The organism is Asticcacaulis sp. AC402 (assembly GCF_000495835.1).
GTDB lineage: Bacteria > Pseudomonadota > Alphaproteobacteria > Caulobacterales > Caulobacteraceae > Asticcacaulis.
Genome location: NZ_AWGC01000023.1, coordinates 1 through 57671, shown reverse-complemented (window position 1 = coordinate 57671; position 57671 = coordinate 1). Strand labels below are relative to the sequence as shown.

The 57671-nt window shown below is 60.0% G+C and carries 33 protein-coding genes, 1 tRNA gene and 1 pseudogene (1 of these 35 running past the window's edge); 13 read left to right on the top strand and 22 right to left on the bottom strand.

Annotation, left to right across the window (positions count from 1 at the left end):
• The 4 genes from ABAC402_RS39335 to ABAC402_RS33755 all read left to right on the top strand — a co-directional run.
• Positions 1-105, top strand: the 3' portion of a protein-coding gene (locus ABAC402_RS39335; protein ID WP_023450269.1) for a hypothetical protein. Its footprint begins 357 nt before the window's first position; the window shows 105 of its 462 coding nt (coding positions 358-462); its start codon lies beyond the left edge, outside the window; the stop codon is at positions 103-105.
• A gap of 35 nt (positions 106-140) precedes the next feature.
• A complete protein-coding gene (locus ABAC402_RS33765) occupies positions 141-2999 on the top strand; it encodes a pitrilysin family protein (protein ID WP_082179986.1) in 2859 nt (952 codons plus the stop codon).
• Positions 2996-3412: a hypothetical protein gene (locus tag ABAC402_RS33760; RefSeq protein ID WP_023450267.1), complete on the top strand. Its 417-nt coding sequence runs from the start codon at positions 2996-2998 to the stop codon at positions 3410-3412. The genes ABAC402_RS33765 and ABAC402_RS33760 overlap by 4 nt, the downstream gene beginning before the upstream one ends.
• A gap of 71 nt (positions 3413-3483) precedes the next feature.
• On the top strand, positions 3484-4377 hold the full coding sequence (locus ABAC402_RS33755) for a DMT family transporter (RefSeq protein WP_023450266.1): 894 nt from the start codon (positions 3484-3486) through the stop codon (positions 4375-4377).
• A gap of 597 nt (positions 4378-4974) precedes the next feature.
• Here ABAC402_RS33755 and ABAC402_RS33750 read toward each other — a convergent pair.
• From ABAC402_RS33750 to ABAC402_RS33740, 3 genes are all read right to left on the bottom strand, one after another.
• On the bottom strand, positions 4975-5325 hold the full coding sequence (locus ABAC402_RS33750; RefSeq protein ID WP_023450265.1) for a hypothetical protein: 351 nt from the start codon (positions 5323-5325) through the stop codon (positions 4975-4977).
• Between the two features lie 483 nt (positions 5326-5808).
• Positions 5809-7020 carry an ROK family transcriptional regulator gene (locus ABAC402_RS33745; RefSeq protein WP_023450264.1) on the bottom strand — a complete coding sequence of 404 codons (1212 nt, stop codon included), beginning with the start codon at positions 7018-7020 and terminating at the stop codon, positions 5809-5811.
• A gap of 103 nt (positions 7021-7123) precedes the next feature.
• Positions 7124-7483 carry a cupin domain-containing protein gene (locus tag ABAC402_RS33740; RefSeq protein WP_023450263.1) on the bottom strand — a complete coding sequence of 120 codons (360 nt, stop codon included), beginning with the start codon at positions 7481-7483 and terminating at the stop codon, positions 7124-7126.
• A 142-nt stretch (positions 7484-7625) separates the two neighbouring features.
• On the opposite strand from ABAC402_RS33740, the gene ABAC402_RS33735 reads away from it, so the two are divergent.
• On the top strand, positions 7626-10106 hold the full coding sequence (locus tag ABAC402_RS33735; RefSeq protein WP_023450262.1) for a glycoside hydrolase family 9 protein: 2481 nt from the start codon (positions 7626-7628) through the stop codon (positions 10104-10106).
• 34 nt (positions 10107-10140) lie between these two features.
• On the top strand, positions 10141-11226 hold the full coding sequence (locus ABAC402_RS33730) for a calcium:proton antiporter (protein ID WP_023450261.1): 1086 nt from the start codon (positions 10141-10143) through the stop codon (positions 11224-11226).
• A 3-nt stretch (positions 11227-11229) separates the two neighbouring features.
• On the opposite strand, the gene ABAC402_RS33725 is transcribed toward ABAC402_RS33730, so the two are convergent.
• The 4 genes from ABAC402_RS33725 to ABAC402_RS33710 all read right to left on the bottom strand — a co-directional run bounded on the left by ABAC402_RS33725 (position 11230) and on the right by ABAC402_RS33710 (position 15348).
• Positions 11230-11571 (bottom strand): hypothetical protein, encoded by a 342-nt coding sequence (locus ABAC402_RS33725; RefSeq protein WP_023450260.1) that lies wholly within the window; start codon positions 11569-11571, stop codon positions 11230-11232.
• Positions 11572-11805: 234 nt separating this feature from the next.
• On the bottom strand, positions 11806-12099 hold the full coding sequence (locus tag ABAC402_RS33720) for a type II toxin-antitoxin system RelE/ParE family toxin (protein WP_023450259.1): 294 nt from the start codon (positions 12097-12099) through the stop codon (positions 11806-11808).
• Complete coding sequence (locus tag ABAC402_RS33715) at positions 12096-12353, bottom strand: type II toxin-antitoxin system ParD family antitoxin (RefSeq protein ID WP_023450258.1); 258 nt, start codon at positions 12351-12353, stop codon at positions 12096-12098. Before ABAC402_RS33715 ends, ABAC402_RS33720 begins: the two co-directional genes overlap by 4 nt.
• Before the next feature lie 52 nt (positions 12354-12405).
• Positions 12406-15348 carry a helicase-related protein gene (locus tag ABAC402_RS33710; protein ID WP_023450257.1) on the bottom strand — a complete coding sequence of 981 codons (2943 nt, stop codon included), beginning with the start codon at positions 15346-15348 and terminating at the stop codon, positions 12406-12408.
• A gap of 497 nt (positions 15349-15845) precedes the next feature.
• Between ABAC402_RS33710 and ABAC402_RS33705 the strand changes: the two genes are divergently transcribed.
• Positions 15846-15922, top strand: a tRNA-Arg gene (locus ABAC402_RS33705).
• Positions 15923-16044: 122 nt separating this feature from the next.
• Here the strand turns inward: ABAC402_RS33705 and ABAC402_RS33700 are convergent.
• From ABAC402_RS33700 to ABAC402_RS40720, 15 genes and pseudogenes are all read right to left on the bottom strand, one after another.
• On the bottom strand, positions 16045-22152 hold the full coding sequence (locus tag ABAC402_RS33700) for a DEAD/DEAH box helicase (RefSeq protein ID WP_023450256.1): 6108 nt from the start codon (positions 22150-22152) through the stop codon (positions 16045-16047).
• A gap of 3 nt (positions 22153-22155) precedes the next feature.
• Positions 22156-25599, bottom strand: coding sequence for an STY4851/ECs_5259 family protein (locus tag ABAC402_RS33695; protein ID WP_023450255.1), 3444 nt, complete (start codon positions 25597-25599; stop codon positions 22156-22158).
• Positions 25600-25793: 194 nt separating this feature from the next.
• The gene (locus ABAC402_RS33690; protein WP_023450254.1) at positions 25794-29552 is read right to left on the bottom strand and encodes an SNF2-related protein; all 3759 of its coding nucleotides are present in this window, start codon (positions 29550-29552) and stop codon (positions 25794-25796) included.
• The gene (locus ABAC402_RS33685; RefSeq protein ID WP_023450253.1) at positions 29552-30946 is read right to left on the bottom strand and encodes an EH signature domain-containing protein; all 1395 of its coding nucleotides are present in this window, start codon (positions 30944-30946) and stop codon (positions 29552-29554) included. Before ABAC402_RS33685 ends, ABAC402_RS33690 begins: the two co-directional genes overlap by 1 nt.
• Positions 30943-31746: an OmpA family protein gene (locus ABAC402_RS33680; RefSeq protein ID WP_023450252.1), complete on the bottom strand. Its 804-nt coding sequence runs from the start codon at positions 31744-31746 to the stop codon at positions 30943-30945. The genes ABAC402_RS33685 and ABAC402_RS33680 overlap by 4 nt, the downstream gene beginning before the upstream one ends.
• A complete protein-coding gene (gene zorA / locus ABAC402_RS33675; RefSeq protein ID WP_023450251.1) occupies positions 31743-33731 on the bottom strand; it encodes an anti-phage ZorAB system protein ZorA in 1989 nt (662 codons plus the stop codon). The genes ABAC402_RS33680 and zorA overlap by 4 nt, the downstream gene beginning before the upstream one ends.
• 140 nt (positions 33732-33871) lie before the next feature.
• Positions 33872-35953, bottom strand: a complete 2082-nt coding sequence (locus ABAC402_RS33670; RefSeq protein ID WP_023450250.1) for a 3'-5' exonuclease — start codon at positions 35951-35953, stop codon at positions 33872-33874.
• 14 nt (positions 35954-35967) lie between these two features.
• Entirely contained in the window at positions 35968-36972 is a 1005-nt protein-coding gene (locus ABAC402_RS39330) for a phospholipase D family protein (RefSeq protein ID WP_155847416.1), read from the bottom strand.
• A gap of 67 nt (positions 36973-37039) precedes the next feature.
• On the bottom strand, positions 37040-37693 hold the full coding sequence (locus tag ABAC402_RS33660; protein WP_023450248.1) for a hypothetical protein: 654 nt from the start codon (positions 37691-37693) through the stop codon (positions 37040-37042).
• A gap of 11 nt (positions 37694-37704) precedes the next feature.
• Positions 37705-40494: a site-specific DNA-methyltransferase gene (locus ABAC402_RS33655; RefSeq protein ID WP_023450247.1), complete on the bottom strand. Its 2790-nt coding sequence runs from the start codon at positions 40492-40494 to the stop codon at positions 37705-37707.
• A gap of 3 nt (positions 40495-40497) precedes the next feature.
• Positions 40498-41409: an ORF6N domain-containing protein gene (locus ABAC402_RS39325; RefSeq protein WP_023450246.1), complete on the bottom strand. Its 912-nt coding sequence runs from the start codon at positions 41407-41409 to the stop codon at positions 40498-40500.
• A gap of 41 nt (positions 41410-41450) precedes the next feature.
• A complete protein-coding gene (locus ABAC402_RS33645) occupies positions 41451-41678 on the bottom strand; it encodes a hypothetical protein (RefSeq protein ID WP_155847415.1) in 228 nt (75 codons plus the stop codon).
• Positions 41675-43600, bottom strand: coding sequence for a DUF262 domain-containing protein (locus tag ABAC402_RS33640; RefSeq protein WP_023450244.1), 1926 nt, complete (start codon positions 43598-43600; stop codon positions 41675-41677). Before ABAC402_RS33640 ends, ABAC402_RS33645 begins: the two co-directional genes overlap by 4 nt.
• 6 nt (positions 43601-43606) lie before the next feature.
• Positions 43607-46195 (bottom strand): annotated as a pseudogene (locus ABAC402_RS33635) (BPTD_3080 family restriction endonuclease); the annotation flags it as partial.
• An 18-nt stretch (positions 46196-46213) separates the two neighbouring features.
• Positions 46214-46663 (bottom strand): hypothetical protein, encoded by a 450-nt coding sequence (locus tag ABAC402_RS40720; protein ID WP_023450242.1) that lies wholly within the window; start codon positions 46661-46663, stop codon positions 46214-46216.
• Between the two features lie 610 nt (positions 46664-47273).
• On the opposite strand from ABAC402_RS40720, the gene ABAC402_RS39320 reads away from it, so the two are divergent.
• The 6 genes from ABAC402_RS39320 (at position 47274) to ABAC402_RS33610 (ending at position 57518) form a co-directional block, all read left to right on the top strand.
• Positions 47274-48890, top strand: coding sequence for a methyl-accepting chemotaxis protein (locus ABAC402_RS39320; RefSeq protein ID WP_023450241.1), 1617 nt, complete (start codon positions 47274-47276; stop codon positions 48888-48890).
• A gap of 326 nt (positions 48891-49216) precedes the next feature.
• Positions 49217-50794 (top strand): alpha-L-fucosidase, encoded by a 1578-nt coding sequence (locus ABAC402_RS33630; protein WP_023450240.1) that lies wholly within the window; start codon positions 49217-49219, stop codon positions 50792-50794.
• A 5-nt stretch (positions 50795-50799) separates the two neighbouring features.
• Positions 50800-52857: a beta-galactosidase gene (locus tag ABAC402_RS33625; RefSeq protein ID WP_023450239.1), complete on the top strand. Its 2058-nt coding sequence runs from the start codon at positions 50800-50802 to the stop codon at positions 52855-52857.
• Between the two features lie 26 nt (positions 52858-52883).
• Positions 52884-54449 (top strand): beta-xylosidase, encoded by a 1566-nt coding sequence (locus ABAC402_RS33620; RefSeq protein ID WP_023450238.1) that lies wholly within the window; start codon positions 52884-52886, stop codon positions 54447-54449.
• Positions 54446-55879, top strand: coding sequence for a DUF1593 domain-containing protein (locus tag ABAC402_RS33615; protein WP_082179985.1), 1434 nt, complete (start codon positions 54446-54448; stop codon positions 55877-55879). The genes ABAC402_RS33620 and ABAC402_RS33615 overlap by 4 nt, the downstream gene beginning before the upstream one ends.
• A gap of 10 nt (positions 55880-55889) precedes the next feature.
• On the top strand, positions 55890-57518 hold the full coding sequence (locus ABAC402_RS33610) for a family 43 glycosylhydrolase (protein WP_023450236.1): 1629 nt from the start codon (positions 55890-55892) through the stop codon (positions 57516-57518).
• Positions 57519-57671: the final 153 nt, after the last annotated feature.

Genomic DNA, 57671 nt, shown 5'->3' with positions numbered 1-57671 from the left:
GTGATTAGTCCGGACCAAAAGGTGGTCAGTTCGGGCTTCGAGGGGCAGGACTGCGTTGCCGAAGAGGTAAAGCCGCGGTCTTCGAATCGGGATGACCCCCGGTAGTCTGACGAATAAGGAACGAATTCAGCGTGCGTAATATGTTCGGGCGCGTCTTGAGAGGGCTCGCCGCCCTCGGTCTCTGCGTGGCGATGGCTGCGGCGCCTGCCCAGGCCGCGGATTCGCTGGCGAAAGCCATGGCCGGTCCCGACTGGCCGCACAGCCGTGCCGATTTCAAGCCGGACGAAGACGCGCGCTTTGGCCGACTGGCCAATGGCATGCGCTATGTCATTTACCGCAATACGGCCAAGGGACGCAGCGCCTCGATGCGTTTCCAGATCGCCGCCGGGTCGCTGCAGGAACGCGACGACCAGCGCGGCATGGCCCATTTCGTCGAGCATATGGCCTTCCGCGGCTCGGCCAAACTGACCGACGGTGAGCTGGCACGGATCCTCAAGAAGGAGGGTTTCGGCTTCGGTTCGGATGTCAATGCCTTTACGGATTACGAAACCACCAAATACGTCCTCGACTTGCCCAGCAACGAACTGCAGCCGATCGAAAGCGCCCTGTTCATCCTGCGCGAGATCGCCGGCAACCTGACGTTTGACGCCGACGCCATCGAGCATGAACGCGGTGTCATCTTGGGTGAGGAGCGGATGCGCGCCTCACCGGCGTCGCGCGGCCAGCAGGTCATGCTGGAAGCTGCCTACCCCGACGCCCTGTACCCCCAGCGCAATCCCATCGGCACGCTGGACAGCATCCGCACCGCCCCGCGCCAGGCCCTGGTCGACTATTACCAGGACTGGTACCGGCCGGAACTGGCTGTGCTGGTCGTTGTCGGTGATTTCGACGTCGCCGGGATGGAAAAACGGGTCCGCGCCGTGTTCGGCGACTGGAAACCGGCGCGGCCCGGGCCCATCAGGCTGTTCAGCTATACGCCGACGCCGGTCGAAGGTGTGCGTGCCGTCGTCTACAGCGAAAAGAACCTGTATGACGGTCTCGGCGCCGCCTGGTTCCGGCCCTATATCGATAATCCGGATTCGATCACCTCGCGGACGACCGGCTACCTGAAGAATGTCGGCGTGACCGTGATCAACGAGCGCTTCAGCCGCGCCGCCGAAGATCCGGCGGCGCCCTTTCTCAGCGCCAATGTCGGCTACGATAACAGCCGTCTGGGCGGCAACGTCACCAGCCTGTGGGTGGTGCCCAAGCCGGGACGTCACAAGGAGGCCTACCTCCAGGCGCTGCGCATGGTCAACCGGCTGAAGGCCGAGGGCATCACGGCGGCGGAGCTGACCGACTACATCGCCACCTCGGACGCCCAGATGGAGAACTTCGTCCGCACCTACCAGACAAGGTTCAGCAACGACATCGCCGAGGAGATCCTGTCGGGTCTGGTCTATGACAATGTCTTTGAAACCGCACCTCAGTTGCGCAGCGACTGGGCAAGGGTCAAGCCTGCCCTCACGATCGCGGCCGTGAACGACAAGATCCAGATCATTTTCAACAGTGATGCCGTGCTGTTGAGCCGCCAGGGCGAAGATCCCGCCGTGATGGACGAGGCGGCGCTGACGGCCGCCTTTGCCGAAGCCGGGGCGACGATTGATACCGGTCCGACCGTCCAGGGCGGCAGCATTGCCTGGCCCTATACCGACTTCGGCCCGGGTGCGCGCGTCATTGACAAGACCAGGGTCAAGACCCTGGGCTACACCCACTACACCCTGTCGAACGGCGTCAGAGTTAATATCCGGCCGAGCCCCCTGGTCAAGAACCAGATCATCGTCAAGGTGCGGTTCGGTGGTGGCTACCGCCTGTTCTCGCCGGCGGAAAACATCTCCCTCGCTCAGCTTGAGCTTTATGACCTGGGCGACGGCGGCCTGGGCAAGCTGTCGCGGGTCCAGGCCGACAAGGCGATGTCGACCAAGACGGTCAGTTTCGCCTACGATCTGGAGGAAAGCGCTGCCGTTATGACCGGCTACACCACACGTGACAGCTTCGCCGCCCAGATGCAGTTGCTGATGGCCTTTACGGTCGATCCCGGCTACCGGCCGGAAATGTTCGAAAACGTCCGCCTGGCGCTCGACTACATGTACCAGCAGGTACGCGGCTCGCCCGACATGACCATGGGCTTTGCCACGTCAGCCTGGCTGGCGGGCAACGACCCGCGCTACGTCCTGCCCGCCCAGCCGGTGATGGCCCAGCGCAAACCCGACGACATCGCCGCCATCTATCGCCGCACCCTGACCGGCGTGCCGGTTGAGATCACCATTACTGGCGACATCCGCGAGGACGCGGCAGTGGACCAGGTGCGCAAGACCTTCGGCAACCTGCCCCAGGTGCCGGACACGGTGACCGTGGCGCCGGGCGCCGAGCAGGTCAAACTGCCGGCCGACCGCACGCAGCAGGTCTATTACCACGAAGGCCGCGCCGATCAGTCGATCTCGCTTGTGGTCTTCCCGGCGACGGACGCTCTGACCAATACCGACGACACCCGCGGACTGATGATCCTGGCGGAGGTCTTCAATGCCCGTCTGGACGAGGAATTGCGCCAGCGCCAGGGTATGGCCTATGACGGCTATGTCGGTCTGACGGCGTCGGAGACCATGAAGGGTTTCGGATATATGTCTGCCCAGGGGACGATACCGCCTGACAAGGATCAGGTCTTCCATGACACCGTGCTGAGGATCGCCGCCGATATCGTTGCGAAAGGCGTAGCTTCCGACGAACTGGAGCGCGCGCGCAATCCGATGGTCCAGTACCTCAGCGATAAATTCAAGAACAACGAGGACTGGCAACGCACCCTGGCGGGACTGTTTGGCAATCCGGTACTGTGGGACTACCGGGTCGGCGAGTACCGCCAATACATGGACATCACCCAGGGCGACATCCATGTCCTGGCCAAGCGCTATCTCAAGCCCGACAACGTCCTGCGCGCCAGGACGGTTCCGGGGGAGCCATGACGGCACGCCGCCGCAAGCTGATGCTGAACCTGGCCCTGGGGGTGGGCGTTCTGGCCGCCGTGCTGGCGGGACGCGGGTATTTTGTCTTCACGGGTGCCTACAGCTTTGCCCACGACGGAGTCTGCATCACCAGCCGCCCCGGTTATCACATCGCCGAGCAGAATGACGGCGACGTCGTGGTCTGGATCGTCACCAAATTCACCGGGCAGTCGGCCCTGGTCGGTGACGAGGAGAGCTACCATCACAACTATCATTATCATGGCTTTGTCCGGCTGGACGATGCGGCCGCGGCCGTCGATGTCCGGGCGAAATCCGAAGATGAACTGCGCAACGTGTCCGCCATGATCCATGCCTGCGGTGGCGCAACGATCCCGCCAGCGTCCGTAAGCGCGGCGCCAAAAGCGCCAAGATGACAAGAAACGGAGTGACGGCGTCTTAAAAAGACGTCAAAGCAAGCCCGCAACCCGTCACATCGGAAACCGTCATGTCGCTCGTGAACCTAAGCAAGCTGATCATCCTGGCCGCCATCTGGGGATCGTCTTTCCTGTTCATGCGCGTCGCCGCTCATGATGTTGCGCCGCCCTTTCTGATCGCCATGCGGGTGGGCTTGGGCGCGCTGTTCCTGCTGGCGGTTGCGCTGTGGCAGAGGAAGGGGCTCGATATCCGCAGTCACTGGAAGCATTTCCTGATCCTGGGGGCGCTCAATACCGCTGTACCGTTTACCCTGTTCGCCTTTGCCGCCCAGACCTTGCCGGCGTCGCTGATGTCGATCCTGAATGCCACGGCGCCGATCTTCGGCGCGGTCATTTCGGTGGTGTGGCTGCGTACCGCCATGACGTGGAAATCGGGCCTGGGCCTGGTGCTGGGGATCGCCGGTGTCGCCATCTTGGTCGGGCTGGACGTAGCTTCATTGACTCCGGCCACCCTGCTGGCCGTGGCGGCCGGCCTGGCTGCCGGCTTTCTTTACGGCCTGGCCTCGGTCTATGCCAAGCAGGCCAGGAGCGTCGACGGCTTTTCCAACGCCCACGGCAGCCTGTGGGCGGCCTGTCTGTTCATGTTCCCGGCTGCGCCCTTCTTTGTCCCGGCCATTGCCCTGTCGGGGCCGGTCCTGTGGTCGATTGTCGCCGTCGGTATCCTGTGCAGCGGTATCGCCTATCTGCTCTACTTTAACCTGATCGATCATATCGGCGCCGCTCCCACGCTGAGCGTCGGCTTCCTGATCCCGGTCTTCGGCGTGCTGTGGGGCGCCCTGATCCTGCATGAGCCGATCGGCCTGCAGACTGTACTGGGCGGAGCCGTTGTCCTGGTCGGTACAGCCCTGATCACCGGGTTCAATCCGTTGGCCATGCTGCAGCGCAAGCCTGTCAGCGTCTCCTGATCGGCAAGGTCTTTGTCGGCAGCGAAAATCGGGTTGATACCAACCCACTTTGACTTTGACATTCTTTCCGCAAGGGGCCCCCTCCGTCTCGAGCCTCGCCGGCAGGCAGCGCTACGATCTTCGATCTCCGCTTGCTCGCCATGGCACGGGCCACCCCGCTCCCCATCGAAGCGATGGGGAGGAGAAAAAAATGTTCAATGGTTTCTTCTCCTCCCCATTTCAAATGGGGAGGTGCCGAGCAAGCGAGCCCAAAGGGCGAAGCGCGTCGAGGCGGAGGGGTCTACCTACTGTCAATGTGTCAATCTTTTCGTTGAAAGGCATCACTCTCAATATCTTATACGCCATCTCCACGCGGGGGAGATCGAGGCGCGCATAGCGAAGCAGACGGTGGGGTCTTTTTGCGTGCGCCAGCCTGGAAGAGTCAAATCCAAGCACCATTGGTACAATACCGGATCCTGGCCGTCCCGTGAGCCCGTAAAGACACCTGGCGACACCGCCGGAGTGTCTTTACGGCGCAGGAACAGGTTTTTTCGCCAGATGTTCAACCACCAGCCAGATCAGGATTGCCAAAAGCGGCAACACCACGGGCGCGTACTGTCAGAAGGTGCCGACCATGGCTGGCGGCAGAGTTTGCTGCTGACCCAGGAAAAACGAGCCTGAGGCGATGAACAGCGACATGCACATCCGCCACAGATGACGCGAGATCCGCGATACCCCGGCTATGCTGCGCCGGATTATGACGTGGATCTCACCCGACGCTGCGAACAGACCGGCGACGATGAACAGCGCGAAGGCCTGGGGCGGCGATCCATCCACGGTTCCGGACGGGTCGTTCGCCCCCTGCCACATGAAAAGCCCACCGGCGGCAACGATCGCCAAAGCCGTGGCCAGGCCGCCATATTCGATCCAGCCGACCTTCGGGGCGCGCAGTCGCGCTTGCCAACCCACGATGAGTCAAGATTTTCGCGGGTTGGTATAACATCTGCGCTACGATACTATATCGGAATGATTTTGCCGAAATCGGGCACAAAGTCTCAGGGGCCGCAGTGAAGGCGATATGATGTATTTCTCGCCGTCGAGAGGTTCGAAGTAAGGTTTTGAACCAAGGTTGGACACGGATAAATACACGGATTTTCGGGCCGGCCTGAAGCGTCTGCTCAGCGGCACATATCCGGTTTTGAACGGCGAAACAACATTCGGAAAAGCCGCAAATCCGAGTCTATTCGTGGTTCCGATGTCACGTAGATGAAACCGCTTCGCGGCGTCAGACTTTCGATTTTCCTATGGTGCTTGGTAAGGGCGACGAACGAGTGCCTCGAGCGGGGTGTGTTTTGATGGAATTAAATTTACGCTCCAAGGATTTTTTCGTCGCGCAATTTTTCCGGAAACGGGAGCGCCCTTGCGGTGCCTCACACTTTGCCGGATTGCGCTTTAGCCGAGGCTGATCTGGTTCTTCAGAGCGTCGGGTGTTGGCAGGAGCCGATTCTGGAAGACGAGGGAGGCGGCCCCCATGGCAGCCGCGTCGACCGAGGTCGAGGCGGTGCGGAACCAGGCCATGGCAAAACGGTTGCGATCGGTCTGGAACATGGTGTTCAGCCGGGCGCACAGTTTTTCGGCGATGAAGACGGGTAATTGCCCGCCGATGAAATGCATGTCGGGGCTAAGCAGGTAGGTGATGGCGAGAAAGGGCTCGGCCATGTATCGGGCGGCCTTTTCGACCCAGGCGTCGATGGCCGGGGTCATGGCGACATCGTCAGCTTTCAACTCGTCCGGGTGCGACACGGCAAAGCCGTGGGCCGCCAGTTCCCGGTACAGGGCGTAGAGCGATACGGCGTCCCACAGCGTACTTTTGCCTCCGTCCGGCGAGGCTATGGGGATATTGCCGATTTCACCGGCATGGGTCAGGCTGCCGGCATAGGGCTGGCCATTGATGATCAGGCCGCAGCCAAGACCGGCGCTGATCAGGGTGTAGACAAAGGTCTTGTGGCTGTGCCCATGGCCAAACTGCGATTCGCCGATGGCGGCGGAGGTGGCGTCGTTTTCGGCAAAGACTGGCATCTCAAGGTGCGCCGCCACCACGCGGGCAATATCCACAGTCGACCATTGGTCATAGGCGGCGGGCCGTCCGGTGACCTCAACCTCGCCCAGCCGGTCGGGAATGGCGAGACCGACGCCCAGGAGGCGGCGGCGCGCAAAGCGGCGATCGGCAAAGATCAGGTCGAGATTGCTCTTAAGGAAATCAAGCACGTCTGATGGCAGGGCGAAGTGCCGGTCGAGATAGACGCGTTCGCGAACACGGCCGCCCAGGTCCATGACCAGGAAGGTCATGTGGTCGCGGTCGATGTTCAGCCCAATCGCATAGGCGCCATCGGCGTTGATGGTGAGCCGGGTCGCTGGTTGTCCCCGTAAACTGGCTGTGCGGCCGGCCTCGACGACCAGGCCTTCGGCGATGAGGCGACGCGTAATGTTGATGATCGATTGCTGGGTGAGGCCAGTAACGGCGGCGACTTCGCCGCGTGTCGCCGTACCGGCAGCGCGTATCGCCTGAAGGACGACGCGCTGATTGTAGTCACCTGCGCGTGACAGATTTGTTCCGGAAAGTTCTCGTCCTGTCGCTGCGCGTTTTTTGGCGTGCGTAACCATCTTCGCTTTTTGTCGCCCAACACTACAGATGTTTTTGGATAGTCTTGAATCTCAGCCTTAACAGCGCCCGGCGGATTATCAAATAGATATCGTAAATGAACAGTTATGTTGCCGGCATGATGACGACGAAGGTCTTCAGGACCGGCTCGACCACCTCCCATTTGCCCGTGTAGCCAGGGCGGAAGATGAAGTGATCGCCCGGCCGCAGGTGCACCGGTTCACTACGGTCTTCGGTAACGATGGCATAGCCTTCGACCAGGGTACAGTATTCCCACTCGTCATAAGTCACCCGCCAGGCGCCCGGCGTCGAAGCCCAGTAGCCAGCAAAGCGCGTATCGTCCATCGAGGCATCCAGCGTCCACACCGTAAAGCGCGGATCGCCGGCAATCACCTTTTCCGGGTTCGGCGCGCCCTGTTCCGGCGGCGGCAGATCCGAACGGTCAAAGCGAATGAAGTGCGTCATGGCGAATCTCCCTGACGCGAAGGTAACACGCCCCCATCCTGACGCAAAATGGCGGCTTGTGCCCGGCAGCAGCGGCGGCTAAGTTAAGTTGTAATGGATTACAACGAGGCCTGATAACGGGCCCGATTTGGGAGAAGAAACCATGAAACGCATTCTGATGATGGCGGCGGCTGGCTGGGTGCTGGCCGGAGCGGCGTTCGCGCAGCCCAACCTCAAACTCAACGACAAGGGCTATTTCGAAGCGCCGGGACTGAACGTCACCGTCTTTGCCGACATCTATCCTGACGGGCACCAGACGGGTGTTACCGTCATCCAGCACGGTACGCGCATCGCCGCCAACGGTGATCTGCGCCTGGAGCCGTCGCCCGGCCAGTGGTCGCCCATGCCAACCGGCGAAGGCGCACTGGCAATCGATACCGCGACAAACACCGTTACCCAGCGCCTGCGCTATCCCGACGAGTCGAAGGATCGCAAGGGTTTCAACCCGATCGACTATCCCGACCTGAAGTTCAGCTACGGTGTTCGCGTCACGCCGTTAGACGGCAATGCCTTCCAGGTCTCGGTCGATCTCGATCAGCCGCTGCCAAAAGAATGGGAAGGCAAGGTCGGCTTTAATTTCGAACTCTTCCCCGGCGAGTTGTTCGGCAAATCCTGGCTGATGGACGGCCAGGGCGGCATCTTCCCGCGCCAGGCCAACGGGCCAATGGAAGAGGATGGCGGTACGCTGGTCACGGCCGACATGGCGCGCGGCAAGACCCTGATCGTGGCCCCCGACAGCCCGCTCCAGCGCATGAAGATCGAAAGCCGCACCGGCCAGCTGGAGCTGCTGGACGGGCGTGGCAATTTCAACAACGGCTGGTACATTGTCCGTGAACTGACCAGGCCGGGCGCTACCAAAGACGCCGTCACCTGGATCATCACGCCCCATACCGATCCTGACTGGCGCTACAAGCCGGTGGTCCAGGTGTCCCAGGTCGGCTACCGCCCGGGTCAGATCAAGGAGATCGTTATCGAGCAGGATCCGCGCGACACCCAGGCCGACCCGCTGATTGTCTACAAGATGGGGGAGAACGGCCGCCAGGAGGTTCGCCGCGTGACGCCGCGGGGCTGGGGGAAGTTCCTGCGCTATCACTATCTGAAAGCCGACCTGAGCGATATGCGTGATCCCGGTATGTACCAGGTCGAGTATCGCGGCGAGGTCAGCCACGCCTTCAAGATTGGCGAAGACGTCTATGACCGCCATGTCTGGCAGCCGACTCTGGAATATTTCCTGCCGGCCCAGATGTGCCACATGCTGGTCAAGGAAAAATACCGCACCTGGCACGGCATCGATCACCTCGACGATGTCCGCATGGCGCCGGTCAATCTCAACCATTTCGACGGCTATCTGCAAGGCGGCTCGACCCTGACCAAGTACCACCCCGGCGATCATGTCCCCGGCATGGATCGCGGCGGCTGGCACGACGCCGGCGATTATGACCTGAGAGTGGAAAGCCAGATGGGCACGATTTGGCTATTGGCGAAGATGGTCGAAGAGTTCGGGCTCGACTACGACGCCACGACGGTCGACCAGGCCACGCGCGTTACCGAGATCCACAAGCCCGATGGCAAGAACGACGCCTTGCAGCAGATCGAGCACGGGCTTTTGTCGGTGGTCGGCGGCTACAATGCCATGGGCCGGACCTATCGCGGCATTATCGAACCGTATCTCGAGCAATATACCCTGCTGGGCGACGTCACGACCCAGACCGACAACCTACACCACGACGCCAGCCTGAAGCCGGGTGAAAAAACCGGCACCCATTCGTCCCTGACCGACGACCGCTGGGTCTTCACCGAGGACAACCCCAACCGCGAGCTCGAGACGGCGGCGCAACTGGCCGCGGCCTCGCGGGTGATGAAGACCTATAACCCGCAATTGTCGGCGGACTCGCTGAAAGCCGCCCAGGACCTGTACAGCAAGGCCTATGACCGCGCGACCAGCCTGAAGGCCAAGGTCTTCGTCCTGTCCGAACTGGCCCAGACGACGGGTGATCCCGCCCTTGTCAAGAGACTGGTGGCGTTGAAACCTGAGATCGTCACCCATATCGATCAGGCCGGTCCGGTCCTGGCCTCGGCGATGCCGCTGATCAAGGACAAAAAATTCCACAAAGATGTCGCGGTCGCCGTTAAGGCGCACCAGGAGAAGCTGGCCCAACAGGCGACCGAAACTCCGTATGGTGTGCCGTACAAGCCCAATATCTGGGGCGCCGGCTGGCAGATCCAGGAATTCGGCGTCAACCAGTATTTCTTCCGCAAGGCGTGGCCGCAGCACACGACGGTCAAGCTGCAGCACGAGGCGCTGAACTTCGTCCTGGGCGTCCATCCGGGCAGCAACACCTGGTCGTTCGCTTCGGGTGTCGGCGCCAATTCGGCGACCACGGCCTATGGCACCAACCGCGCCGACTGGAGCTATATCCCGGGCGGCGTGATTTCGGGCACGGCGCTAATCCGGCCGGACCTGCCCGAGCTGAAGATCTGGCCCTATTTCTGGCAGCAGGGCGAATACGTCATGGGTGGCGGTGAGACCAACTACATGTTCCTGGCCCTGGCGGCGGCACAGAAGGCCGATGCCAAGAAGTAATTGAATCTCTATGAGCGAAGGCGGAGGAGGGGCTATGCTCAACCTCCTCCGCAAAGAATCGTTCCTGGTCATCGCTGCCGTGACGGCGGTGATGGCCATACTGTTCGAACACGCCATCGTCCAGTCGGGCCAGCTGGTGTCGCAGATTGCCGGCGTGGCGCTGATCGGTGTGATCATCCTGGCGTCGCTGCGCGTCGCTCACCATGCCGAGATCCTGGCCGAAAAGGTCGGAGAGCCCTACGGCACCATGATCCTGACCCTTTCGGCGGTGCTGGTCGAGGTGGTGATCCTTGCGATTATGCTCAATGGCTCGCCGTCTCCGACCCTGGCGCGCGACACGATCTATTCTGCGGTCATGCTGGATATCAATGGCATCATTGGCGTTGCCGCAATCCTGGGTGGGCTGAAGCACGGCGAGCAGCCCTATAACGACGCCTCGGGCAAGACCTATACCGTCATGATCATGACCGGGATGGGCGTGTCCATGCTGGTGCCGGAGTTCATCCCTACCCGCTACTGGCAGGCCTATTCGGTCTTCTCCATCGCCATTATGATCTTTCTGTATGGCATGTTCCTGCGGCTGCAGACGACCCGGCACAGCTACTTCTTCAGCTACAGCTACGAGGCCAAGGGGGCACAAGCCGAACACGGAGCAGAGAAGGCCGGCCGGGCCTGGCATTCGGTCGCCATCCTGGTTGCGGGTCTGGCGCTGATCGGGCTATTGGCCGAGGTTATGTCGAAAACGTTGGAGGTCGGGCTGGATGGCACCAACGTGCCACCGATCTTCTCGGCTTTGGTGGTGGCGACCATTTCGGCCAGCCCGGAAATTCTGACCGCCTTGCGCGCGGCCCTGGCCAATCGCATGCAGCCGGTGATCAACATCGCGCTTGGGGCATCCTTGTCGACCGTCGTCCTGACCGTGCCGGTGATCGAGTTCCTGGCCCTGCTGCAGGGCGAGAAGATCGTCATGGCCCTGACGCCGGTCCAGAGCATCATGACCACCCTGACATTGCTGGTCGCCGCCATCAATCTCAATGACGGCCAGACCAATGCCATCGAGGGTACGACGCACCTGGTGCTGTTCTGCGCCTTCCTGATGCTGGCCTTTATGGGGTTGTGACGACTACTTCGCCGGGAAGGTGAAGACCAGGCGGACGCGCTTGCCTTTCCAATCTGCCGGGGCGCTGAAGCGGCGCTTGTAATGACCATGCTCGCGGGCTTCGCCTTCGTTGCCGTAGTTGTAGGTGCCAAAGCCGTGCTGTTCCCACATCGACGGTACGGGTATCGTCGTCTGTTCGCCGGCCCGGCGTCCACCAGTGACCGAAAACTCCCAGGCCACCGCGTCTTTTGGGCCTTTGCCGGACAGATAGACCCGCTCGGTCTGCGGCGCAGCCAGGACGGCAGCCGGCAGGAAAGCCAGCAGGTAGGCGGCGACCAGAGCGCGGAAACAGCGATTGAGACCCATGGAAGCCCTGCTTTTTTGTCGTTGACGCCGCAACCCCGGCAGGCTTTGAACGTGCCTTAGAGCGAGATGGCTTTAGGCAGAATCACCAACTCGCTCTAAGTTTTTGTTTTGTCGCGCAATTTATCCGAAAAGTGCGTCACACTTTATCGGATTGCGCTCTAGCCGGCAATCAGTCGCTCAATTGTAATATCATTAACACGCCGGCGTTCAAGCGGGCGGTTACGCTGAACTCGGTCAGTTTGTGTATTCGCCTTGCCAGTTCTCGTGACCATGTCGGACGCGTACAACCACGATGCCGTCCTCTTCGATCTGAAAGAAAATCAGATGCGACCTGTAGGGATGCACATGCACGGGAGGCCGCAACTCCACGCGTTGCCGGGCGACACGAGGGTTTTGTGCCAGAAAGCCGACAGTCGTGCGCAGACCATCGAGATAGACTTCGGCCTGTCGCCGTCCGAACAGTTCCGAGCCTGTCAGGTATATACCGATGAGATCGCTTTCGGCTTCCTCCGTAAAGCGGTAGCTCATGGCTTCGTCAGGCCCAACTCATCCGCCTGGCGGCGGGCGATCGCCATGATCTCTTCAAAGCTGTGCGGACTGATACCGCTGTTGAGACCTTCGGTAATTTTGGCCTGCATGGCGGCGATCTTTTCGGCGCGTTCCTTGTCGCGGCGAATCAGATCGCGGACATAGTCGCTGCTGTTGGCATAGCGACCGTCTTCGCTTCGACTTTCGACCCAATCCTTCAACTGGTCGGGCAGGGAAATGTTCATCGTCGCCATGGTTTGTCTCCTGAAGCTCAGGATAGGCCATTTGGCAAACTTTGTCAAAAGCCTAGTTTTGGCCCAGCTTTTCACGCAGGATCGCGAACGGTGAGTAGGGGTTGATGTAAGGCTGCGGCTCAGGCTTGGGGCCGCGCGGCTTGTCACCCCTGTCGTTGCCGCCCTTGTCGTTGCCGCCCTTACCCTTTTCGCCGCCCCGTTTTTGATCCCGGGTCTTGTCGAACTTGGGCGGGCGGTTGCGGTCGCGTACCGGCTGGCCCTCGGCGCCCTCGGCGGCGGGTGGCCGGAAGCGCTCGCGGTCGAACTTTTCCTTGTTGCCCTGGGGCTTGTCGCGCCGGGGACGCGGCGGGCGCGGTTCCAGCGACTTTTGCCGCCAGCCCAGGCGTTCTTCCATCTCAGGCTGGGCCGGTTCAGTCGCCACAACTTCGTCGGAGGGAGCGTCTTCGACAGCCGGCGCCGCTTCGATCACCTCGGCCAAATGTTCGGCTGCGGTTTCGATCGGCTCGGCGATGATATCGGCGGGGATGTCTTCGGTGACGATCGCCTCTGCCGGCGCGTCTTCGACCGCGACCTCTTGTGCCGGGGCATCTTCAACCGGCGTTTCGGCAACAGCCACCTCTGCCACCACCGGTTCCGGCTTCGGCTTATGCACCACGACTGGGAAGGTCTGGGGCGGCACCTTGACGAAGCCCAGGGCCAGCATCAGCTTGTCGCGCTGGTCTTCATTCAGCCCCAAAGGCGCGAAATCGGCCTCGCGCATGTAGAGCGCGCCTTTCTGGAAGATGGCGCTGTTGACGATCTTGTCGACCTGCGACAGCGCCTTGAGGCTGACCGGGCCATGGTCGGGGATCTCCAACAGGCCGCGTAAGGTCTGGGCGCGCGGGCCTTCGCCGACGCCGAAAGCCCGCATATGCTGGCGCATCTTGGGGTTCAGCGCCTCGGGCAGGAACCAGGCGTAGCGGTGGCCGGCGACACCCAGCGCCTTCAGGGCCGCCTTGTCTTCGGGTGTCAGCTTTATGGCTTCGTCGCGACGAACCAGGCCGCCATTTTCATACAGTTGGAACGCTATGGCGCGAACCTGGGGCAAGGTGCCTTCGGCGTCGGCCGCCTGTTTGACCCTGTACAGCCCCTTGAGCTGGTGCTGGTTGAAGATGCGGACGAAATCGCTGACGCGCTTCAGGGCGCGTTCGGCCAGAGCCGGATTGTCGATGTCGCACAAAAGCTTGACCTTGGGCGCGAACCAGTCGGACGGTTCGATGCGGGCGACCGGCTCCTTGTTCCAGTCAATCGTATGGCCACGCAGATGCAGGCTCTTCGACGCCGTCTGGGCCAGGGCGCGCAACCGGTCGTGGAGCACCGGCAGGACGGCGCGGTTGGCCGCCTGGCGCAGGGTCTTGTCGGCGATGACGCTGTCGGCATTGCTGAGCTTAAAGGTCAGGCCTTTTAGCTCACCTACGGCGTGGCCTTCGATGATGACCTGGCCTTCGGGGGTGACCTCGGGCCGCGCCACCTCATCGGCGTCCAGCGCCTTGAGCAGGGCCGCGGTGCGGGCGTCGATAAAGCGCTGCATCAGCGCTTCGTGCAGCCTGTCGGACAGGCGCTCTTCCAGGTCGCGGGTGGTATCGCGCCAGTGGTCGTTGCGCTTGAGCCAATTGCCGCGGTTGGAAATGTAGCTCAGCGTGCGCACGCCCGACAGGCGCGACGACAGGGTGTCGATATCGCCGTCCATATGGTCGAGATCGCGGATTTGCGTCTCGAACCAGTCCTCGGCGACCACGCCTTCGGGCGACAGCCGCGACCAGAACAGGTGCGATACCAGCTTGAGGTGCTCATCGAGACCGGTTTTGCGGAAGTCCGGCAACTGACAGACGTCCCACAGGGTGCGGAGGGTTACGGGGTTGCGGACCTTAAGCGCGACCTCTTCGTCGGCGGCCAGCATCCGCAGGGTGCGTTCGTCGAGCGCCTCCTTGGCGAGGTGCAGGCCGATGGTGTGCGACGGCAGGGTCAGCGACTTGAGCAGGGTGTCCAGGGTCGAAAAATCGAGCTTGTGGTTGCGCCATTGGGCAGCTTCAAGCGGCGCGAAGGCGTGGCTCTGGACCTGTTCGACCAGGTCGTCATCAAGTTCATGGCACTCACCGGTCACGCCGAAGGTACCGTCGTTCATGTGACGGCCGGCGCGACCGGCAATCTGGCCGATTTCCTGGGCGGTCAGGTGACGGACATTTTTGCCGTCGAATTTGCTGAAGCCGGAAAAGGCGACATGGGCGATATCCATGTTCAGCCCCATGCCGATGGCGTCGGTGGCGACCAGGAAATCGACCTCGCCTTTTTGGAACAGCTCGACCTGGGCGTTGCGCGTCTTGGGCGACAGGCTGCCCATGACGACGGCGGCGCCGCCGCGCTGGCGGCGGATCAGTTCGGCGATGGCGTAGACCTTTTCGGTCGAAAAGGCGACGATGGCCGTGCGTTTGGGCAGGCGGGTCAGCTTCTTGGAGCCGGAATAGCTGAGCGACGACAGCCGTTCGCGCCGGATGATCTCGGCGGCCGGAAACAGACGGTGGAACAGCGGCGCGAAGGTGTTGGCGCCGAGGAACAGGGTCTCGAAGCGGCCGCGGGCGTGCAGCAGACGGTCGGTGAAGACGTGGCCGCGTTCGGCATCGCCGCAGAGCTGGATCTCGTCGACGGCCATGAAATCGACCTGGCGCTCCAGCGGCATGGCCTCGACCGTGCAGACGAAATAGGACGGCAGGCGCGGAATGATCTTTTCTTCGCCGGTAACCAGGGCAACGGCATTGACGCCCTTCAGGGCGACGACGCGGTCGTAGATCTCGCGCGCCAGCAGGCGCAGCGGCAAGCCGATCATGCCGGTTGCATAGCCGCACATGCGCTCGATGGCGTAGTGGGTCTTGCCGGTGTTGGTGGGGCCAAGGACGGCAGCGAGCCTGGCGTCGCTGACGGCGTTGATCAGGGGGCGGGTGGGGGACAGGTCTGACACGCCCGAGTCAATAGGCGAGGGCACGGCGAATTGCAAAGCCAAAGTGCGGGGAGGGGGCCCTGGTAAACGAGAGATGACCAACCCGCTGAACGGGACGAAAACAAACCGTGCACGAATCAGCGAAAGTGATTCGTTCTGTTTTTCTTCTCTACAAGATGTGGTGGCCGCAAAATGGATTAACCATAGGCCACGTGCGGACAGTCACCTGAGTCGCGCAGATATGGCAAGTACCACTTTATCCTCCACCGTTTACGGGGGAGGTGCCGAGCAAGCGAGCCTTCAGGCGAAGCGCGTCGAGGCGGAGGGGGAGCCAAGCGCACGAATCCTCCCCTGAATGGAGAGAGAGCACTTACTTCCTTCTCCGCCCCATTTTATGGGGAGGTGGCGGCGCAGCCGCCGGAGGGGTATCTTTCTTTTCTTCCTTCCTTCCACAATCCCCAAAAAATATCGCGAGCTTGCTTCTCTTGCCGCGTCAGACTGTGTAAGTACGCCGTTGAGGCCCCTTAGCTCAGCCGGATAGAGCAAGGCTTTCCTAAAGCAGAGGTCGCAGGTTCGAGTCCTGCAGGGGTCGCCAGTTTTCACGAAGTTACTATCCTGGTCCCGTTGCCTGGCGGGCGGTTCGGGATCGGTCAATCGCTGAAGTGTCTCTCGTGGATATGGTAGACAATGCATGGTTTGGGCTTTCGAAAGCGGCATCTAAAGCTTTACGGCAACCAGATAAGTCGGTCCAAATCGCGACTTACGAACAGGCGCAGACTGCCGGGAAATTTGATCGACCTGTCTCGGAATATCGAGCCTGAAGCCATGCGACATAGGTTGTCCAACTGCTGGAGACCACGCGCCGAAGCCTTGATCGAAAACCACCTGAGCCTTGCTGCCATCGCCATATGTGATATTCAGGTAACGCCCGTGCGGAACGGTCTCCTTGTGATCTAGAACTACATTCAGCCGCTTCAAGCGCCCGTAGGCTTCGATCACACCCTTCGCCGCACTTTCCTCTCGCCAGTTGTGCGAAGCCTGTGTGGGTGGTCCATAGTCAGATGACGATTTGAGATGTTGTGTGAATATCTTGATCTCTGCTCCACGGCCTTTTTCACCCGCAAGTGCCGCCAGGGTGTCGATTAACAGGCGTGCCACAAGCGGCGATGACACATAGGGGTCTTTGTAGGTCATGCCCGTGATGGGAACCGTCGTGTTCAGGCCACATGCGTCGAGAAGCGAGCGTATCTGAGTGGCCATCCTGTTACCAAACAGGCCGATGGAGATATCCAGCTCTGATTCTATCGACGCAAACTTAGTTGTTGGCAAAGGCAACAAACTCGACGGATCGATCGCGGGGTAGTCGGGTAGCCCGGTCAGGCTGCCTCGCGCTATAAGGTGTAGCGAAGGTTGCGCCCAGCTCGCTCCGGGCAAGCCCGCCGCGTCGTCACGGGACGCCCAGGCCAAAGTCCTCACCTGGCCCTTAACCGCTGCCAATACTCGCATGGTAGGATGAGAACCCGGGGCGTCTCCGGACCGCAACTGGATTCCATGCGTCAGGACAAACGCGTGCAAAGCCAACCTAGCGGCCGCATCCAAACCAGGAACCACTGTAGACGGAAGAACAAGGTCTATCTCGTAACCAAGGTGCCTCCAGTTGGAAAAATCGGTCGCGGCACTCCAGGCTGTCAAGCCAGCCGCGTCGAATGTGGGTGTGGCGAATATGCTCAACCTCGCAGCTACGCCGTCTCGAAGAGCTTCACCAATTTCATCGACTACGGAATGCGACAGAACAGCATCGGCCGAGAATTTGTCTTCTTTCGCCAGGGTGGCGGGAAATGACAGATGCTCTCGTAGAAAGTTCAAAGCCCCTAATCGATCAAGGCCATTCTCCTCAACCGGTGCGTCGGACGTCATTACGCAGGCCGCGCAACCGGTTGTGCATCCTGGCGTCTTGCAGTCCAAAACCTTCGAGGCCTCGAGCAGAACGTTTGCCAACTTGCTTTCCAACGAAACGGAAAAGCCTGCCCCACCGGCAGCCTTGTCGAAAAGGAGCATGGAGACGGCTTGTTTGCCGAACCGTCCGGTTGTCTGCTTGACCGAGAAACCCATTTCATCGGCCTCAACGCCGAGTTCGCGGGCCAGACCTTCCCTCAAGGCGATTACCAATGCCGTCGAGCTTGCACGGTTCAGTCCCGCAACCGGCTGAAGTTCGAAAACGTCGGTGGTAATTTCGTGGCCTAAGGTCAAGTTGGAACGTATCTTCCAGGACTGTTCTGTGCCTGGACAGACATCGACAACTTCACCTTTGCGGTGCCGCAGGGGTTTATGCCTGTAAAAAGGCCTGCTTTTGGGATCATTTGCGGTCCAAATTTGCTCGTCGGCTTCAGCTCGACCGCAATAAAGGCAGACGGAAAATCCGCAGCGATGGGGCCCTTTGTTAGCATAGAATACCAGACCTTCGCGACTGCTCCTAAACCGGCCAGCGTCGGGAATAGGTAGTGCCGTCCAAGGTGCGTCACGCGTCGAGGCCTTTGGATCTTCTGGCGGCACATAACTGACGACGTCCGTATCGGCATGGGCCTTCTGGCGAACATCTACGGTAAAACCGCTCGGACGAAGATATTCCACTGGCTCCAGATCGCTCGAGCCACATGCGGTGCAGGCATTGGGCACGCCTCTGCTGGTGTCACTGGTACCGCATGCCCTGCATGACCAGTGGTATTTGAGGCTTTGGATCTCGACCAACCCCTCTTCCGTGGCAGGGCGCTTCCAATTCAGCGTCACACCTTCGGATCTATGAACCAGACCATCCAGTACAATTTCAGACCCGGGCGCATAATCGCGGATTGCGAGGTCAAGTGAACGTTGCGGCCCCTGGCTGCGGAAACGTGATCGCCCATCTAGATCTTGATCGTCCTTCTTCGGCGCCTTGGCCGGCAGGAACGTTACGACGTCGGTTGGGAAACCATGGCCCGGCAAGAAGCCTTGGCCGGCCAACGCGCCCAACAGGAAATCCTCGCATAGCCGCTTCAACTCGATATGCATGCGGCTTTTGCCAGCGTCCTTGACACCTTCGTCACGGGCCAGAGCCCGAATTCCCTCCCATTCAGCTACGAAAGCGACTTCAAGTGCATCAATCGCGCTGCGAGTTTCGTCCACGAGATTGGTTTCGCCTTCGAGCACTGAGCGCCGGACCAAGTTTGCGAGCGCAGCACGATGGGCGGCTTTTACGCTAGGCAGGTCCAACCAGCTCTTGAACAGGGCTACAGGACGTTCAGCCAAAATTGGACGAACACCAGCGGGGTCCGCAGGACATCCGAGGAATGTTCCAATCATCATCTGGATTGCATTTCCTGATTGCTCCAGAATGAAGGCACGCAGGAGATAGGCGTTTACGTGCCGCTGAACGATCGGACGGCTACTCAAGGCCACCTTGGGGGCCGCCACTGTGCGCTTGAGGTAATCCGCAGGCTTGCGAAAGGCTTCGCGATCGAGCGGATTATCCTTGCAGAAGGTGAAGGCCAGAGAACTGGACTGCCCGCGGCGGCCGGCACGGCCCACTCGCTGACGGTAGCTGGCGATCGACGGCGGCACATTGGTCATCATCACGATCGAAACGGAGCCAATATCGACACCCATTTCCATGGTGGTGGAGCAATTCAGAATATTGATTTTGCCTTCCTTGAAGGCCTTTTCATATCGGCGGAGACGCTGACTATCCTGCTGCGCCGAATGTTCAGCTGAGCGGGCATACTGGGCGAACTCCGCAATACGATCTGTAATTGCGGTCCATTGCCCGCCTAAGCGCAGCTGCACGATTTCGGGCTCGGATTGCAGCCAGGTTTTAATCTTTTGCGCACCGGGTTGGACATCGACCTGCCCCAGCTGAGGGGCCGGATGGTTAGGCATTGTGACTGGCAACACCGTCAGTTTTTCTTCGACACGTTCGAAGCGGCCATAGGGCGTGATGCCAAAGGGCGTGCGATCCAGAAGCCGGCGCGTAATCTGGCATACATAGGCCTGCTGAACCGGAGCAATCCAGGTCTTGGTAAAGTCAAACGCCCGGTGTTCTGGATCGTTGCCAAAAACGGGTTGCAAGCTGTGCCAGGCCATGCGCATGCATTCGTCCAGGTCGTCCTTGTCGGCAGCCTCATCTTGCCGAAGGACCAACCCTCGCAGCAGCCACATCAATGGCCCAGGCATCTGACCTCTTACACGTCGGATGCTTGGCCAGATCTGCCGCCTCTTGTCGCCATTCGCCGTTTGGTCGGGCGGCAACAACGAATGAAGGCACACCTTGGGCATCAACCAGTGTTGTTCCGAACGAGATACGCCAATAGCACTGTTAGCACGCACAAAATGCGTAACCATCGCGTACAGGAAGTCCTTCCAATCGTCGACGGACTTGCCCTGACGTGCGAAAACCGCTGGTGCTGATGTAATTGCGTCTATTGACGGAATGCGTAGCCGCGCCAAACCGAGCGTTTCCAGCGAATTGGCTTTTCTTGGTCGCCGAGCAAACTCGCGCAACAACATGAACCTGGCTAGTTTACGTGGTTCATTGAACAATTCAGGATCGCGCGGTTCCCAGACGTCCTTGATCCAGTTCTCAATTTCCGGTCTGGCAGCGAGTCGATCGACCATGTCGTCCCAGGCGACACCGTCCGTCGATCCGGAGGTCAACTTCGATAATGCCTCCTTACGCTTTTGGATTTCGCCCTCGATAATGGGCATGGGACTTGCCTGGTAAGCCGCCTCCCACTTGGCAATATCCGCCTGAAGTTCCCCAATAACGCTATCGTCCTGGCTTGCCATCATGGACGCCTGAACAGAATGATACACAAACGAACGCACAAAATTTCGCTCCGCCTCGGCCTGGATCTTGGCGGACAGACGCGCTGTACCCTGTCGGCTGTCGGTGAAGGAAAGAAGCCGTCGGCCATCTGACGGCAATTGCCCCGATAGGGTCGTGGCGGGATCTACGCCCTCAAGCAAGAGCGGCGCAGCGTTTCCAATAAGGAAGGGCGCGCCAAAACGCATGGGTCGCATAAGGTGATAGATGCCGGTCTTGGCCTTGACCTGGCAACAGGGGCATCGTTCATCAATCGGAAATTCGTCGTAGAGGAATGTGCTACAGCCATCGCCAGCCTTGTCTTCGACATTCCATGTCTGCTTGTTCAGGTTTAGCGAGCGGGCGCGGGCCATAGGATTGGCCGCAAGGAGGATATGCGGATTGGCTGCCGGCGCGAAGATTTCGCGGTTATCCTTTTCGCCGTCGTCCGCCTCCTCCGGCGGGGCCTCGGTGTCGGCATCCAGGTCAAATTCATCACGCACAGCAATGCGTACTGGCGAAACCAGCCTGCCCGTCTCCAGATCCTCCTCGGCATCTAGGAACGCCTCACCACATTCCGTGCAGTTAATTGCCTCAAGCACAGGCGCCTGACAGTCCGGACAAGTATTTGCTTTTTCGGTGAATAAACGTCCAAATGGCCACTTTTCTGGCCGGCCGCGGCACTTCGGGTTCAGACAACTCCAGACACCCGGCACGGCGCGCTCAAAGGCGTGGATACGAACCGGCGCCAGACGTTCTGGCTCACCTGTGTCAGGGGCTAGCCGCTCGGCACGAGTCAGGAGATTGACGAACGCTTCACCATTAAGCCCAAAACGCTTGCCAATGCGCCCTGCCTGCTCCAGCGATTGCGTACCCTTGTGTAGCCTTTCTATAAAGCCCCAAACATCCGGATCTGACCCGAGATGGTCGTATAGATAGCCCGGGTCAGCCGTCTCGAGGTCTTCCGCTTTCGACGGCGCCCTGTCCGGCTTGCCGGGCATCTGCCGGTCGCCTTCGATGACATGGACCTTGGCGTCAGCAATACCGGCGACCTCTGCCAGGAACCGCTGCAAGGTCTGCAGGATATCAGGGCCACTGCCGATCGTGGCGGACGTCGCAACGAAATGCACCTGCTCGGGCTCAGTTTCAAAGGCGAGTAAGACGCGTCGAAGAAGCAGAGCAATCTCAGCGGCAGCCGCCCCGACGAGAGAGTGCGCTTCGTCCAGAACGATCCACTTCAACTTCCCTTTCGACTTTTCTATAATTGGCTGGTCGTCAGCGCGGGATAACATATATTCGAGCATGGTCACATTGGTGACCAGAACGGGCGGCGGACTTGCCCTCAGCTGATTGCGATCGACAACCTGTTCAGGCGTTCGGCGATGATCCGATGTCGGCGCGGATTTCGGCAAATCGCCATTATACAAGCAGTAGCGTATCTTGCCTGCATAAGGCGCCGTCCACGCCGACAAGCGCTCCTTCTGGCTTTCGATAAGGGCGTTCAACGGATACAACATGATCGCCTGCACACCTTCCAGACGTTGTGTCGTCTGTTCCGCCTGGGTGACGAGATCACTGAGAATTGGAAAAAGAAAGCACTCCGTCTTCCCTGAGCCGGTGCCCGATGTCACAAGAACGGACTGTGGGTCCCCCTTGGCGCTGAGTTGCTCCCAGGCTGCGTATTGATGCCGAAAGGGCCGACGGGTGGCAGGAAAGCGGTAATCGTCCGTCGGCGCCAGCCCGTCCAGAACCTTGACGAACCTTGGATCAAGGACGGGCTTTGGCATGTTACCAAGGGCGAAGGGCGCCGTGACAAACGGGTGCGCGCCTTCGATGATCGGTTCTTGCAGCAACACGCCGGCTGAACCCGGCGGCCCCGACATGACGGAGCGCAGATGCGTCTTCAGCCCTTCATGGGCCAGGCCCGACTGTGACAGCACGGCTTCGACGGCGCGCGCGCGAATTTCCGAGAGGATTGCAAACGGTTTCATCGCCTAGGCTCCGTAAAATCTGAGAAAATGGGGGAAGGCTGGTGAGACATAGGGTGACTTCGCGTTCTGATCTTCACGCATCACCCGACGCACCAGACTCTTCGCTTCTGTGTCGAGCGGCAGCTTTTCAAGTGCGCTGAGGGCCAGAAAGGCGGGCGCCAACAGCCCGCCCCAGTCCTTGAAGCTTAGCTGGCTGATATCGGAGGGCAGACCAAACCCCTTTGCGGCCAGCTTGCCGGACAGGTCTGGCAAGGCCATCAGGTGGGTTTCGGCGCTCTCGCCTTCGCTCTGGCCGCGGACATAGGCCTGCGCGATGTCCTGTAACGACGGCTCAGTCGACAAGGCCGGCCCGTTAAAGCCGACCCGGGCGAAAACGGCCGCCAGCGAGCCGTCTAGCGTTGATAAATCTGCAGCCTTGCCTGCTAAACAGCTCATGATCAGGTTAGAACGCTCGGCGGTTTCAACATGCGCAAATGCGGCTTCCAGGCCGGCCCATTCGGCGCCGAACGCTGCACGCCAGGCCGAAATGGGCAAGGCCAGCCAAAGAAAGGGCAACTCGTTTTGCAGGGCAAAGACAGCCTGACGCGAGGCCTCGTCGGTCGTGTTTAGCAACACCCGAACCAGAGCCACAGGCACTTCAGCAAGCCGTGCCAGGGCGTCGAAGGCCGACGCCGGAACGCCATTCAGGGTCACAACATGTTTAACGAGATATGAGATGTCCTCCGGTCTTGCCGCCGGGCTCCCCATCTCTGACAACACATTGGTGATGTCGCCTTGCCGCTTCTTAAAGTCGATTTCCGTGACTGCCGTGATCAGACCCTCTCGGCGTACGAAACTGCGGTCTTTGTTGTCTACCACCACTGGACGAGAAACAACGTCTGGTCCATCACGCATGTAGATGAGCGTTGGGCCGTAAGCTGCCGCAGGCGCTCGGTAGCCTGGCCCCTCAGAGTCGAAGGTCAGTTCATGCTCCTCTTCGGGTTGGCAGACCATTCGGGCGACCACTGTTCCCCTTGTTGCGGGTAGATCGACGAGTCCTGCAGACTGCATCGGCCTGTCAAACCGATATCGACCCAGCCGTACGGAAGGACGACTGTCTCCCAAAAAGGCTAACTCAATTTGAGCGTCCTGATGTCCCGCCTCCGCCAGCATGCTCTCAATCACACTGCGACGCGCGGATAATGCGAATTCACCTTCAAAGGTAACGCAACTTGAGCCAGTCCTGGCGCCGATACGGGATATTTGGAGGCTGGTTCTATAGGGTACCAGTGCAGAGGTACCGCGCAGGCTGGCCAGATCCAGCGTTTCCCCCGGCGCGACAACCGCTCCATCCTTCTTTATGATAACGGCGTCGCGACCTCGAAAAGTAATTCTAACAGGCAGCGGCCTTCCGATGGGCGGAAGCAGGTCGCCGACAAGGCGATAATCGGGCCGGCCAGGGAAGGTGACGCTGAAACCCTCGCTGTGTTGATCGACAATGTCCAGATCAGGACGCCTGGGGCTCAACTTCCAACCTGGAAGATTGACCAAGGCTACATCGCCACGCTTGGCCTCGACCATATTGGCCCGGATCGACGCGCCACCCGGCAACAAACCAAGACAGCGCCTTTCCAGTTGAATGCCGGCCTTCGGGTCCCGCCATGACACTTCCACCAGGCCCAGTTCCTTCAAGGACCCGTCTCGAACGGCCTGCCATGCCTGCCCGGGTCGGCGCCAAAACAGCTCACCGGCAGCCGGCATGCGCAGCTTGTCGTCCTCCCCAATACGCATATCCAGGGCACCTTCGAGGATGTCCAGGTTGGCGTCGGTACTCTCGATGCCAGCCCACTGCGGGTTGAGATATCTTAGCTCCGCCTGCCTCTCGTCTTTACCGGCTTCGACGCGATAACGCAGGTCCGCTGGATCATCGGGCGAACGGAGGTAAAGCGTCCCATCTGTCTTGACCAACCTACATTTGAGATTGGGGACATGTTCAATCTCCAGGATGGCCTCTGGCGTATCAGCCTGGACCTCCCAGTCCGCCGGCATGAGGGCATAAAGTACTTTTGCGGCTCGGCTGGTCGACCCCTGAGCAACCAGTCGAAGCCGGAGGCCATGCTTCTCCTCCTCGGCTTCGAAAACGAGAATGTCAGACCTGATCGCCTCACCATGCGGCCAGACCATTGGATACAAGGTGCTACCCGACGTCAGGGTTGTTGTTACCGGCGCCTTGAAGGCAAATCCCTTGAGCAAGCGTGACAAATCCAGTCGAGGTTTGACGCGCCAAGTGCGTTGATCATCGACCGGCGGTTCAAACAAGGCGAATTCGTCGGCGATAAAGTTGCTCAGCTCTCCGGAGGGAACCGCACGGTAACGGCTGTCCGCAGCTAGCCCTGGAAGCTTATCACGCCTCAGATGGCCATCTGCCACGATTTGCAATGCCGGGATCCATTCGCCTTTTTCAAGGAACAGGTAGCGGTTGGCCTGGATGCCTGACACTGCAAGCCCCGTCAGTGGCTCATTCATCAGGCCGTTGAGCAAGATACGTGCTTCATGACTTTCGGTCTTCGGCACATACACCGGAAGGTCGGCGCGCCAATGCGGATGACAGGCATCGAGGTAGACCACCGCGTCGACCTGCGGCGCCTCCGTGTCGGCCGTGCGGCGCCAATACAGGACGCGATGGACAAGTTCCGCACAGGCATCAATGAAAAGGTCATGCCGGTAGCTCTGCCGCAGCAAATACGCCTCTTCGAAGGAGATCAGGCGGATGGCATCCTCCGACGGATCGGAAACGCTGGCGCGCATCACGGTTCTCAAATAGGCGTTGAGCCACCCGCGGTCCTGGTCCGTGATGACATGGACGGGAATACCGCCTTCCAATGCCAGGGTCAGCAGAAACTCTCGCTGGTTCGCCATCCGGATCAAATCTCGGCGCCAATAGTTTAATCCAAACTCGGTGAGTTTGAGTTTGCTCTGGTAGGGTACTGAAGGAAAAACGTCCGGCGCTAGTTCGTTCCATTCCTTAAACATCGAGGCCGCTTCACGACGGAACCATTCAGCACAGTAGGCAACAAAAAGGCGACCTGCGCGTTCGTCGGGTACGGCCAGCCGACCTTGCCGAGCCAACAGCCGAAGGATCTTTTTTGCGTCGGAATACTCTTCGTCTGTCATGCGATAGCGCGACAGGGGACGGCCATCAGGTCGCTTAAGGCCGCGCGTCAACAGAAACGCGTTTAGCCAGTTACCAACCGGTTTCAATGACTGTGCCACAGGCTCATCACTCGATTTGCGCAAATGAACAATCTGCTGCGCGACCTCGAATTGCAGGTCGATGGCACCTTCGGACCGCCTGGTTTTGAGTTCAGCGTTGATCGCCATCAGGGTTGGAAGATCAGATTTCGATTGCTGGAACAGATCGCGAAGCTGTACTTCCGACAGTGACTTTAGGCCTTTACCTAAATCCATTTCCTTACCCCTAGATCGATTTTTTTTAAACTTATCAAAACGCTACTCGTAACATTCCGCGAAGGCGGAAACTGCGAAGTCACCATAAGTCTTTTTCGCACTACCCGCGAAAGTTCGGTGAACTCATGCGTCCTTCACTCTTTACTTCCGCGACAAAGCTCGATCGTTGCAATCCCTGGTTCTTTTTGATCGGTTCAGGCGCGCGGTGCCACATAGGTGACGGAACACTGCATGCGTTCCGTCATCAAGCCGATTAAGCCTCGGGACAAGCGCAACTCGTGCGTGGCGACAGCTCCTGCGGCGCGGGGAAGGTCCAAAAAGATGATGCGGTCATGGAAGTCACGCAGGTAGCTCTTCTGCCGCCTTTCAAGTCTTAATGGAGACTCCCCCGGGTTGAAGTGCAACAGCCAAAGTTCATGCATGTAGCGCCTTGACTGCTCCTCAGCTTCGCGCGGCTCGGAATGCCGGGGGTCATATTCAATGGCAACCTCATGAAGCCTGGTGACCACTTTGCGCACGTCCCGAATGAAGGCCATCTGGGCCTCACGCGCTTCGCTATTGGCAATGGCATAAGGATCCGAGATCTTTAGTCTTGACACCTTGACCCCGGTAAACAGGTCGAGGATTTCCGTCAGATCGCGCGCGCGTCCCGTAGGGAAGTCCCACAACATGATCGACGGTCGATTTGGCTTAATGCCCGGAAGCGTCAAGATCTTGCGGGTCTGAATACCAACTGCTGGCGAAACCGGTGGCGAGACTGCAGCCGCCACCTCCTCTTTGCTGGCCACGACCGCCAGCGGAACCGCTTCGGGTGCCGGCAGGGCGGCAGTCTCAGGCTCGGCGTCAGGTACAATCTCTTGCGCCACCACCACCTCAGGCGGCGTTGCAGGCACAGGCTCAGGTATCGTCTCAGCCTGCGACTCGGGCGGCGACTCAGGCGGCAAACCAGGCTGCTCATCGCTTGGCGTCTGGGGCTCACGAGCGAAGGTCGAGACGCTGTCGAACAGTTCGGTGATATCGGCTTGGTCGCCCTCGGGCGCCACCAACATGTCACGCGACAAGGCGCGTTTGCGGCTCAACAGGTCGTTTAGTTTGATATCAAAGCTGCTGGGCCCAATCAGTGGGTCCGGGTGCACGGCCATCGGAAGGTAAACCTGGACGGGCCGGGTTTGGCCGATCCGGTAGACGCGGTCCGTGCTCTGGTCTTCAACCGCCGGGTTCCACCACCGCGACAGGTGAATGACGTGATTGGCCGCCGTCAGGGTCAAACCTACCCCTCCAGCCTTTGGGGACAGGATCATGACATCAAAGCTGCCGACTCGCGCCTGAAAGGCCTCGACGAGATCATGCCTTTTCGCGCCGGGGACGCCACCGTGGATACGGCTGGGCGGTGCCTGCAGTCCGAAGCGCGTCTGGATCATCCGTGCCAGGCACGCCTGCATGTCCAGGCTCTCGACGAAAATCAGGGCCTTTTCCTTCTTGGCCTTTACCGCCTCCAGGATGTCCATGGTCCAAAGCAGTCGGGCCGATTGGGCAACGTAGGTGTCATCACTGTCCGACTCATCTGGTCGGTACGGGTGAAGGGAAACCGAGCGCATGGCGTGCAAGGTTTGCAGCATACCATCATTCTTGCCCATGGTGCCTCGCCCAGCCATGGCCCGGCGAACAAGGTCTTCATAGGCGAGCGCCTGTGCCGGTGGCATGGTTATGGCCTTGGCCTGCTCGGTCTTTTCCGGCATTTCTGGCAGGTGGTCGACCTTCATTCGCCGCAGCATGTAGGGTGCGCTCACGACCGTGGCGTCACAGAGCTTGCCGCGAAGGGACCGAAGGGCCGCCTTGTCGGACGGCACGTAGGTCTTCTCGAAATCGCGGCTCAGTCCAAGAAAGCCAGGGCGCAGAACGTCGGTAATCGACCAGATATCCTGGAGGCGATTTTCGACCGGCGTCCCGGTCATGCCCAAGGTGAAACGGGCATTGAGGGTCTTTGCCGCCTTGGTCAGTTGCGACGTCGGGTTTTTGAGTTTTTGTATCTCGTCGAAGACAACCAGCTCGAACGGGCTTTTGGCGAAGCTGAAGTGATAATCGCGGAGTGTCTCGTAGGTCGTCAGAACCACGCCTGCCTTTGCCCAGGCCGCGGCCTCCAATGATGCGCGGCCAGCGACGATGTCTTTTTGATCGAAGCTGTCCTCGTCGCGCAAGGCCTTCAGGTTGGAACCGAAAGCCAGCACAATGTCCCCAAGCCACGGCGGCTGCAGGTGGAGATCGATCTCCTTTCGCCAGTTGGCCAGCAAGCCTGTCGGAGCGACAATAAGGAAAGGGCGTTTTGGGGCGCTCTGGGCAAGCAGATGCGTCTGGAGCCATGCCATGAAGCCAATGGCCTGGTACGTCTTGCCCAGTCCCATATCGTCCGCGAGGAGCCCGCCGCTCTTTCCCGAGAGATAAAGACGTTGCAGCCAGGTCATACCTTCGACCTGGTGGGGCTTGGGTTTGGATCTAATGATTTCCGGAAGGACGAACGCTTCGTCGACCACCGCTTGGGGCGAATGGTCCAGCGTCACATATTCGAGATCGTCGAAGTTTTCTCGAACCGTCAGGAATCGCTTCTCAAGTAGCGATTTTGGAAGAGCGGACGTATAGGGTTGGCCTCGCTGAGAAATCTCTGCTTCGACGAATGACCTGAGCTCGGCCAGGGCCTGACGCGTCTGTTCGGTGGCCGGGATGGTTTGGCCCTCGAATTCCAGTGTAAGCTGGGATGCGGCGATGGCCTGCTCAACTGCATTTGACAGAGGCACGACGTCGGCAGGCGCAATCCCTAAAGGTGTATCATCGCCGATGCGAATGCCGAACTTTTCCGGCATCCACGCATCGGCGACCGGCTTAATCCACGGCAGGACGGTTTTCGTCCAAACAGCGACGCCGGCGACGCGCGCCGAAAACTGCTCGGTCTCGATAAACAGGGACTCCAGATCCGACGCCTCGGCCACTTCGTCGCCAAGTCGCTGACGCAGCACCCTCTGCGGATGCGTGACAAACTCGCGTCTTTGCTCGACCGTACCCGATTGCAGCGCCCTGACTTCCTGGAGGACGGGACGCAGCGCCGGGTCGATGAAAACGTATTGCCCCCCTCTCAGAGGGTAGGCCGGACGAACATCGCGATAATGACGAAAACGCTCATCGGCAAAAACTCGTTGCTGTTGCGGAGTAAGGACATTGTCGACCTCTTCGTCCGGTACCCGTCCTTCGTCGGCAAAAGCACGCACGCCGGGACCAAACAGGACAGGATCGAAGTCAAAGGGATCCTGCCTACCCAGCTTGAGGGAAAAGGCCGAGGCATAGACCACACGCGTCTCATCGAGGTAGCCATTGGTCATCAGGCTGTGGGCGGCGGCTTCGGGAAGAAGGGTCTGTAACCGTGCCACCAAGCCAAACCGCTCGGCCTCGGGTTGGGGAGATGCCAGCGCCTCAGCGGTGCGCCACAGGCTATACAGAGGCTCCGGCAGGCGACGTTTCTGGCCGTCGTAGCTGATGATGGCGCCGGTAACTGTTGCGCGTGCCGGTCCGCCACCGCCCCTCAGCCACCGGGCTTTGAGAACGAAAGACGTCTCATGAAACAGGTTCTGGCTTTGGAGATCGAGCGCAAGTGTTGTCGTGGCCGGCAGCCCCAGCGCCGAGGCCGAAGGGCTGTCCAAATCGGCCACGAGTTCCGGATGCAGCCTGAGTTGCGTGTCCGACACGATGGCACGTGGCCTGCCGTCGGAGGCTATCCGACCATCTTCAATGTCTGCCAGTATTTTTGTAAGGGCTGTTGCGACATTTGACGATGTCGCGGACCATTGTTCAAACGGCAACGGCTTGGTGCCGAGCAAGGTCTTGACCTGCGCCGAGATCAGGACGTCGAGGCCGTCTTGATCGAAGCTAAAAGCGATGGCACGGGTGCGCTGGGTGGTGAACATTATCGGCCAAATCGCCTCGGCATCCAGGACGTTTTCTGCGTCGAAAAGCCGGTTTCAACTTCGATTTTTCGCGCTATTTTTCTTTGCCAGGAGAAGCTGTCGGACCCATAGTGCGAACCATCGAAAGGTGCACCCGAAAGCTCGTAGGCGTCGTAACGGGTCTTGTAGAGCCGGGGCGCGTTTTGGCTGGCGGATGGCCAGATATTGTATTTTCCGTTGTGGCTCCATTCCGCAACGGTCAGGTCGCCTATTTTCATAATGAGCGCTGCGTGGCTTTGTGATTTGCCAGTAAGGGTTGCAAAACCCAAGGCCGCGTCGCCTCCCGTTGTCCTTGCAACATGCCTGGCCTGAGACGCACCGTTGGCGCCAAAGGCCACCCACGCCTCACTGATGTAACCGGGCTCAAGGTAAGATGTCCAGAATGGGCGCCGGTAGGCCCACATACGCATCTCATCGGCTGAGAGAACCTGGTCAATAATGTCGAAAAACTGATAGACCGAGGCCCGGGTCAGCCAGCGCATCAGCACGTCATAGGCCTGCGCAGCCTGGCTCTTTACCCTGGCCCACCTTGCCGGCTTTACGCGCGGATCACCGGCAAAGGACTCAAGTTCGGCCAGGAGGGCTGCCTTGTGCGCTGCATCTGGTTCCGATGATTGCCAGGGCATCAGAAGGGCCGAAACATAGGCGGGGAATGCCTTTTCATAGCCAAAGCGATCGCCGCGCCGCGCCCACTCCATCAACCGGCGCTGTTGCCCTTGCGCCTTCGCTGAGCGACTGGCCGACACGATGATGCATGCCGCGGCAAAAGCGGCCTCACCGAGGCTGCCGGTTAGAATGGTGTCGCTCAGGCCCAGGTCCTCAAAGACTTCGCGAACAGGCGCTTGGCTGGCCAAAATATGGATGGCGAGCTTGGCGGGCGCCTCTTCGGCGTTGAACAGGGCATAGGTCTCTGACCGGTCCCGCCAGGCCCAGTTCCATTGCATCACCTGCTGGTCCAGCCAGTTGGCAACAGCGACACAGCCCGGCTTTGATGGGTTGTAGTGCTCCAAATATTGATAGATCAGAATGCGTGTGGCTGACTTTTGCGCCCGCGTAGCCAGCTCCGATAACAAAGCCGCTGTGACCGTGGGATCATCGATAAACGGCCGAGGTTCATCGAAAAAACCGTAGGGACATTGGCGCATCTCGGCCGGGCTGACGCTGGCCAGTGTATTGTTGGATACCCGGTCAACAAAACGCGCCTGAAGTTCAGCCACGTCCAGGCCCTTGGGTGTCCCTGAACCGAAGTCTGGCAAGGCTTTGATGGCTTTGCGCATCTGGATGGGCTCGACATCTCTGACGCGGATAGGCCCGCTGAATTCTTTCGGCGAGGTGACCGCATCCCTGAGGCTCATTGGCGTAAACCCTGTTCTTTTAGGGCCTTGACGACCTCGTCGCTGGGCGGCGCGGGCATATCGCTGAGCGGGGCGGCCATCAGTATTCTCAGATCAATACGACGGTTCATGGCTTTGGAGGCGGCATCGGTCTCCCGATAGGCGGGACGCTTGTCACCGTAACCACTTATGCTGAGTACGGTCTGGCCTGAGGTGCCCGGTACTGCATGGCTTGACGTGCCTGATTTCAGATTTTCGAGCTCCGGCTCAACCGATGTCAGGCGGGCATATGTATTGGAAGCGCGCTTGACCGACAGTTCGAGATTGTTGCTGATGCCCGGCCGACCGGCGAAAGGGGTGGTATCGGTATGGCCCTCGATAAACAAAGCTTCGATTTTTATCTTTTCGCTGCCGGGACTGCAGTCGGGCGATCTTTGTACCTGATTGGTATAGCAGGGTATGACCTTGTACAGCGCCTCGGCCAAATACTCGGCTGTCGTCCTGCCAGAGGGTGTAAGAGCGTCCTCGCCGCTGTCGAACAAAGAACTCGCCGGCAATCGCAAAATACCACTTTCCGGCAAGATGATAACCTGCAGTTTAGGATCGCTTTTTTCAATCTCGTCCTTTAGTCGGGTCAGGATCTGCGTGCGCTCGTCCTTCGCTTCGGTCCTGCGGTCGGCCTCCTTGCGGAACTGCAAAGCGTAATACATCATCAGAATAATGAAGATGAATACCAGCCCCACCATCATATCCGTCATGGACACGAAGTAATTCTCTTCTTCGACATGCTCGGTGAAATGCTCGTCGTCGGAGGCAATCATCGACCAGACTCCGCCCTGGATTGTTTCTTGAGCTCATCAGCCAGTTCGGAGATGGCTTCGGAATTTTCCTTGAGGGGTTCCAGCACCCCGCCCAGACGACTGACGGCTTTGCCCATCTCGGCATCGAAGTTCTGTGAGAAGGTCTCAAAGGTTTTCATCGAGTTGGACAAGGTCTGGGTCATTTGCCCCAGGACGCCCTCCAAGGATTTGTCGACGCCGTCAAAGTGGGAGCGATAGCTGGTCCAGGCTTCTGTCGCTGACGACTGGGTGTCAGCGATGCCATCGGCCAAGCCTTGCATAGCCTTCAAGGCCTCGAGCGCCGATTTTTCGCTCTCATCGAGCTTTGCTGCAATCCGCGTGGCGGCCTCTTGCAGTGCCTTGGCCGCATTAGCCACCGGCGTTGCCGCGGTCGCAAATCCACCCGCCGCGTCGGCCATCGAGGAAGCTGCCGATCGCGCCCCGTCAGCGGTGTTCATAAAGGCCTCGGCCGTGCTGGAGGCATGGCGTTCGCTCTTTTCGATCGCGGTGGCCAGAGCAGCAATCCTGAGCGCAGCGGTCTCGACGGCCTCCGAAATCGATTTACCGGCGTCGGCGAAGGATTTGCTGGAGTCTTCGATCGCCGCACGGACCAACGCTTGGGCTTCCTTTGCCGCCGAGGTCATGGCATCGCCCATCTGGGCCTGAAGATCGCCGGCGACCTTGGTGCCGGCATCCTGAAGGGATTGGACGGCACCGGCCATGGCGGCCTGGGTCTGCTGATTGGCCGCTTCGAACCCGGCCATGGTCAGTTGCAGCAGATCGGCCTGCTGTTTGCGCGCGGCCTCGGCGTCTTGGGTAATGGCCGCGCCAATTTCGCCGACCTGGCCGGTCAGGCCGGAAAAGGCTTCGCGAATGTCCTGGGCGGCCTGGGCGAAGTCGGCGCCAGCTGCCCTGATCTGCTTGGCGGCGTCCTCGCCGGAGTCCTGAACGTGCTCAGACAGCCCCGCCAACTGCTCGCCAAGGTTTGCGAGCGTCTTGGCCAATTCACCCAATTGACCGCTGGCGGCGCCCTCGATGGCCTTGCCAACGCCCTCGCCAAGCGATTTGGAAAGGCTGTCGCTCATTGAGTCCATAGAGCTATGCAGCGCGCTCAGAGAGGCCTGCATCGGGGTCATCACCGCCTGGAACTGTTGGCCGACCTGTTCGCCGATCGACAGGGCCAGGTCTGTGTTGAACTTCTCCAACTGTGTCGACTGGCGCTTGAGCTCATTGAGCTGCTGAACGGCCAGCAACTGAGCAGGGACATACATCAGGCCCTTTTCCAGAAGGTCGCAGAGGCGATTGACCTCAGTGTTCAGGCGCCGGGTCATTTTGTTTTCAACGAACCGCAGCATCAATGAGGCGCCAAGCCCGGCAATGGAGCTGAAGAACTTGGCAGCGGCGACGCTCAACAGGCCCTGGAGTGCCACTTGGGACTGCTGCGCTGTGCTGCCGGCCTCCATACCTTCGGACGCTGTGTGCAAGGCCACGACGATGCCGATAAAGGTTAGGATCAGGCCAATGCCGACGAAGGTATTGGACCAGAAGATCAAGTCTCTGGGCTGCGGAATAATCCTGACGAAGAAGGCACTCGGACGCGCGGTATTGCGAATGGGCGTCTCCGACTCGTCGACGATCGTCTTGTGAAACTCCTGCCAGGCCCGCACCAGCGGTTCAGCCCCTGGTGCACGGTCGTTCATGGCTCCCGTTACCTCGCCAAACGACTCGGCGAAAGCTTGCCTGGCGGCGGAAGGGTCTAGGTCGTCACCCAGCGCCGCCTCAAGCGTCTTAAGGCGCGTCGCAACGGCCGCATGGAAAGGTTTCAACCGCTGGCTGGCACGGAACCAAAAATAGCCAGCCCAAATGAATAACCCGGGAAGCAGAATGAGAGGCGCGACGAACTCTTGCTTGAAAAAGATGCCCAAGAACCAGAAAATGGCATCCAAAATAGGCTTATCCACAGTCATCCAACCCCTGTCTCACGTCAGTCCTGGCAGCAAAGGGCTACCGGTCGAACGTCATCAAAATGCGCGCTTGTCCGTTGTCTTAGCGGAGAATTTCGCGTTCAACCAGTCATTGAGTTAACGGAAAACAATAACGCGGGTCTCTAAAGGTCGCCCAGAAACTCCGAAGCAGGTTCGACGCCGCACACCAGCAGGTGGTCGCGGGCCCGGGTGCAGGCGACGTACAACAGGTGACGTTCGGTGGTGTAGACCTCTTCCAGATCGGCCTGATCGCTCACCGCCTCGATGCGCGTCTGGTTGGGGATGACCTCGTCGTCGCAGGCCATGACCGCGACGGCGCGGAACTCCAGCCCCTTGGCGAAATGCATGGTGCTGAGATTGAGCCGCCCTGGCTCAACGGCCGAACGATCGTCCAGCTCCGTTGCATCCAGTCCCGCCGCCCTGGCCACCTTGCGCGCCCGGACCATTTCGGCGTCGGAGCGGACAAAGACGACGATCTCATGGGCAGCAATACCCTGTGCCAGGCGCTGCGAAACCCAGGTGGCGACGTCCTGCGTTTCGGCGACTTCGGTGTCGAAGGCGCGAACCTCGGGGGCCGGGCCTTCGAACAGCGACACGGTACCCTTGCGGCCTTCGCGATTGCCGTCGACATCGGTGACTGCGTTCGGCAACAGCCGGTCGGCCATCTCGCGGATCTGCTGCGAGGTACGGTAGTTGATGCGCAGCGTAAACGACCGGCCGCGGACATCCAGGCCCAAAGCCTTCCACGAAAACGGTTGCTGGAAGATCCGCTGTCCCATGTCGCCCGCCAGAAACAGGGCGTTGTCGGCGACACCCACGGCCTGGGCAAGGAAACGCGCCTCGGCGACGCCCAGGTCCTGGGCTTCGTCGACGACGGCGAAGTCATAGGGCTTTTTGGCGGTGCCGTTGAAGTGGCCGGTAAGGCGCCCAAAGACGTCGGACCAGGTGACCAGCTTGCGGTCGTCCAGGGACGCCCGGACCTTTTCAAAGATCGCCCACAGGATTTCGCGTTGCCGGCCGCCGATCCGCGTCTTGCGACCCAGCCGGGTGACGTCGCGATAGGCCTCCCAATCGCCCAGTTGCCAGGCGTCGACGACGTCGGACCATTCGTTGACCAGAAAGGTGGGCGAGAACTTGTGGCCCTCGACCTCGCCGGCCGCCTTGGTCAACCAGGTCCGCACCTGTGCCGATGAGGCCAGGTTGGGCTGGCCGAAGTTTGCGGCATACAGATCATAACCGACGGCAGCAAAGGCCTTGACCTCGATGCGCGATGTAAGTTCGCTGTCGCTGCCGACCAAGAGCTTCAGCCGGGCATTGAGGGCATGTGCCAGGCCCTTCGAGAAGGTGGTCAGCAGGACGCGCTTGCCCGGATGACTGCGGGCCAGGTGGACGGCGCGATGCAGGGCGACAATGGTCTTGCCGGTGCCGGCCGAACCGGAAACACGAACCGGGCCGGAAAAATCTCTCGACACCAGGGCTTCCTGGTCCGGGTGCAGGAAGATGGCCCATTTTTCCCACGGAAAATCGAGCGCGCGCTGCAGGTCTTCGCTGCTGGCGACCAGGTGAAAGCGGCGTTGGGCGTCGGGGTGGGCAAAGCCGTCTTCGGTAGCGGGAGCGGCAGCGGGCGCCGGCGCGGGTTTGGGCGCCTCGGCCGGCTCACCGACGGCCAGTTTCAACAGGGCCTCCTGCGCCTCCTGGGGCAGGTGGCTCAGCAAATCGAACAGGCTGTCTTCGGTGGCCTTGCGGACATCCTCGACCCAGTCCTCGGGTACGCCCAAGGCCATGACTTCGAACTTGCGCAGATTGTCGAACAGACTGGGCTTGGGTGGCATCGATGTCGCCACCGCATGGGCGTAGATGTCGGCATCCTCGATGCGCTCGCGGATCTGGACCAACTGCATGGCGCCCGTCATCGGGTGGCGGTCCATGCGCCGCTTTTCCGCCCAACGATAGGCGTCGTCATGGTGGTCGACATAGGCGAGCAGGAAACTGGACGCCGTCTTGTGGACGATCAGACGGATGTCGCCATTGACGCGCACCGACCAGAAGTTTTCGTCTTTGCTACGTTCGATACGGTGAAACGACAGGCCGGGCGCCGCCGGGTTCATCTGCAAATCAAAGGCCGTGGTTTTGACGGCCTTTTGTTCCTGTGAGGTCAGCCGGGCCAGGCTGTCGGTAAAGGTGTCGGCAATGCGAAATTCCATAATGCCAACGTGCCTCAGTTACCATTGACGAGGCGCAAATATTCGCTTTTGCAGGATTTCCAAAATTCCCTTGTGAGATCTATTCGTCGATCGGTAAACCAGGGCCCAGCATCGTCACTGATACGAAGTTCTATGAATTTTTCGCTGTTAATCGTTGAGTAGAACGAACGGAGGAACATCTCATCCAATGGGAACGGGCTGAGGTCGTGCCGCTCTGAACGCAACACGGAGTCTTCCGGTAAATCCTCTCCTGTGAATACAAATGAATTCTTTAGAATTCTTCCTGTGCAAAACCACTCTGGAGGCACGCTTTTTAATGCAACTTTCCCACTACCCTGCTGCCAAACCAGTAGCCAAGTCCCCGGCGGAAGCTTCTCAGCATCTTCCTCGGTCTGGACCCACAAACTATCATCCACCAAGGCTTCAATTTCGGGTGTAAGAGGACCCAGTTGCTCCTCCACAGATGCTTTGCTTATATCCCAATCAGAATTGTCACCCCAATAAAGTAGTGGAAGCCGTTCTTTATTAGGATCAAAGTCAGCAAAAGAATTTATCGGTGGCGGCGTGCGGCGTTCCCAAATGCGTATCGCTTCTTCAATTGCGAATTTGTCGACATATTCCGCTTTATTCCATTGTTTCTCAAACCATTTAGACTGCTCTTCGCTTTTTTCGATCTGGATACCTGCTTCAAGCCATTTGGCCTGTTCCAAGCCTTCAAGACCCAGTCCGTTTATCGATGCATTGGCTGAGGCTACGACCACACTCTTTGCGCCCGCATAAACTTTAGCATGCAACGTGGAGAGATGTTTGACGTTGCTAAGCTTCATTTTCTCGATGACGTACGGATTTGTGCCGCCTGACATGAGATTGCATATCAGACGAAAATCACCTTGTCCTTTGTCAGGCAAACGATCCTCAGAACCCCGCCCCCAAAACGCGACAGCATGTGAGCCTCCCGGCTCCGCCAGAAGCTTATCGATCTCCGCCGACAGATCCGCCCCGGTTAAATACTTTGACATCCCGCCGCCTCCCATTTTCGTCGCATTTTGCACTCAACTATAGGGTTATTTTTTCGCGCAAAGCAAACTATTCCGTTGCTGTCCCGCTTGCCAGATAAGAGTCGATGATGGGTGTTCGGACATGGTAGTAAAAGATGCCATAATAGCCGTCGTTATCGTCTGCCTCGTCACTTTGGGCCATGTAGTCCCATTCCCACCAGAAGGTGTCGGGGTCTGGCTTTTCCCATATGTCCAGAAGCGCCTTGTAGAAGGTCGCAACCAGCGTCTTGCGCGGCAAACGCAGGTGGCAGTCCAATTTCGTTTCGTCCGTGCACCACCGTTCCCAGATCGTGAACAGGACCACGTCCGGATCAGGATCAGGGTCGACCGCGAACCGCCGCACCCAACCCTCCGGAAAGCGTACCTCGTAGGTAAATTCTCCGGTCGCAACGCGCTCCAGCCAGGCCTTGATGTCCTCGAACGGATCGTTGACCTGGCTTTGCGGCAAGGTGACAGACTGATCGTCGAAAGTGATGATGGCGTCGATGCACCCGACTTCGGGCGGTGTGAAGACAATATCAAACCGCGCGACGTCCCGCGCCGGCTCCGGCGCAGGCCCGGGGTTCTTTCGCCAGTCCAGGCTTTGCGTCACGGATGCCTGCATCGCCGGGCCGGCGTTCGGATCGTCGCTTTCCAAGGTCACGACGACCTTGCCCTCGTACATGATCTCGGTCTTGATCATGCCGACCTCCGTTAGACGGCGAACACCTTCATAACTTCGTCGCCCAGGTGATTGATGACCTTGACGGCGATACGGCGCGAGGCTGGGCGAGCGAAGGGACGCGAGGTATCGCTGTACAGCGTCTCCCAGGCTTCCGGATCGATCTCGGCCTTCAACGACGTCTTCAACGCCTTGTAGGGATCATTGGCGCCCAGGAAATAGGCGTGGCGGACAAAGAAGCTTTCTTCGTTATAGTCGGTGTCCAGCATCCACAATGCAATGCCGTCGGTGCCTTCGGACAGGACCTCGCCGGACTGCGGCTTGAAGACATCGACCCCAGCAACCTTGACCTGGATCTGGCCGTTGCCGGCATCGAGCACCTGGATATCTGGTTCGCCGAAGATAACGAACAGATTGCCGGCGCCGGTCGATTTGAGATCCTTGGCCATATGCAGGTCGGGGTTCATCCGCGCCTTCAGCACCGGAATACGCCCCAGCCGCTCGAACTCGGAGGAATGGGCATCGTAGTTGAAGGCACAGGCGATCAGCACATCGAAACCGGCGTCACCGGCTTCGCGGGCAGCCGCGACCAGGTCGGGCCGCGACACGGTGCCGAACTCCGGGCCGATGAAGATGGCAGCCTTTCTTTGGGTCTCGCCTTCTTCGTAACGGCCTTCAGCGCAAATATAGGTGCCAGGCCACCCCGTCAGGGCGGTGAAGTTGATCTTGTCTTCCTTGTGGGCCTGCTGGACGCCGGCGGCCTTCAGGTTCTCCAGGATCATGCCGGCGAAGTCCTGGACGTGGTCGAAATCGTCACTCTTTTCCGACACCCCTGAAGGGTCGATCAGTTCGTCGTTCCAATCGACCGCCAAGGTGCGGTGCGGCGACAAGCTTTCGACGGTAAACGGCCCAGCGACTCGGACCTTGTTCTTGTCCGGGTAAGGCTTGTCGAAGAGGTATTCATTATCGGCCTTGGCCGCAATCGAAGCATCGATTTCACGCTGGCGCTCGATCCGTGCCTGCCACCATTGTGCATGCAGAGTCTTGACGTCTGCCGGCCAGCCCGCCTCCGCCTCACGCGGAATTTCCCACTCTTCCCAGATCTTGCCCAAGGTGGTGTTTAACTCAGCGCGCAGCGGGTCCAGCGTCGCCTGAGCCCTGTCATATATCACATCGATTTCGGTATTGTTGGCGATCGATTTGAGCGTAATATGGGGCACGCGCTCATAGACAAAGCCCAAGCGAATGTCGCCGCGCGTTGCGGATGACTTTGGAAGTGACCGGGTCAGTTCGCCTTCCTTCTGTAGGCCCTCAGGAGAGTCGGCCAGCAGGTAGTAGGAGTAGCGCGCGCCCATCAATCGCGAACGTGCCAACGCCAAGGATACACGACTAGTGTCAATGGTGATCCAGCGTCGCCCCCATTGTTCGGCGACGTAAGCTGTCGTGCCCGAACCGCAAGTAGGATCAAGGACCAAATCTCCGGGGTCTGTCGTCATCAGCATACATCGTTGCACAACTCGCGGCGTAGTTTGGACTACGTATATTTTTTGATCACCAAACCCGCCTGATTGAGTATCAACCCAAACATTATCAATTCGCTTTGCAGCAAAATTTCCCCAGTAAAGTTTGTGATGGATACCCGTCTTGGTTTTTAGCAAGCGACCAGCAACACCCAAACGCCGCATTCCCTCAATATTAGTTTTCCAGTGGCTGTTGGCTCCTGCGTTATAATCTTTTCCCTGGAAATGAAATACTTGAGGTGATGCACTAGCGCCATCAGACTTGAGGGGGCCGAAGCGGTAGGTCCTTAGTTGCTGCAGGGGATCAAGCGCCTCTCGTTCCTCTGACGTAACCCGTCTGGCGTTCCCATCGTCTGTATCCAGTATAACGTAATACGGATCATCCTTCGGAGGGCTCGGCATGAAACTGTAGGTGGATCGAATTTTTGCTTTATTACTATCCTTCGAGAACCAGATTACATAATCCAGCACATTGCTAACACCCGATGGCGCAAATCCTCCAGTCTTCTGAAAGGCAATCTGGCTAAGGAAATTGTCTTCACCAAATACCTCATCCATAAGTGCCCGAACACGGTGGACATTCTCATCCCCGATCTGGACAAAAATCGAGCCCGACTCATGCAGCAGGTCATGCGCTACAATCAGGCGATCGCGCAGATAGGTTAAATAGGAATGGATGCCGTCCTTCCAGGTATCGCGGAAAGCGCGGACCTGTTCCGGCTCACGGGTAATCTGGTCCTTCGCCCCATCCTTGACGTCGCGTGACGTCGTCGACCACTGGAAGTTCGAATTGAACTTGATGCCGTAGGGCGGGTCGAAATAGATGCACTGGACCTTGCCGCGCAGGCCTTCGCGTTCGGCCAGGGAGGCCATGACCGACAGGCTGTCGCCGGAGATCATGCGGTTGGCCCAATGCTGGTCGTGGCGGTAGAATTCGGTCTTGGCCTCCATATCGGGCAGGCCATTGAAGTCGCCGAACATGTCGATCGTGCCCGACGGCGGGGCGGCCTTGGCCCGGCGGACTTCGGTTTCGCGCTTCAGGTCATCGATCAGGACCTTGGGGTGGACCTTTTCCTGGATGTAGAGCGGCGGCGCCTGGACGACCAGGTCCGACTGATCCTGCACGTCCTTGCCGCGCCACACCAGTTGCGGGTCGAGATCGCGGTTGCGCCGTTCATAGGCTACCTGGACCGGGGTCTTGTCTTCGTCGCGCATCAGGCTTTCGAACTCGGCCGTCGGGATGTTCCGCCGCGTTGCGTCCGTGTGCTTGAGGCTGTCAACTTCGAGGGGTTTTTTAGCCATGGATCAGTCTTTCGTCGACGCATTAGTCGTGTGACCCAGCCGCGGCATTGCCACAGCCGCCGAGGCGGGCGCCAGGAGAGTCGGGTCGCGGAAGGTATCGAAGAGGGTGGCGATGGCGTTGGGCTCCATGTCGCGGGCCATGGCCATCATCTGTTTCAGCAGGTCGATGCGCTTGCCGATATTGTCGAGATGGAGTTGGTCAGACTCGAGGTGGCGGTGGCGCAGATCGGCGGCCCGGCGCTCGCGCAGGTCCTGGACCTGTTCCAGGAGCAGAAGGGTTTCCGCCTGGACCTTTTCGTTTTCGATCCCCTTGGCGCTCAAGGTTGCCTTCAGATGGTCCAGAAGGCCATGGCGGGCGGCGCCCAGTTCATCGCGAATGGTCGCCTGGGTCTGGGGGTCGATGACCATGTCCATCAGGTGATCCATGGCGTCCATGAAACGGCGCTGGAGCCGGGCTATGGCGTTGGCCTGGCCGGGGTTGCCGGCCAGGCGGCTGGGGCGGGTAATGGCGACCTGGGTGCTGCCTCGCGCGACCTGACGGTGGACTTCGACGAAGATGTCGATGATCAGGTCGGTCGCGGCCAGGGCCTGGGGCGAGGAGATGATAGTCGCCAGCCGGGCGATGCCTTTCTGCGTCAGGCCCCACGGCAGGGCACGGCTGCCGCCGCGGCCACTTTTTGAGATCACGCCCTGTGATCTCAAAATCTCAACCTCGCCCGGCGTCAGTTCAAAGGCATGACTTTGCTGGAATTTTTCCGGATTGCGCTTGATCGCCTGGGCAACTTCGCGGGTGGTCACGCCAAATGCCGACGCGACCATGCCGGCCAGCAGGACGGGTTCGCCGCGCAGCATGACCGGGGCTTGGTCAGGGGCAAAGGTGTCGATGTCTGCGTCGTCGTCAGGTGTGTCGGTCATGGTTTTTGGCTCACTTGGGATTGGGATCACCGGCTGTTATGTCAAACGGATTTCTTCAGCATGATGTCGTTGATGTCTCGGCGACGAATTGCACTCAGCTCGACCATTTTCCCGACGTAGGCAAAATGGTCATGAACGACTTGGCCGGCAACTTCACACGTTGTTTTGACCTTGGCGATGACGTTTTGGACGTCGCGCCATTCTGCATAGCCGAGACGGTGCTGGATGTCCCGCGCCGGGCAAAATTCCACTCCGACTTCCGATTTCAAAACGCTTCCTCCAAGTCGCCCTCCTGCCCCACGGCCATGTCCAGATCTGCCTCGGTGTCCACCACATCTTCGCCTTCTTCCGGGAAGGCGCCAGGCCTGACGATCGGGTGGCCGGTCGCGCGGGAGATCAGGGTCAGAAGTCGCTGTTCGCGATCCGCCATAAAGGCGTCAAAGTCGTCGGCCCGCAGCAGATCGGGATGTATACCGTGACTGTTCAAAAACGCATCGAGGCGACCACGTTCGATCGGCGGGGCGTCGCCATGGCCCTTTTCCAGCCTGTCGAGATATCGAGACGGTGCAATCCCGCCCAGGATACGATTGGTGCGCGCGCCCAGAGGGGTCTTGTTGACGACCGTGTCGAAGTCCTTGGTCTCCATGCCCTGTTTCAGGCACCAGTCCCATGGGAAGATGTGGTGAATGTCGACATTTTCGTCAAAGAAGATGGTTTGGCTGAAGGCCTGGCCGGAGCGGATGTCGATCGCGCCTTGGGCCATCAACAAGGCGTGGATGCCCTTATAGGCGGCCGACTGCCGTGTCCGCATCGACCTCAGGCGCTCAGCACGGAAGACGCCGTCACGCACGGTCGAGGGCTCCGGGCCGCCCTCCAGCCAGACCGGAACCTCGAGTATGTCCTTGGCGAAACGGGACTCGATCGCAGAACCATAAAGTTCGCCAAAGATGCCGCACCAGTACCACCGCGCCAGTTGCGCCCGGATAGTGTCGTGTTGCCATTTGTCGCCGATCCTGGCCATGATGGCCGCGAACGGCACCAGCTGGCCTTGATAGGGCAGATCGATGACCCGGTGGATGTGGTGTTGCCGCAGGAACTTGGCGACGTTCTTGAAGCCCTGTTCAATGGGGTCGCGATATGTTTTGTACGCCTCCAGGGGGAGGTCCAGCAGGGACTGGCGCGAGGCGCGAACGGCGGACCAGTCGGCATCGGTCTTGCCGGCCGCCACCTGGTCGGCGCGGATCTGAGCGGTGTGCAGAAGCGATATCGCCTGCAAGACGTCGGTGCTGGCGACCTTTTCCAGCACGCCATAGGTTTGCTCGGCGGCGCGTCCAAACAGCTGGAGGGTTTGTTGCAAGCCCAGCTTACCCTTGATGCCCAGCCAGTCATCACGCAGACGGTAGCCCTTGGCCGCGTACATGGCGGTCACCAGTTCGAAGGCATCGAGTGGCTTGCCGCCGGTGTTGACCTTTTCGAACACCAGGCAGACTGCGGCGTGTGAGGTACTGTTATCAAGGGCGATGACCGGGACATGGTAGCCGGTGAAGTTGTCGAGGACATCTTTCTTGAACGCGAAATAAACGTCCAACATCTCCGGCCGCTGCTTTGCCATGTAATGCTGAATGTAGGCCGTCTGCCACCGGTCGTAGTCGAGGACCTGGTTCAGTGGGAACATCAGATTGTCGAATTCGTCTTCCCGGGTCGTCAGGTCGAGGTCGACCTGACGATCGAAGTCAGACTTGATACGTCGATCTTCCGGGACCGAGATGATGGCGTCCTCGCGATCGACATCAGAGTCCATCGCCTTGCGAATATCGATGTAAAACCAGCGCTTTACCTTCTTTTGCCGCGCGGTGATGGTTTCAACCACCTCCGGACGCATGCAGGTCTGATACAGCGAGGTCATACGCTGCTGACCATCCAGGAGCAGTTGCGCCGGGGATTGCCCCGCAGCGGCCTCAGGCGCGCCCTGGACGGGCCGTCGCGCAAAGAGGTCGTCGGCACCGGCCTTCATGTCGAGGGCCATCAGGGCGCCCACAGGGAAGGCTTGGGAGATGGAGGCAATCAGGCTGATGATGCGGTCTTCGTCCCATACCCAACTGCGTTGGAAATCGGGTAACTGGATCTTGCCGGCTCCGCAATGGAGCAGCAGCTCTTTCAGGCTGACCGGATTGGTTTTGAAAGCTGCCATCTGCTCCTACGCGTTCTGAGGCTGCGCACGAAGCGCGTTGTCGACCAAGGTGTTGAAATGGGCCTCGATCTCGAAGACCGCTGTGAATTCGGCAAAGGCCCAGCGGCCGAACTTGCCCAGATTGTTGACGCCCGGAACCCAGTAGGCCTTCATAGTATTGGCCTTTTCCTTCGCGTCTTCCTTGCGGAAGCCCTTGATTTCGACGATCAGGTTCAGCGGATCCGCGTGACCATCGTCGATCTGGACGATGAAGTCAGGGACGTATTTGCGGGCGACCGATCCCATCAGATAGGGAACTTCCAGACCCAGGCCCTGGTTCTTGACATAGGCCCTGACCTTGGGGTGCGCTTCGGCGACGCGGCAGAATTCGGCCTCCCAGTCGGAGTCGCAGATGACCCAGTTGATGTGGCTCTTGCGGGCGTCGGTCTGCCATTTCAGCGACTTGGACGAGGTGAAGTTGACATAGGCCGTTGAACCCGTTGGGTTGTAGGCGTCCAGGATGGCCTTCACCGGCATATGCCCATGAAGCGTTTGCGTGATGGCGTTCTTGATGCGCTCCGCCGCCATATCGGCGATTTCCTTGTACATCAGCTGGGCCGGATAGGTGCCCCCGGTGCAGCGCAGATAGCCACCGTCCAGCCACTGCCGGGCGATGCGCTTCAGCTGGCCGAACAGGTACATTTTCGGCTCTTCGCCCGGATCGCGGTATTTGTGCATCAGCAGGTGTTGCGTCAGGTGATAGACGAGGGTCGAAGGCCGCATCTCGCCCAGGTGGGCGACGTTCAGGGTGACGCCGGCGCCGATGATGCCCTGGTTGTTGGTCACCGTCGGACCGACCCAGTCAGGTGTCAGTTCCAGCACCGAGTCTTCGGTGAATTCGGCATCGAGGCGTTCTTCCGGCAGTTCGACGCGGTAGCCTTCGACGCGGGGGAAGACGATTTCCAGGGCATCGCGTTCGGGCCTGACGGCATGGACGCGGATGGTTTCGCGCGGTTTGGCCGGCGGTGAAATGACCGGCTTGGCGGCGAAGTCGAAGGGAATGCCCAGAACGTCGGCGTATTCGACGTTGAACTTGCCCTCTTCGTTCAGGTCGTAGGATTGCCGGCGCAGGCCGCGGCCGACCACCTGTTCGCACAGGAGCTGCGTACCGAAGGCGCGCACACCCAGAATATGGGTGACGGTGTTGGCGTCCCAGCCTTCGGTCAGCATCGACACAGAGACGACGCAACGGATCTGCTCGCCCAGACGGCCTTTCTTGCCGACCGTGTTCATCACCTCACGCAGCAGATCATGGTCGGTGATGTTTTCGCCGTCGAGGATGTTGCCGCTGCGCTGGATCTTTTCCTTGCGGAACTGTTCGATCTCGGCCTCGGCCATGGCGCGGAAATCCTTGTCCAGGGCTTCGCCGGACTCCAGTTGCGCGCTGTCGATCAGGATGGTGTTGGGCCGGGCCAGGCGGTTGCCATAGTCGTCGTAGTTGTTGAACAGCGGCAGGCGGCCGTTTTCCAAGGTCACGGTGCCGTCGTCGTTTGTGCGGTCGAAACCCGAGACGTATTTGTAGATCAGCTCCGAGGTCGAGGTGTTGTTGCACACCACGATGAACACGGGCGGAATGCCGATGCCTTCGGCCTGCCACAGGTCAAATGTCTGTCGGTAATGACCATAGAGGGCGTCGAGCGCCGACAGCAGGATCGGCGGCAAGGCCAGGGGATCGAGGTCCTTGCCGGCCGAGCGGCCCTTCTTGGGCAGGCCTTTCGGGCTCTTCTTGATCTCTTCCCACAGATTGCGGAACTTGGGCGTATCGCCACCTGGCACATTGTCCGCCACGGGTACGCGGGGCAGCTTGACGATGCCGCATTCGATGGCGTCCATCAGTGAGAAGTCGCACATGGTCCAGGGGAACAGAGTCCCTTCGATATAGCCTGAACCCTTCAGGAAAAACGGGGTCGCCGACAGGTCATAGACCATGGACAGGCCGATCTTGCGACGGACGGCTTCGAGGCCCGAAATCCACATCCGGGCGGCTTCGTTGTTCTCCTTGGCCTCGTCCTTTTCCTCGCCCTTGAGATCGTCTTCGGTTTCGCCGACGGCGTCCTTGACCCGTTCTCGGTAGCAGTGGTGGGCTTCATCGTTGAGGACGATGATGTTTTTCATGCCCATCATCGAGCCCATGACGCGCTGAAGCATCTGGCCTTCGGTTTCCAGCGTCTGGAGCTTTTCTCCACGCCAGCCCTCGACGGCCTGACGCGTCCCCTTGGCAATGTCGATCCGCTCACGCAATTTGAAAGCGTGGTAGTTGGTGATGATGATGACCGCGCTATCGATCATGGCCAGCATGTCGGTCGGGACGATCTGACGGTTGCGATAGTAGCTGTCGGGGTCGTTGGGCAGAAGGACGCGCAAACGATCGCGGATGGTGATGCCCGGCGCCACAAGCAGGAAGCCGCGCGAGAAACCCTTGCTGGGATAGCGTACGGCATTGACCGTCTGCCAGGCGATCAGCATGGCCATCACCGTCGTCTTGCCGGCGCCGGTGGCCAGTTTCAGGGCCGTGCGCAGCAGCAGGGGGTTGGCCTGGGCATTGGCGCCTTCGAGATGGGCACGAAACTTGCGTTAGCGCGGTGATTTGGGCGCGACCTCAGCCAGCCAGATGGCCGTTTCAACCGCTTCGACCTGACAGAAGAAAGGCCGCACGCCTTCGAATTTGTAGGTGCGCCAATGGGTGAGGAGACGCGCTGTTTCGGGTGTGACCTGCCATTGGTCGGGGTTGGGCAGCCGGCGCCAGGCATCAACATACTGCCGGATCTCATTGATGATCGGCGTCGGATTGTATTCCTGCACATCCGACGAAATGCCGTCTTCCTGGCCGAGGCCGAGATCGAGCTGGTCTTTCGGGCTGCGGCGCTTCTTGGGCTTGGGGACCGGGGTAATCAGGTCGGAGTGACGGCGCAGATCGACAATGCGGTTGGTCGGCTGACCATCGGGGTCAAGTTCCCAGTGGCGACCGGGATAGTCGTAGGGCGAATTCAGGATTGGACTTTCGAAGAAATTTTCCTGAGACATCCGCTCTCCTCATCCGCCCAGCGTGGCCCTGGCGATGGTTTCGGCTTTACCGCCATATGACCAACTGCTGCTCTCGCCAGACCGGACCTGCCAATCGTAATGGCTGTCGTTCCAGGCGAGTCACGCCGCCACCTCTTATGGAGGAGCGGTCGGATTTCACAAGGCAAAATTTGGCCGGCCAGGCTGGCGGGCCAGAAATGGAGTTCGTGCCAGTTAACGCCGTCGGCTAAGACCATGACTGGGTCCTCCATTTACAACAGCCTGGCCGGCTCTTCTTCCTGGTAAACGATACTGAGGATTGGGACGCCCACTGAGTGGTTTAGCTCGGCTGGTAGCGAAGCCGGCTGCGTAGCGCTCTGCAAGAGAGCTGGCGCAGCAGCCGGCCAGAGCGGGGTTTTGATTCCATCGAAGCTTTTCCCAACCTAAGCGTGGTGGCGTGACGTATCCCAGTCGGCTGAGGAAGGATGACATCGACCTGATTTGTCCGTAACATTCCCGAAGACCGTCTTCCTGGTGCGCGTGAACCCGGCATTAACCTTGTTTACCGATATTGGCCGGACCTTTCCTTCGAATCCGGCGCATCGCCCCGCTTCCCCACGAGGATACCCGCATGTCCAAAGCCGTGTCGTCACGCGCCTTTCGCGATGGCCTGTTCACCGCCCTGCTGATTTTGGGCGTCGCCGTTGCCGCATCGCTCGCCGTCTACGTGACCGCGGCCGGCGCCATGAAGAGCCAGATCCAGGGCAGCCTGGCGGGCCTGGCCGGGACAGCGGCCAAGGCCGTCAATGGTGACGGCTTCGTGACCCTGACCTCGCCGGACCAAACCTCTGATCCGGCCTACACGACGATTTTGTCGCGCTTCAAGACCATGACCGAGGGCGACCCTCAGATCTCCGACGTCTATGCCATGATCCAGAGCACGGACGGCAAGATCTACTTTATCGTCGATACCCAGGTGGCCGAGGGCCAGACTCCGGCAGGCATCATGGAAGTCTATGACGATGCCTCGCCGATTCTCATCGAGGCCTTCGCGACCGGAAAGGCCCAGGTCGAGGACAAGCCCTATTCCGATAAATGGGGAACGGTCCTGAGCGCCTATGCGCCCATACGCAACGACAGCGGCGCCGTCATCGGCATGACGGGCGTGGACCTGCACGTCGAAAACTATCATCAACAGCTCAACCGCGTCCTGGGGGCGTTGGTGATGGGTCTCGTCATCGCCCTGGTGTGCGCCATCGGCTGCGGGGTCCTGGTCTTTCGTTTGCGCTCGGCCATGTTGTCGGCGGAAGCCGCCAGCCGCGTCAAGGATGAAGAGCTGGCCCGCCAGGACCTGTTCCGTCTCGAAGCTGCGCGTGTGGCCGACGAAGAGGCTCAGGTGCAACGCCGCCTCGCCATGGAACAGTTGGCCCAGGCTTTCGAAACCTCCGTCAATTCTGTCCTGGAGGAAGTTGTCACGGCGGTCGACGGGCTGAAGCAGCAGTCCGCCAACGTCGCCGAGATCGCTCAGGATACGGCAACGCGATCGGAGTCGGTTTCACGTATTTCGACGGAGGCCGCCCAGACCTCGGCCCAGGTCGCCGCCGCGTCTGAAGAACTGACCGCTTCGATTCGTGAAATCCGCGACCATACCGAACGCTCCAGCCACATGGTGCGCGACATGGCCGACAAGGGGCAGACCGCCAAGGCCGTGATCGAGCGGCTGTCTGTCAGTTCCGGGCGGATCGGGGAGGTCGTCAATGTTATCAACGATATCGCCAGCCAGATCAACCTGCTGGCGCTCAATGCCACCATCGAATCGGCGCGTGCGGGCGATGCCGGCAAGGGCTTTGCCGTGGTCGCGAACGAGGTCAAAAGCCTGTCCGGTCAGGTGTCACGTGCCCTGGCCGAAATCTCGGGCCAAATCGACAGCGTGCAGGCCGAGACACGCGACTCCGTCATGGCGATCAACGCGATTCTCGGCGCCATCGAGGAGGTCAGCCACAGCAGCGTCGCCATCGCGTCGGCGATCACGCAGCAATCCGATGTCACGCGCGAAATCGCCCAGAACATCTACGCTACGGCCAGCGGCAACAAGTCCATCGCCGAAACCATGGCCGGCGTCCTGAGTTCTGCCGGCGCCACCGGCAAGACGGCGGAAAGCGTGCGTTCGGCATCGGCGAGTCTCCAGTCGCAGTCCCAGTCGCTCAGCAAGGCTGTGACCGGATTTCTCAGCCGTGTCAGGGCTTGAGGCTTTGCTGCCGGTTCGCTGCTAAAGGTCTCGTACTGGTCTCGCTTCCGTTTACGGCGCAGGCGTGGGGTTCCGGGTCGTCCGCGCCAGGTAGCCGGCGGATGGAGATCAAACGTCATAATTTTGTACGCCCTACTTTATCGGATTGCGCTCCGGCGGATATCGCAACAGTCGGCGGCGCGTTGGACTGTCATGGCGGCCGCCAAGCGACATACTTTTGAAAATCCGTTTCACCTGTGGCAAGAAAGGGCAATTGCCTTCATACTCGATGCCGGCGCAGCGATGGCTGACTCCCGTCCGCAAGACACAACCCGACAGGAAGACACATGGTCTCGATAAGCAAGCGCAGCCTGTTAGGGGCGCCGTTACTGGCGGCGCTCGGATATGCCAGCGCGGCCGCGGCGCAAACGAAAGCGCCTGAATCTACCTGCGTTGAAACGCCGGCGCCGGAATATCGTCTGCCCATAAATTGCGGCCTCTTTGAGCCGACCGTCGAGTCGCTGAAGACCTACACAACGCCGGCCTGGTTCCGCGATGCCAAGTTCGGCATCTGGTCGCACTGGGGGCCGCAGGCGGTCCCGCGTCTCGGCGACTGGTATGCGCGCTATATGTACGTTCCCGGCCATCCGCATTACGAACACCACGTCAAGACCTACGGCCAGCCCTCCAAATTCGGCTACAAGGACATTATTCCCCTGTGGAAGGCGGAAAAATTCGATCCCGAAGGCCTTATGGATCAGTACGCCGCTGCCGGTGCCAGGTATTTTGTCAGTATGGGCGTTCACCACGACAACTTCGATCTCTGGAACTCCAAGCACCATCGCTGGAATGCGGTGGCCATGGGGCCCAGGCGCGATATCGTCGGCACCTGGCAGGCCGCGGCCCGCAAGCGCGGCCTGCGCTTCGGCGTCTCCGAGCATCTGGGCGCCAGCCACAACTGGTGGCATCCCAGTCACCTATACAACCAGACCTGGCCGGAAAACGGCGTCGCCTATGATGGCGCCAACCCGGACTATGCCGACCTGTATCATCAGGCCCACAACGAGCCCTATCGTGGCAATGGCGAAACCTGGTACACGAAGGACCCGGCGTTTCATCAACACTGGTTCGATCGTATCCGCGACCTGGTCGACACCTATCAGCCGGACCTGCTGTATTCGGACGGCGGATTGCCGTTCGGCGTGGTCGGTCGGTCGCTGGTTGCCCACTATTACAACAGCAGTGTTGCCCGCAGCGGCAAGGTCGACGTCGTCTACAACGTCAAGGATCTGGGATCGGGCGAATTCCACAAGGAAGCCTTCGTTCAGGACGTCGAACGTGGTGTCCTGAAGGGCATCAATCCGTTGCCGTGGCAGACCTGCACCTCTAACGGCGACTGGTTCTACAGCGACACCCATGCGTACAAGACTACTGCAGCTGTCATCACAATGCTGGCTGACATTGTCAGCAAGAACGGCAACCTCCTTATGAATATCGTGCAGTACCCGGACGGCAGCCTGCCGCCGGAATCGCAGAAGCTGCTGGACGAACTGGCACCCTGGATGAAGGTCAATGCTGAAGCCATCCATGGAACCCGGCCGTGGAAGATCTACGGCGAAGGACCAACCGAAGCGGCGTCGGGCGCGTTTCAGGAAAACGCCGTCTACACGGCGCAGGACATCCGTTTCACCACGCGTGGCGAAAGCCTTTACGCCATTACGCTGGGCGAGCCGAAACAGAACGTCGCAGTGACGTCGCTTGGCCGCTCGGGCGGACAGGAGACGCGTCGTGTCAAACGCGTGCAAATGCTGGGCGTCTCAAAGGCCCTGACCTTCCGCCAGACGGATACAGCCCTGGTCATCGACCTGCCGGCATCTCTGCCGACCCGTCACGCCAGCGCGTTCAAGATCAGCTTTCAGGGATAAGCAGCATGAAACTGAAAGTTCTTATCCTTGCCGCCGCCATGCTGTCCGCGGTTGCGGGGGGTGTACACGGCCCGGTTCAGGCCGAGGAGACGAAGCTGGCTGCCGTTTCGCCTGCCGCCGGGTTGTTCGTCGGGGCCAACTATCAGCCCGTGGACCGGTCGCCTCAACAGATCCGCCAGGACATCGCTTTGATGAAGAAGGCGGGCTTTACTGTGGTGCGCATGGGGGACCTGTCGTGGGACTACTTCCAGCCGGCGGAAGGCGTCTTCACCTTCGAAAAATTCGACTCCGTTATCGACCAGATGCAGGCCGCCGGCATCAAGGTCATCGTCGATGTTCCCGGTCAGCCGGCACCGCTTTGGCTGCACCAAAAGTATCCCGGAGCCGATCTGGTCACGCAGAACGGAAATCGTCTGTACCCGGCCGAACGCTACATGCAGAACATCGCCGACCCGGACTATCTGCGACTGGTGGGCGATCTCGGCGAAGCCATGACCCAGCGGTATGGCAAGCATCCGGCGGTCATTGCCATCGGCTACAATAATGAAATCGGCAACGGTTTCATGTCGTATTCGCCAGCTGACCGCGCGCGCTTTGTCGCCTGGCTGAAGGACAAATACGGCACGTTGGAAGCCCTCAACACGGCGTGGGCGACTCAGCGCTGGTCACGCACCCTGACTTCGTGGGATCAGGTGGAAATTCCCTATGGTGACGGTCCTGGGCCCTTTGAGCGCTATCTCGACCTGCATCGCTACTGGTCCGACGCCACGATCAAAGTGCTGATGACGCTGGAAAATGCCCGGCGCAAGAATGCTCCGGACAAGCCGGCCATTTCCAACCTGTGGGATTCGAGCGGGCGCCGCGGCTTCGACTATCTGTCCAGCTATAAGGACTATGTCAGCCACGGTTCGCACGGCTATTACAACGGCGATGCCATCAGCGGTGGCTTTGAGACCATGATGATGCGCGGCGCATCGCCGAACCCCAGTTGGTTCGTCGAATTTCAGGCCGGCGGCGGCGGCTATTACGGCACCAAGGGCCGCTCGCGCATGTGGGCCCATTTTGGCCTTATCAATGGCGCCCAGGGGATGCTGGCCTGGACCTTCAACAGCCACCTTGGCGGTGAGGAACAGGCTCTGTTCGGCCTGGTCGATCACGATGACACGCCTTCCTGGAAGCTGGACGAATGGGGCAGGTTCGCCGCCGAGTTCAAGATGATGCAGAAGATGGGCTTCCCGCGCAAGCTCGAGCCCCAGGCGGCAATCGCTTATTCCTTCGAGGCGCGCGTTGCATCGGAACCCAAAAGCTGGTCGAACACGGTCAAACAGTACCTGACCACCTCCTATATGGACCAGAAGCACAATGCCTTTGCGCCTTTGTTCAACGACAATATCGACGTCGCGGTCATCAACATCGCCCATGAGGATCTGAGCCGTTACAAGCTGGTGGTCGTGCCGGGTGAGTATCTGATGAACCAGGCAGCCGCCGATGTCGTGCGACGCTATGTCAGTAACGGCGGCACGGTGATTATGACTGCCATGTCAGCCAAGGTGAACGAGAACAACCAGTGGTTCAACACTCCACTACCCGGCCGCCTCAGCGACGTCTTCGGTCTCAGAACCCGGGAGTTCTATCGCCACTATGCGCCGCTCACCGGCAAGATCGGCGAGAGTTCGTTCAGCACGACCATCAACTTTTATGAGGTTTTGGAACCCACGACGGCGCGGGTGTTGGGACGCATCGTCAATGTCGATGGCGCGCCGCCGATAGCTACGGTCAACCGGTTCGGCAAAGGGCAGGCAATCTATGTTTCCACCCCCGCGCAGCCTTCTGTGATGCAACCGCTATACCGCAGCCTGTACGCGCAATTGGGTATCGTTCCCGGGCCGAAGACACCGGAAGGTGTTTACGCCCGTGTCGTGGATGGCCGGACACTTTACGTGAACGCCTCCTACGGGGCGAAGGACGTCACGATCGACGGCAGGAAGACCAGCGTCCTGACGAAGACTAGCTACAACGGTACCCTCCATCTTGAAGCGGATGGCGTGGAACTGGTCGAGTAACTTTCCATCATACCAGAGCACCGAACATGAAAAACCGAATTTCCCGTCGCACTACCCTGGCCTCGCTGGCCGCTTTCGCCGCCGCTACGCCGGCCATGGCCCAGACAGCCCGGCGTATCGAACTCGATGCCACCAAGGCGACGCAGCCGGTCGACCGCTTCTTCGATCTCTCGGTCGGGGCCGACTATCCCGGTGTCACCATCCGCGACGCCAACCTGGCGCAGCTCAAGACCGCCGCCCAGGAACTCGGTTTCCGCTATATCCGCTTCCACGACATCTTCCACGATGAGTTGGGCACCGTGAAGATGGTCGACAACAAGCTGGTCTATGACTGGACGAAGATCGACTATCTCTACGACAGCTTCCTGAAAATGGGCATCAAGCCGTTCGTCGAGCTCGGTTTCACGCCATCGGCGCTGAAAACCTCGGACCAGACCATCTTCTACTGGAAGGGCAATACCTCGCATCCGCGCTTCGATCTTTGGAAGCAGTTGATTGACAGCTTCGTCCGCCATTTGATCGCCCGGTACGGCATCGATGAGGTCCGTTCCTGGTATTTCGAAGTGTGGAACGAGCCCAACCTGGACGGCTTCTTTCAGTATGCCGACCAAGAGGTCTATTTCGCCCTCTACGGCCTGACCGCGCGCACCATCAAGGCGATCGATCCGCAGCTCAAGGTCGGCGGCCCGTCGACGGCCGGCGCCGCCTGGGTGCCGGAACTGCTGGCCTGGGCCAAGGCCACCAACGCCCCCGTCGATTTCGCCACCACCCATACCTATGGCGTCGACTACGGCTATCTCGACGAGGAGGGCAAGATGGACCTCCAGTTGTCGAAAAACCCCGACGCTGTCATCGGCGATGTCCGCCGGGTGCGCGAGCAGATTGAGGCCTCGCACCTGCCGGGCCTGCCGCTGTTCTTCACCGAATGGAGTACCAGCTACAATCCGCGCGACTTAAGCCACGATTCCTACATTGCCGCCCCCTATATTCTCAGCAAGCTGAAGGCTACTCAGGGTATCGTCCAGGGCATGAGCTACTGGGTCTATTCCGACCTGTTCGAAGAGCCCGGCCCGCCCTCGGCGACCTTCCACGGTGGCTTCGGTCTGATGACCCGCGACGGCATCCGCAAGGCGTCGTGGTTCGGCTACAAGTATCTCAACGCGCTCAAGGGCAACGAAGTTCCGGCCACGGACAATCAGGTCTGGGCATCGTGGGACGGCAATGCCCTCTCGGCCGTTATCTGGGACTATCAGCACCCCGACCAAGGCGGCAGCAGCAACGGCACCTTCTTCAGCAAGCTGGTCCCCAACAAGCCGTCGGCGCCGCTTAAGGTCAAACTGTCCGGCCTTAAGCCCGGCAGCTACACCCTCACCGTGCAGCGCACCGGCTATAAGGTCAATGACGCCTATTCGCACTGGATCGCCATGGGCTCGCCCAAGGACGCGACGCCGGAGCAACTGGCCAAGCTGCAAAGCCTGACCACCGATGCGCCCGAAACCTCACGCCGGATCAAGGTCGGCCCTGACGGTACGGCTGAGGTGACGGTGGCGATGAACAGCAACGATGTGGTGTTGGTAAGGTTGCAGCCGTGAAGCGCCTTGCAGCGATGCTGACGGCGGCGACTTTATGTTTCGCCGGTGCGGCTGCGGCCGAACCGGTCAAACAGCGCGTTGTCGTCCTGACCGATATCGAGAACGAACCCGACGACAGCGAGTCGATGGTCCGTCTCCTGCTCTACAGCAACGAGATCGACATCGAAGCCATCGTAGCGACGACGTCGGTGCATATGAAAACGCGGGTGGCGCCGGAGTCACTACGCGCCACCATCACCGCCTATGGCCAGGTGCAGGCTAATCTGTTGTTGCATGCACCGGGTTACCCGACGGCCCAGGCCCTGCAGGACCGCGTCACACAGGGCCTGCCGGCCTACGGCATGTCGGGTGTCGGCAAGGGCAAGGATTCACCCGGCTCCGACCGCATCATCGCCCTGCTGGACACGGCCGACGACCGGCCGCTGTGGGTGTCAGTGTGGGGCGGCGCCAACACACTGGCCCAGGCACTCTACAAACTGCGCGAAACCCGCTCACCGGCCGAGGTCAGACGCCTGGTCGCCAAGCTGCGCGTCTATACCATCTCCGACCAGGACGATTCCGGCATCTGGATGCGCAAAACCTTCCCGGACCTGTTCTATATCGTCAGCCCGGGCGGTTATGGCAACGCCACCTGGAGCGGTATCATGCATGTCGAACCGGGCTTCGATAACACCGAGATCAGCAATGCCTGGCTGGCCGCCAATATCCAGCAGGGCCACGGCCCTATGGGCGCCATGTATCCCGACGTCGCCTATGGCGTGGAAGGCGACACGCCGTCCTTTCTGGCGTTGATCCCCAACGGGCTGAATGTTCCCGAACACCCGGAGTGGGGCGGTTGGGGCGGACGCTATGAACTGTATGTGCCCAAACTGGCCGATACCGACCCGAAGGGCTTCAACGGCGGTATCGCGATCGAGCAGGAACCGCGGCCGATCTGGAGCAACGCCGTCGACACCTATACGCCCTTTGTGCCCAGCGACTTCGGCCGTACCGTTCGCCCGTCGGACAAGAGCGCGACCGGCTACAAGACAACTGTATGGCGCTGGCGCAAGGACTTCCAGAACGACTTTGCCGCGCGTATGGACTGGACGATCAGGGCCTATGCCGAGGCCAACCACCCGCCGGTCGTCGCCCTGGGGCATGCTGATCGCCTGACCGTCAAGTCGGGTGAGCGTTTTACACTCAGCGCCGCTGGCAGCCGCGATCCCGACGGCGATAATCTGAGCTTCCTCTGGTTCCACTATCCGGAAGCGGGAAGCCTCAAGACGCCGATCGCCATCGCCAGCGCCGAGAACATCTACGCCGTTCCGGTGGTGGCGCCTCAGGTTTCAAAACCCGAGACCGCGCATTTCATCGTCAAGGTCACCGACAAAGGCACGCCTGCCCTGACGCGCTATGCCCGAGTCATCGTCACCATTACGCCGAACTGAGGCCCCCGCCATGACGACCCGCCGCAACCTGTTCACGACCCTGGCCGCCAGCGCTGCCGTGACACCAGCCGTCCTGGCCGCGGCCGCAGCCGTGCCCGTCCTGGCCGAACCGGCCAAACCGAAATGGGGCACGGGCCCGGAAGGCCAGCGCAAGGCCGACCGCGGCGACGGCACCTATCTCAACCCGATCATCGCCGGCGACCATCCCGACCCGACCATACTGAAGGACGGGAACGACTACTACATGACGTTCTCGTCGTTCTTTTCCTATCCGGGTCTGGTCATCTGGCACTCGACCGACCTGGTCAACTGGGCACCGGTCGGACCGTCCCTGTTCAAGCCTTTGGGAACCATCTGGGCGGTCGACCTGTGCAAGCACAACGATCGCTATTTCATCTACATTCCGGCGGCGCCCGACGGCAAACCGTGGTCGATCTACGTCATCTGGGCCGACGATATCAAAGGTCCGTGGAGCGATCCGGTCGACCTCAACATCCATGACTGCATCGATCCCGGCCATATTGTCGGCGAGGACGGCAAGCGCTATCTCTTCGTCAATGGCATCCGCAAGATCCGCCTGACCGACGACGGCCTGGCGGCGGACGGAGTCCTGGAGCCGGCCTATCAGCCGTGGATCTATCCCGACGACTGGATCGTTGAAAACTTCGCACCGGAAGGCCCCAAGCTGCTGCGCCGGGGCGAGTATTTTTACCTGGTCACCGCCGTCGGCGGCACGGCCGGTCCGGTCACCGGCCATATGGTCATTGCAGCCCGGTCGAAATCGATCCATGGCCCATGGGAACATTGCCCAAGCAACCCCTTGGTCCGTACACTGAGCACCGATGAGCCGTGGTGGTCGCGCGGCCACGCCACCCTGGTGGAGGGGCCTTCCCCAAAAAACGGAGAAGCTGACTGGTGGCTGGTCTATCACGGTTATGAAAACGGCTTTAGGACGCTTGGGCGCCAGACCCTGCTGGAGCCCGCCGAATGGACCAAGGACGGCTGGTTCCGCGCCCTGGGCGGTGACCTGTCGAAGCCGATCAAGAAGCCGAAAGGTGGCAAGGCCGGACCGGCCGGGTTCAAACTGTCGGACGATTTCAGCACAAACCGCTTCGGCGTCCAGTGGAGCTTCCACGACCCCAAGCCCGACGAAATGGACCGGGTGAAGTACGAGGACAAGCGCCTGCGCCTGGCCGCGCGCGGCACGTCGCCGGCCGACAGTTCGCCCCTGACCTGCCCGGTCGGCGACCGGTCGTACGAGGTCGAGGTTACCCTGGAACTGGAAGGCGAGGCCGTGGCGGGCCTGCTGCTCTACTATAATTCCAAAGCCTATGTCGGGGTCGGTTTTACCGGCGAAGAGACACGGACCTGGCAATATGCCGAGGACCACGCCTGGAACCGGCAAAAGCTGACAGGCCGCCGGGTCCGCCTGCGGGTCACCAACCAGGACAACGTCATTACCTGGCACACCTCGGCGGACAATGGTGCGACCTGGGTCCGCCATCCGACCCGGATGGAGGTCTCGGGCATGCACCATAATGTCTTCGGCGGATTTCTGAGCCTGAAGATCGGCATCTGCTGCATGGGAAACGGCGCCGTGCAACTCAGCAACTTCACCCACCACGCATTAAAATACTAACCCACGATAAGGCTGACACATCGACAGTAAGGGGACCCCTCCGCCTCGACGCGCTTCGCCCTCTGGGCTCGCTTGCTCGGCACCTCCCCATTTGAAATGGGGAGGAGAAGAAGCCATTGAACATATTCTTTTTTCTCCTCCCCATCTCTCGTG

Bases quoted from the DNA above. Each gene is read 5' to 3' on its own strand.
- ABAC402_RS39330 (WP_155847416.1), bottom strand. From the start codon at position 36,972: ATGTCAAAGTATTTAACCGGGGCGGATCTGTCGGCGGAGATCGATAAG.
- ABAC402_RS33730 (WP_023450261.1), top strand. From the start codon at position 10,141: ATGCTCAACCTCCTCCGCAAAGAATCGTTCCTGGTCATCGCTGCCGTG.
- ABAC402_RS33700 (WP_023450256.1), bottom strand. From the start codon at position 22,152: ATGAAACCGTTTGCAATCCTCTCGGAAATTCGCGCGCGCGCCGTCGAA.
- ABAC402_RS33765 (WP_082179986.1), top strand. From the start codon at position 141: ATGTTCGGGCGCGTCTTGAGAGGGCTCGCCGCCCTCGGTCTCTGCGTG.
- ABAC402_RS39320 (WP_023450241.1), top strand. From the start codon at position 47,274: ATGTCCAAAGCCGTGTCGTCACGCGCCTTTCGCGATGGCCTGTTCACC.
- ABAC402_RS33655 (WP_023450247.1), bottom strand. From the start codon at position 40,494: ATGGCTAAAAAACCCCTCGAAGTTGACAGCCTCAAGCACACGGACGCA.
- ABAC402_RS39325 (WP_023450246.1), bottom strand. From the start codon at position 41,409: ATGACCGACACACCTGACGACGACGCAGACATCGACACCTTTGCCCCT.
- ABAC402_RS33715 (WP_023450258.1), bottom strand. From the start codon at position 12,353: ATGGCGACGATGAACATTTCCCTGCCCGACCAGTTGAAGGATTGGGTC.
- ABAC402_RS33695 (WP_023450255.1), bottom strand. From the start codon at position 25,599: ATGGATTTAGGTAAAGGCCTAAAGTCACTGTCGGAAGTACAGCTTCGC.
- ABAC402_RS33640 (WP_023450244.1), bottom strand. From the start codon at position 43,600: ATGGCAGCTTTCAAAACCAATCCGGTCAGCCTGAAAGAGCTGCTGCTC.
- ABAC402_RS33625 (WP_023450239.1), top strand. From the start codon at position 50,800: ATGAAACTGAAAGTTCTTATCCTTGCCGCCGCCATGCTGTCCGCGGTT.
- ABAC402_RS33610 (WP_023450236.1), top strand. From the start codon at position 55,890: ATGACGACCCGCCGCAACCTGTTCACGACCCTGGCCGCCAGCGCTGCC.
- ABAC402_RS33760 (WP_023450267.1), top strand. From the start codon at position 2,996: ATGACGGCACGCCGCCGCAAGCTGATGCTGAACCTGGCCCTGGGGGTG.
- ABAC402_RS33720 (WP_023450259.1), bottom strand. From the start codon at position 12,099: ATGAGCTACCGCTTTACGGAGGAAGCCGAAAGCGATCTCATCGGTATA.
- ABAC402_RS33685 (WP_023450253.1), bottom strand. From the start codon at position 30,946: ATGAGCCTCAGGGATGCGGTCACCTCGCCGAAAGAATTCAGCGGGCCT.
- ABAC402_RS33690 (WP_023450254.1), bottom strand. From the start codon at position 29,552: ATGTTCACCACCCAGCGCACCCGTGCCATCGCTTTTAGCTTCGATCAA.
- zorA (WP_023450251.1), bottom strand. From the start codon at position 33,731: ATGACTGTGGATAAGCCTATTTTGGATGCCATTTTCTGGTTCTTGGGC.
- ABAC402_RS33630 (WP_023450240.1), top strand. From the start codon at position 49,217: ATGGTCTCGATAAGCAAGCGCAGCCTGTTAGGGGCGCCGTTACTGGCG.
- ABAC402_RS33620 (WP_023450238.1), top strand. From the start codon at position 52,884: ATGAAAAACCGAATTTCCCGTCGCACTACCCTGGCCTCGCTGGCCGCT.
- ABAC402_RS33670 (WP_023450250.1), bottom strand. From the start codon at position 35,953: ATGGAATTTCGCATTGCCGACACCTTTACCGACAGCCTGGCCCGGCTG.
- ABAC402_RS33735 (WP_023450262.1), top strand. From the start codon at position 7,626: ATGAAACGCATTCTGATGATGGCGGCGGCTGGCTGGGTGCTGGCCGGA.
- ABAC402_RS33660 (WP_023450248.1), bottom strand. From the start codon at position 37,693: ATGATCAAGACCGAGATCATGTACGAGGGCAAGGTCGTCGTGACCTTG.
- ABAC402_RS33725 (WP_023450260.1), bottom strand. From the start codon at position 11,571: ATGGGTCTCAATCGCTGTTTCCGCGCTCTGGTCGCCGCCTACCTGCTG.
- ABAC402_RS33755 (WP_023450266.1), top strand. From the start codon at position 3,484: ATGTCGCTCGTGAACCTAAGCAAGCTGATCATCCTGGCCGCCATCTGG.
- ABAC402_RS40720 (WP_023450242.1), bottom strand. From the start codon at position 46,663: ATGTCTCAGGAAAATTTCTTCGAAAGTCCAATCCTGAATTCGCCCTAC.
- ABAC402_RS33680 (WP_023450252.1), bottom strand. From the start codon at position 31,746: ATGATTGCCTCCGACGACGAGCATTTCACCGAGCATGTCGAAGAAGAG.
- ABAC402_RS33740 (WP_023450263.1), bottom strand. From the start codon at position 7,483: ATGACGCACTTCATTCGCTTTGACCGTTCGGATCTGCCGCCGCCGGAA.
- ABAC402_RS33745 (WP_023450264.1), bottom strand. From the start codon at position 7,020: ATGGTTACGCACGCCAAAAAACGCGCAGCGACAGGACGAGAACTTTCC.